The sequence below is a fragment of the Curtobacterium guangdongense genome (genome assembly GCF_049341845.1).
Classification (GTDB): Bacteria; Actinomycetota; Actinomycetes; order Actinomycetales; family Microbacteriaceae; genus Curtobacterium; species Curtobacterium guangdongense.
This window is the reverse complement of the sequence record NZ_JBMPIT010000001.1, coordinates 394,693-451,927: the sequence shown is the minus strand read 5'-3', so window position 1 is coordinate 451,927 and position 57,235 is coordinate 394,693. Positions and strand designations below refer to the sequence as shown.

Genomic DNA, 57,235 nt, shown 5'->3' with positions numbered 1-57,235 from the left:
AACTCCAGCTGATGTCATCCATCCATCGAAGGTATCGGTGGCGCGACGCGGCATACGTCACGACGCCTCGGGTCGTCAGACCTCGCCGAGCACCTTCCGCCAGGCCGCCGTGAGCGTGGCGAATTCATCGTCGGAGACGAGGTCGCGCATCCCGGTCGCGAGCACCGCGGACCGCACGGCTTCCTCGGCGCCGGCGCGGTCTCGCAAGTGCGCGTCCGAGTGCCGCACCGCGCGCCCGGCCTCCTGCGCGGCCTCGATCTCCTCGACGCGTCCCGCTGCACCAGCGGCCTCGAGCGCGTGCTGCCACGCGGCGACGAGGTCGGCGTTCGTGACCATCCGTCCGTCGGCGCCTCCCTGGATCGCGAGCGACGCGCTCGGTTCCGGCAGCAAGATCCCCTCGTCGGCCTTCCACGTGATGTCGAGCGCCTCTGCCTCGTCGGCGGTGATCTGCCCGGCGCGGTCGATCATCGCCTGCAGCCCGGCGTTGCTGGTGGTGTCCGTCACGGTGCCCTCTCCGACCGACGCGTCCGCGTGGTCCTGTCCATCTTCCCGGCCGCCCCGCTTCCGGCGCTCAGCGATCACACATCGCGGCGCGGTGGCTGAGGCGTGTCGACCTCGTCGCCCGATGCGTGGTGCACGGCCCTGTGTGCCACTGAGGTGGACAGGAGAGCTCCGCCCACGAGCAGGACCGAGGCGACGATCACCGACGACGGCGTCCGAAGCGGGGCGATGAGGATGCTCACTGTGCACCAGACGACGGTGATCGCCCCGGAGATCAGCGTCGGACGCAGCGCGGCCTGATGCCCCACCCGCCAGGCCCGGTCGCTGGACATCGTGATCCTGGTTCGGACGCCGGCGATCGGATTCCGGTTCAGAGATCCGACAGCGGCTCGCCACGTCACCAAGGCCACGACGACCGCCGCGCCGATCTCGGCCAACAGGGCGAACACCATTGCTCCCGACACTGCCACGACGCTACCGTACTGGAATGTGAGCGGCAGAATTTCCGGCGGCCGGTGGAGAGCGAGTCTCCGGACAGTCGGCGGCTGGCGAACGGTCCGAGGACCCCGAGGGCCGTACGCTGGAGCATCGTCGCTCGAGTGGGGCAGCATCACGAAAGGGCTCGTCGGGACGACGGCTGTGATCACCCTCGAGGTCGAGCGACCGGTCGCCTACTACCTCCCCGGTGTGCCCGATGCCGCGATGACCATCGCCGATCTCGTCCACCACACCTCCGGACTGCCTCGGGTACCGGCCACGATCCGGGACAGTCTCTTCCGCGATCCGTACCGCTCGGCCGTCGGTGTTCCGCTGGACCTGGCAGCCGCGCTCCCGGTCTCGCCGCGTGGGCAGTACGTGTACTCGAACCTCGGCTACGCGCTCCTGGGCGCCGTCCTCGACGAGGTGCACGGGGACTGGCTCGCCGCGGTGCGGGAACACGTCCTGCAACCGGCGGGCATCACCTCGGCCGCGCTCGTGCCCGATCCGTCGGAGCGCGTCATGCCGAGGCTCCTCGGCTGTGCGATCCGGCCGTGGGCACTCGGAGCGTCGTCGTTCGCGGCGGCAGGTGGCGTGTGGTCGACGTTCGACGACCTCTGTCGCTACGCCGACTGGGCGCTCCAACCAGGTGCTTCACGTTCTCGCACCGTGAGTTGGCAGCGCTCGGGAGGGTCCGTCTGGATCAACGGTGAGGTTCGAACTGCGGGAGCGGTGATCGCCAGTGCGGGCGGTGTCACCGCCGTGGTCCACGCGCTCGCGAAGGTCCCGGGGGCGGCCGATCGGATCGCCGCGACGCTCGTCGAGCAGGAGGTGCGGCGCACGCGCGACGGGTGACCACGCGACCAACGCGGCCGCCCCGCGGAGTCGAGTCGAGCCTCCAGGCCGGTTCTGGAGTCAGGCAGGCGGCCCTGCTCACGCCGGCGGTGTCGTCCCCGCGCCCTCGGTGTCGTCCGCGCCCGCCGGGCCGGTCCCGGCCTGGTCGAGGTTCTCGTGTGGATCGCCCATGTCTCCGGTCGCCTTGCCTGCGGGGGACAGCCCGAAGTGCTTGCGGACGGCGTTCTCCTCGGCGAGGGACAGCGTGTTCCCGGCCCCGGGGGAGGGCGCGCCCTTGATCGCACTCTTCGTGTACCCGACGTGCAGGTCCGAGCCGTCGAACGTGGCGTCCTCGACCGGGACGAGCGTGGTGTGACCCCCGAAGAGCCCGGTCGCGACGCTGACGAACGCAGCGCTGCCGTCCGAGTCGGAGGCGAACACCTGGGCGACCTTGCCGACCGATGCGCCGTCCCTGTCCCTGAGGGTCGCGTTCTCGATCTCGTGGATCGTGCTCTTGGTGATCATGGGCGTAGTCAACGCCCTGCGCCTGGCGCTTCGCGGATGCGCACCAGCAGCACGACGTCGACCGGCGACTGCTTCGACAGCGGGACGGACTGCCCGTGCGCTCAGACGGAAGCGGAAGCGGAAGCGGAATCGGCAGCGAGCAGCGCGTCGGCCTCCCGTCGCGCTTCGCCGACGGCGTCCGCGCCGAGCCCGCACGCGCGCAGGCACGTGCCCGTGATCGCCTCACGCTGCTGCTCGTCGACGTCGCCGGTACGCCGCAGTTGGATGACCGTCTCGGCGAGCTGGATGAGGACACCACCCAGGAGCTCGGGCGGGACGGTGTTCCGGACGTCCTCGGTCGCCGCCAGTGTGCCGAGCCTGCCGTACGCGTCCTGCAGTTCCTGCCGGTCGGCGCGGAAGCCCTCGTAGCGGTCACCCTGCACCTCTGGCAGCAGGTAGAGCGTGCCGATGTTGTGGGGCGTGCGGGAGAGGGTCTCGATGTCGATGAGGACGAGGGCGGCGAGTGCTCCTGCGGCGGACACCGCGCCGGCGACGCGTTCTTCGAGGCTCCGCACCACCTCGAGGCTCGGGCGAACGGACGTGGTGAGCAGCTCGACGAGCACCTCGTCCTTGCCGGCGAAGTGGTAGTACAGCGATGCCTGCCGGATGCCGACGCGCTCGGCGATCGCCCGGGTCGAGGTGGCACTGAAGCCGTTCTCGACGAACAGGGCCGCGGCGGCGTCGAGGATCTGGTCGCGGGGGCTCATCTCGGACGCCGTGTCCGGGACGACTCGCGGTCTGCCGGGGCGGGCGGGCCGGGCATCGGAGGACATGCCCCCATCCTCGCAGCCGACCGTCACACGCGCTCCCGAGCGGCGTGCTCGCGAGCAGCGTGCTCCCGGGCAGCCTGCTCCCGGTAGGGCCGCCAGCCCCCGTGGTGCGTGATGTCCTCGGCCCCCTCGACGGCGTGGGCCTCGACCGTGAACCCGGTGACCGATGACCCGTCGTCGAGCGTCACCGATCCGATCGCCATCGGCGCGGGGAGCGCCGCGACGAACGTCCCGAACCCGGCAGCGGGGAGCCTCCAGACCTCCCCGGCGATCCCGGCGGAAGCCGCGGGAGCGGCGGGAGCGGCGGACGCGACGCTGCCTGCGCGGACCAGCCCCGGCTTCGGCGGCACCGTGTCGAGTGCGTACAGCCGGTAGTCGGAGGCGGTGCGAGCCTCCCGGACGAACGTGCCGCCCGCGGCCACGAGCTGACCGTTCAGCGGTTGGTCCCGCAGGTGCGCGCCGACGACGAGGAGGTCGACCGTCGGCGCCGCGAACGCCGCGCCGAGCGCGGCGAGCCGCCGGTCGCTGAACGCGGGTCCGGTCAGCATGACGCCGAACGGCAGTCCGTCGACGAAGCCGGCCGGTACGGCGAGGGACGCCATGTCGAGCAGGTTCGCGAAGTTCGTGTACCGGCCCATCCGACTGTTCGCGCCGATCGGGTCGGCAGCGACCTCGGCGAGGGTCGGGTGCCACGTCGTGGTGGGGGTGAGGAGCGCGGTCGTGCCGTCGAGCACCGCCCGACCAGCGGCGCCCAGTGCGTCCAGGCGTTCCTGGTCGGCGAAGAGCTCCGTGGCGGTGGGGGTCGCCCCACCGAGGACGATCGCGGCGACCGTCGGGTCCAGGTCCTCGCCGATCAGGTCGCGGTGTGCGTCGATGTGGGCGCCGACCGCCGCGTGGCGCTCGGCGACGAACGCGCCGTCGTACAGGAGCGTCGCGGCATCGAGGAGCGGCGCGATGTCGACCTCGACGACCTCGTGGCCGAGCGCGCGGAACCGATCGACCGCGCGATCGAACGCCTCGCGCCAGCCCGGTGCGAGCCCGTCGAGCTGCGACGGCAGCGGGACGGCGATGCGCGGCACGGCGGGAAGGAGCATGAGCGTACCGGCGTCGGCCCTGGCGAGCGGGTCGAGCCCGTCCGGCCCGGACATCAGCTCGACGGCCGTCCGGGCGAGGTCGAGCGACCGGGCGAAGACGGTGACGCAGTCCTGTGAGCGGCACGCCGGAACCACGCCGGTGTTCGGCACGATGCCCTTGGTGGGCTTCACGCCGACCAGGTGGTTCAGCGCAGCGGGGACCCGCCCGGACCCCGCGGTGTCGGTGCCGAGCGCGAAGTCGACGATCCCCAGGGCGACGGCGGTCGCGCTCCCGCTCGACGAGCCTCCGGAGATCCGAGTCGGGTCCCAGGCGTTCCGGACGGCGCCGAACGGCGAACGAGTGCCGACCAGACCGGTCGCGAACTGGTCGAGGTTGGTCTTCCCGACCACGACTGCGCCCGCGTTGCGGAGCCGCGCGACCGCGGTGGCGTCGACCTCGGGCGTGTACGCGTACGACCGCGAAGCCGCCGTGGTGGGCAGTCCGGCGACGTCGATGTTGTCCTTCACGGCGACGAGGAGTCCGGCGAGGGGGCGGGTCCGGTCGACGGCCTCCACCTCAGCCAGGACCGCAGCGCGGTCCCGGAGGGTGATCCACACCTCGGGACGGTCGACGGCGTCGATCCGGTCGAAGGCGGCGTGTACGCGGTCCGCGGCCGAGCCGGCGGACCCGGCGGACCCGGCGGACCCGGCGGACCCGCTCACGCTGCCGTCCCGATCGCTGCTGCCGCGATCGTCGCCGGCCCGATCGCTGCCAGGACCTGCCCGGGTGCGACCTGGTCGCCCGGCTTGATGTAGACCTCCAACACGTGTCCTTCCACGGGTGCGTGCACCATCGACTCCATCTTCATCGCCTCCACGGCCAGCAGCCGCTGGCCCTCGTCCACGCGGTCGCCCGGTCGGACGTCCACCTGCCACACCGTGGAGGTGAACGGCGCGGTCACCGCGGTCGCGCCAGCGGGCACGACCACCTCGTCGGGCAGCACCACGGCCGGTTCGTCACGGACGTCGAACTCGCCGGATGCCCGCCACCGTTCCTTCTCCTCCCCGAACGCCCGGGCCTGCTGCGCCCGGAAGTCCGCGATGGAGGCAGCGTTGTCGCTGAGGAACCGGTTGTACGACGCGATCAAGAACTCGCCGTCGACGGTCTCGAAGGACCCTCGGCCGGCGTCGGTCTCGGCGCGCAGTTCGAGCAGCTCCTCGGCGCCGACCGGGTACCACTCGATGCGGTCGAAGAACCGCAGCGCCCACGGGTCCTCCTGGAACAGGCCACCGCGGCGGAACCGGTTCCAGATCTGCACGGTGCGGCCGACGAACTGGTACCCGCCCGGCCCTTCCATGCCGTAGATGCAGAGGTAGGCGCCGCCGATGCCGACCGAGTTCTCGGCGGTCCAGGTGCGGGCCGGGTTGTACTTCGTCGTGACGAGGCGGTGCCGTGGGTCGAGTGGTGTGGCGACCGGTGCGCCGAGGTACACGTCGCCCAGGCCGAGCACGAGGTAGCTCGCGTCGAACACGGTGCGGAAGACGTCGTCCACGCTGTCGAGACCGTTGATCCGCCGGATGAACTCGATGTTCCACGGGGTCCACGGAGCGTCGTCCCGCACGCCGGCCATGTACCGCTCGATCGCGAGTCGGGTGGCCGGGTCGTCCCAGGACAGCGGCAGCCTGACGGTACGGGACGGCACGACGAGCTGGTCGGTCGGCGGGATCTCGTCCTCGAGCTCACGGAGCAGTCCCGCCATCGTGCTCGCCTTCAGGACCGACGCGTCGGTGTGCACCTGCAGCGAGCGGATGCCCGGGGTGATGTCGACGATCCCGGCCGGCGCCTCCTCCTGCAGCTTCGTCATGAGCGCGTGGACGCGCATCCGCAGGGCGATGTCGAGGGTCATGTCGCCGTACTCGACGAGGACGTTGTCGTCGCCGTCACGGCGGTAGGCGACGCCCGGTCGGGCGGGGGTCGCGTCCAGGCGCGCGATGACGCCGTCGTCGCCGTCGCCACCGGTGCGGGGAACGGCCCGGGAGGCCCGGTTCGCCTCGAGCGCGGAGGCGTCGGCTTCGCGGACGGGGACGAACCGGACCGTGTCGCCTGGTCGGAGCTGGCCCAGCTTCCACAGGTCGCCGCTGGCGACCACCGCGGGACAGACGAAGCCGCCGAGCGACGGGCCGTCCGGTCCGAGGATGATCGGGGTGTCGCCCGTGAAGTCGATCGCGCCGACCGCGTACGGGGTGTCGTGGATGTTCGAGGGGTGCAGGCCCGCCTCGCCGCCGTCGGTCCGCGCCCAGCCCGGCCGGGGGCCGATGAGTCGGATCCCGGTCCGCGCGGAGTTGTGGTGCACGGCGTAGTCGGTGGCGTAGAAGACGTCGAGGTCGGCGCGGGTGAAGAAGTCCGGCGCCGCGTGCGGCCCCTCGGTGACGGCGATCTCCCACGCGTCGGTGAGCGCGGTGCGTCGATCTGCCGGGGTCGGGCCGCCGACGAGGCCGAGGCGGGTCCCGACGGGGAACGCGGGATGCGGCGCGTCCGAGTCCGGCGACCCGGGCCGCAGGACGTCGCCGGCGAGCAGTGCACGACCGGCGTGTCCGCCGAAGCCGCCGAGCGTGAACGTCGCTGCGGAGCCGAGGTAGGTCGGGACGTCGAATCCGCCGCGGACGGCCAGGTAGCTGCGGAGTCCGGGCCCCGGGGCGGTGCCGACCGCGAGGGTCTGCCCTGCTCCGACCTCGACCGGTTCCCAGAGCGGCAACGGCTCGCCGTCGAGGGTGGCCGGCACCGGAGCGCCGGTGAGGGCGACCACACCGGCGGTCGAGAAGCGCAGGGTCGGGCCGGTCGCGGTGATCTCCAGGGCCGGAGCGCCGTCCGGGTTGCCCACGGCACGGTTCGCCTCCGCGAACGACGCGGCGTCGAAGGGCCCGCTCGGCGGGACACCGACCTGCCAGTACCCGACCCGACCCGGGAGGTCCTGGATCATCGTCATGGTGCCGGCCACCACGACGTCGATGCGTGGATCCGGGTCGTCGGTCTCGTCGAGCGTCGAGGTGGAGTGCGTGGCGGTCCGCAGCTCGAGGTCGTCGGTCAGGGAGCGCAGGAGCCCGGTGTTCGTGACGATGCCGTCGACGCGGGTGTCGGCGAGGGCGTCCCGGAGGAGGTCGAGGGCGTCGTCCCGGGTCTCCCCGGTGGCGATGACCTTCGCGAGCATCGGGTCGTAGAAGGCGGAGACGTCGGACCCGGTCTCGACCCAGCCGTCGACGCGGACGCCGTCGCGCTCGGAGAACACCGCCTGGGTGACGAGGCCGCTCGAGGGGAGCGATCCCTTGGCGGGGTCCTCGGCGTAGACGCGGGCCTCGACGGCGTGACCGGACGGGGTCCAGCTGCGGGTGAAGACATCGGCTCCGATGCCGGCCGCGCCGTCGCTCGCCAGGCGGAGCATGAGCTCGACGAGGTCGACGCCGAAGACCTCCTCGGTCACCGGGTGCTCGACCTGCAGCCGGGTGTTCACCTCGAGGAATGAGGCCTCTTCGCGGACCGGGTCGTAGACGAACTCGACGGTGCCGGCACTGCGGTACCCCACGCTCTCGGCGAGCCGACGGGCGGACGTGTGCAGAGCCTCCCGGACGTGCCGGGGGAGTGCCGGGGCCGGCGCCTCCTCGATGACCTTCTGGTTGCGGCGTTGGAGCGAGCAGTCGCGGTCGCCGATCACGGCGACACGGCCCTCGCCGTCGCCGAAGAGCTGGACCTCGACGTGCCGCGCCGGTCGGACGAGCCGCTCGAGGAAGATGCCGGTGGATCCGAAGGCGGCAGCTGCGGTCCGCTCGACCGTCGCGTACGCCTGTCGGACCTCGTCGAGGGTCGCGCACGCCTGCATGCCGATCCCGCCCCCACCGCCGGTGGCCTTGAGCATGACCGGCAGGCCGATGCGCTCCGCCTGGGCGACGGCCTCGTCGACGTCCGCGAGGAGCCCGGTGCCCGCGAGCATCGGCACCCCGGCCGCCGCGGCGAGCTCGCGGGCGGTGTGCTTCGCGCCGAACTGCACGATCTGTTCGGCGGTCGGACCGACGAACCGGATCCCTGCGTCCTCGCACGCCCGGGCGAACCCGGTGTTCTCGGACAGGAACCCGTAGCCGGGGTGCACGAGGCCGGCGCCCGTGTCGAGCGCGGCCTGCACCACGGCGTCGGTGCGCAGGTAGGAATCGCGGGCCGGCGCGGGCCCGAGGCGCACGGCGACGTCGGCCTCGCGCACGTGCGGTGCCGCGCGGTCGGCGTCCGAGTACACGGCGACGGTCCGCATCCCCATGGCGTTCGCCGTCCGGATGACGCGTCGGGCGATCTCGCCACGGTTGGCGACCAGCACGGTGTTCGGATCGAGTTCCACGGTGTCGCTTCCGGTGGGGTCGGGCACGGCGGTCACGGCTGGACCACGATCATGCGGAGCGGCGTGCAGGAGAAGTCGTTGCACGGGTTGTTCATCTGCGGGCAGTTCGAGACGATGACGAGGACGTCGCGTTCGGCGCGGACGGCGACGCGCTTGCCCGGCGCGCTCATGCCGTCGACGATGCCGAGCGCCCCGTCCGCCTCGACCGGCACGTTCATGAACCAGTTGAGGTTCGACACGATGTCCCTCGCGCCGAGTCCGTGGCGGCCCGCCTCGGCGAGGAAGTTCTCGCGGCAGCCGTGCTGGTACTGCGTGTGGTGGCCGTAGCGCAGCGTGTTCGACTCTTTCGAGCACGCGCCGCCGATGGTGTCCTGTCGGTCGATCTCGTTCGCGACGACCGTCATCAGCGGACGGCCCTCGTTCGACATGAGGACGGTCCCGGTGCGGACGTAGGCGTTGCCCTGGGCGGCCAGGGTGTCCGGCACGCTGTACCGCTCGGCGGTGTCGTGGGCGTCGTAGACCAGGCAGTCGGCGCTCTGGTTCCCACCGACGTCGACGATGGTGAGCACCTCGCCGGCGCGGACCACGGCGGACCACGGTGCGAGCGGGGCGACCCGGTCGTCGCCGACCACGGTGCCCGGGACCAGGGACTCGCTCCAGTCGAGGGTGACGTCCGGGGCGTGGACGGCGCCCACCGGGACGGAGGTGGTCAGGGTCGCGGTCATCACAGGCCTCGCGCTTCCGCGTAGTCGATCGAGTTGAGGTGGGCGCGGTGCAGCTCCGGCGTCGCGGTCGCCCGCTCGTCGGTCGCCGCCGTGGGGGCACCGCGCCAGGCGTGCACCCGGAGCGGGCCGACCGTGTACCCGGGGCGGGGGTCGATCGGGTGGGCGACGTTCGCCACGAGGACGAGCAGCGGGAGCTCGGCGACCAGCGTGACGTGGCGACCGGGGCCGGCCGACCCCGTGAACGCCATCGCGCCGTCCGCATCGATGCGCACTCCCTGGAAGAACGAGATGCTCGGCGGCAGGTCGCGCGTCGTGAGCCCGTGCTTCGCCGCGGCCTTCGCGAACAGCGACCGCCCGCTCGGTGTCGGTCCCTCCGGTGCCGCTCCGCCGTACTTGCGCTCGTTCCACGCGTCGGTCGACGTGCCGCAGAACGCGTCGTGGTGGCCGGACGTGTCCTCGACCACGGTCGCAAGGGCCCTGCCGTCACCGCTGAGCAGCGGCGACCCCTGGCCGAGGTACGCCTGCCACGGGATCTTCTGGGTGTCGGCGACGTTCAACCGCTCCCATGGTTCAAGGGCGTTGAACACCAGCAGGTTCGCGCACGCGTCGCCGGTCGGATCGTCGAACCGGATGCGGGATCCCCGGGCGAGCACCTTGTGGGTGTACCCGCCGGGAGCGACCGTCTCGGCCCAGACCAGGTCGGCCGGGTCCACGCCCGCCGGAGCGAACGGCGACGACGAGGCGGGCAGGTACGGCATCCAGTCGGACGTCGCGCCGCCCTGGGCGCGCGCGTCCGAGCGTGATGCGGTCACGCTGTCGGTCTGGTGCAGGTCACGCACGGTGGTTCCTTCCGGTTGTTCCGGTGTTCAGGCCTCGACGGGGGTGGGGGCGGTGTGCGGCACGTCGGTGAGGGTGATTGGACCGTGCGCGCGGTGCCGCCACGACGACCACGCCCAGCCGACCAGCAGCACGGCACCGATGAACAGCAGGGCGCTGTACTGCAGCCACCACGAGTGGCCGGTCAGGTCGTAGATCTCGGGGCGGGGCCAGATCAGGTTGACGGCCATGCCGATCTGGAAGGCGACGGCGAGGGCGTTCAGCGGGATGCCCCACCGGCCGAGGGTGAAGAGCGGCTTGCCGTCCTCGTCGACGCCGGTGGGGAGCCCGGCGCGGCCCCGACGGATGCGCTCGACGAGCAGCGGGCCGGTGACGCCGAGGTAGGCCAGGTAGAGCATCGCGATGCACAGGCTGGAGAGGGCGGTGAAGATGGCGGACTGACCGATGTTCAAGGCGAGGGCCAGGCCGGCGCCGACCCCGACGACGACCGACGCGGCGATCGGGGTGCCCGTGCGGGGCGAGACGCGGGCGAGTGTGCGGTGGAAGGGCAGCGCCTGCTCGCGGGCCATCGAGTAGACCATGCGGGCACCCGCGGTCTGCACGGCGAGGGTGCACGCGAACACGGCGACCGCGACGGTGCAGAGCAGCAGGCGTCCGAAGGTGTCGCCGAGCGCGGACGTGATCACCCAGGCGAGCCCCTGTGTCGCGAGCTTGCCGTCGGTCAGGCTCGGAGCGGCGACGAGTGCACCGACGATGAGCAGCCCGCCGCCGAGCCCGGACACCGTCAGGGCGCGCACGATCGTCTTCGGGGTGGTCCGTCGCGGGTTGTGCGTCTCCTCGGCGAGTTCGCCCGCCGAGTCGAAGCCGACCATCACGTAGGCGGCCATCAGGGACGACGCCAGGAATGCCCAGACGTACGGCTCATTGCTCGTCGAGCCCTCGGTTGAGAACACCACGGCGGCCGAACGGTGCGGCAGGAGGAACAGGGCGGCGATCAGGACGACGACGCCGACGATCTCCACGAGGACGCCGAAGCTGGTCACCCGGGCCATGAACCGGACGCTCACGATGTTGACGATCGTCGTCAGGGTGAGCATCACCAGCCCGAGGACCACCGCGTTCGCGGCACCCGTGGGCGACGCCACGGAAGGATCCGCATCGGGACCGCCGACGAGCTGGAAGCCGCTCCAGATCGTCGGCAGGACCGCCTGGACGGCGATCGCCGCGACGGCGACCGTGAGGATCTGCCCGATGATCATCGTCCAGCCGGTGAACCAGCCGAACCGGGGCCCGGCGAGCCGGCTCGACCACTGGAAGATCGCACCGGAGATCGGCCAGCGCGCGGCGAGCTGCGCGAAGTTCAGCGCCACGAGGAGCTGGCCGCCGAAGACCAGCGGCCACGCCCAGAAGAACGCCGCGCCGCCGAGTCCGAAGCCGAGACCGAACAGCTGGAACACCGTGGTGAGGATGGAGACGAAGGAGAAGCCGGCAGCGAACGAGGAGAAGGACCCGACCCCGCGGTGGAGTTCCTGCTCGTAGCCGAGACGGGCGAGCCCCTGGGAGTCGACGTCGGAACTGGCGCGGGGTGCGTGGAGCGGTGCTTCGGGAGAGCGCATGGCTGCAGACCTTTCGCGGAGTACCTGTCGGGCGACAGGTAGTGCGACCAGTGTCGTGCGGGGCTGTGTCGCCGTCGTTGCCCGCCTGTTTCGTGCTCGTGTCGGGAGGCGTCCGCGTGTAAACGTTCGGGGTCGGCATCGCGGATCGGTGACACTGTCGGACAAGAAGGATCCAAACCGATGTAGATTGGATCCGTCAAGTCCACCAGTCACGTCCACCGCGACGAAAGGTCTTCGTGATCCAGACCGTCCTCGGCCCTGTCGCCGCGTCCGGGATCGGCGCCGTGTCGATGCACGAGCACCTCCTCACCGACGCGAGTGCCCTCCAGCGCCCGGGCGTCGAGGCCCTCGAGCCGGGTCTGGCCGTGACCGCCGACCTCGCCGCTGCCCTGCGCTGGAGTCAGCTGGCGCTCGCCGACAACCTCCGGCTCGACGACCTCGACCTGCTCGCCGACGAACTGCGCATCGCCGGGGCCGCCGGCCTCGGCCTCGCGGTCGACCTGAGCTCGCTCGGGTTCGGTCCCGACCACGCCCGGCTCCCCGAGCTCGCCCGCGCATCCGGCGTGGGGATCGTCGCCGGGTACGGGGCCTACCTGCCGCGACTGCTGCCCAGCTGGTACCTCGAGCTGGACACGGACGGGCGGCAGCGACTGTTCGAACGAGCGCTGACGGATGCCGTACCCGGGACGGCGTACCGCGCAGGCATCATCGGCCTGATGGGCACGACCACCGCGTTCGGTACGCCCGACGGGCTCGAGGAGCGGACGAGCCTGACGGCAGCGGCGCGCGCGGCGGTGACCACCGGCGCATCCGTGGTCGTCCGGCTCGCCGCCGACGCCCGGAACGGCCTCGAGGTGCTGGAACACGTCGTCACCGAGGGCGTCGACCCGGCGCGTGTCGTGTTCTCCACCGTCGACGAGTTCCTCGACCTCCCCTACCTGCGCGACCTCGGGCAGGCCGGTGCTGTCCTCGAACTCTGCTTCGGCAACGAGGGCTCGCACGTCGGCCGGATCCGGAACGCGAGCGACCCGCAACGCCTCGACGCCTTCCTCGCCCTGCGCGAGGGTGCGCCGGACATCCGGTGGGTGTTCGGTCACGCGACCTGGACGAAGGGGCAACTGCGTCGCCACGGCGGGCACGGCCTCGACCACCTGACCGCCCGGGTCGTGCCGGGGCTCCGTGCCCTCGGCGTCCCCGACGACGTCCTCACCCGCATCACGGTGGACGAGCCCGCTCGCTTGCTCGACCACCCCTGACCCCGCACCGCCCACACGGAGGACCCGCCTTGAGAGACACGCTCGCACCCCTCGCCCCGCTCGAACCGTTCCTGGTCGACGGCACCTGGATGGCCCCCGACGGTGCCGAACTCCTCGACGTGCTCGACCCGGCGACCGAGGTGCTGCTCACCCGTGTGCTGCAGGCAGGCCCGGCCGAGATCGACGCCGCCGTGGCCGCCGCTCGCCGAGCGCACGAGGACCGCCGGTGGAGCGGGATGAGCCCGCACGACCGCAGTCGGATCCTGAACCGGGTCGCAGACCTCATCGAGGAGCGTCTCGAGGAACTCGCCGTGCTCGAGACGCGCGACAACGGGAAGCCCATCGAACGCTCCCGCGCGGACACCGCGACCTCTGCTCGGGTCTTCCGCTACTACGCGGGTGCCCCCTCCCGCCTGACCGGCACCGTGGTGCCGGTCGACGGCGGTCAGCACCACGTGTACACGACCCTCGAACCGGTCGGCGTCGCGGCGCTCATCCTGCCCTGGAACTTCCCGATCATGACCGGCGCGTTCAAGCTCGCGCCGGCGCTCGCCGCGGGCTGCCCCGTCGTGGTGAAGCCCGCCGAGCAGACGCCGCTCACGATGCTCCGCATCGCCGCGATCTGCGAGGAGGCCGGTGTCCCCGCCGGGGTCGTCAACGTCCTGACGGGTGACGGCCGGGTCGGAGCTGCCCTCACTGCGCACCCCGGGGTCGACAAGGTCTCGTTCACCGGCAGCACCGAGGTCGGTCGCAAGGTGATGACGGCTGCGAGCGCCGACTTCAAGCGCCTGACGCTCGAGCTCGGCGGCAAGAGCCCGAACATCGTCTTCGAGGACGCCGACCTCGACGCGGTCGTGGTCACCGCCATGCGAGCGTCGTTCGGGCACTCCGGTCAGATGTGCACCGCGGGCAGTCGGTTGCTCGTCCAGCGGTCGGTCCTCGACGACGTCACCGAGCGTCTCGTCGCCGCGGTCCGGAACGTCCCGGTCGGCGACGGTCTCGACGGCGGGATCACCGTCGGACCGCTCGTGTCCGAGGAGCAGCGGCAGCAGGTCCTCGGGTACATCGAGCAGGGGAAGGCCGAGGGGGCCACGGTCGCGGTCGGCGGCGGCGTCCCGGAGCGCCCCGGGTACTACGTCGAGCCGACGCTCTTCACCGGCGTCTCGAACACGATGACCATCGCCCGCGAGGAGATCTTCGGACCCGTCGTCGGGGTCATCCCGTTCGACGACGAGGACGAGGCGATCGCCATCGCGAACGACCAGACCTACGGACTCGCTGCCGGCGTCTGGACGAAGGACCTCGCCCGGGCGCACCGGATGGGACAGCGACTGCACGCGGGGACGGTGTGGGTGAACACCTACAACCTGTTCGATCCGGCGCTGTCGTTCGGTGGCGTCGGGGAGTCCGGTCTCGGCCGGGACCTCGGCGAGGAGGCGCTCCGGGCGTTCTGCGAGTCGAAGAGCGTCGTCATCGCCCTCTGATCACGGCTGCGGGCAGCGTCACCCGGCGTCGTCGTCCAGCGCGCGGAGGAACGGCAGCACCGCGTCCGCGAGCCGCTCCGGAGCCTCCGAGGCGACGTGGTGCCCCACGCCGTCGAGGACCACGGACTCGACCCGGTCCGCGATCTGCCGCATCCCGTCTGCGGTGGTCGAACCGCCCGCGCCGTCCACGGCGAGCACCGGGACCCGGAGACCGCGGGACGCCGCGAGCGCCCGGAGCTCGTCTCCGTCCCGGAGTGCCGACGCGTACAGCGCCCGTGGTCCGGCCCACGCGTCCGGCTGGGAGTACGCGTGCTCGAACACCGCGACGTCGTGCGGTGTCACGGCGCCGGCGACGGCGGTGAGGTACGGGAACCACATGCGGGTGAGGAAGTCGTGCACCCGGCCGGTGAACACGAAGTCCGCGACACCAGGGGTGGCGATCGCTCCGATGTGCCAGGCGCCCCCGTTGCCGACGTCCGCCAGTCGCTCGAGGCCGAAGCCGGACACGAGTGTCTCGACCGCGACCAGGCTCCGCACGACGTCCGGATGCTCGGTGGCGAGTCGGAACACGGTGTTGCCCGCGATGTCCTGCCCGAGGACGTGGACCGCACCCAGGTCGAGCCGCGTGATCAGCTCGTGCAGGGTCGCCGCAGCTCCGGCACTGCCGAGACCCGCCGTCGCGTCGTCGTGGCGGAGGGAACCGCCGAACCCGGGGAGGTCCACGGCGATGACCCGGTGGCGCGCAGCGAGCCGGGGGATGAGCCCGCGGAACGCCCACCACGTCTCCGGGAACCCGTGGACGAGCAGGACGGGGGAGCCGGTCGTGCCGGCGGACACCCAGTGGAGCTGGCCACCGCCGACCTCGGCGGAGTGGTGTTCGACTTCGACCTGCGTCCCGATCTCCATGTTGTCAACCATGTTGTCAACCATGTTGTCAGTGTATCCGATTGACAACCGGGTTGCCAGACCCGATGTCGGTTACGGTCGCAGGATGGACACCGCACGGGGAGCGCGCCTCGCCAACCAGCTGCTCCGGTCGTTCGAGGCGATGTCGTCCGAGGTCACCGCGGAACTCGCCGGTCAGGGGCACCCGGGTGCGACGCCCGCGTTGCACTTCGCGATGCAGGCGATCGAGGCCGGGGCGTCCGACGCCTCCGCGCTCGGCCGCGTGCTCGGGGTCTCCCGACAAGCCGCGGCGAAGACGATCCGATCCCTCGAGCACCTCGGCTACGTCGCACGGGGCACCGACGACGACGACGCCCGACGCCGCCCCCTCGCCGTCACGGACCGCGGACGCGAGTGGACGGCGCTCGGGGCCGACGCGTTCGACCGGATCCTCGCGCGCCTCGAGGACAGCGAGGGTGCTGCGTCCGTGCGCGAGCTCGAACGACTCCTCCAGCGCATCGTCGACGTGACCGTCTAGGGCGACCGCCTGCGGGGGAGTCGACCGAGCGCCGGCACGGCCGCGAGCTGCAGTGCCGCGAGCGCGACGAGCGCCCACCCGGACCCCACCGCCGAGACGAGCACGCCGCCGAGCAGCGAACCGACCGCGTAGCCCGCGCTCGTGACCGCGGAGAAGACGCCGACGCCCGTGGCCCGGGTGTGCTCGTCGAGCGTCGTCGTGGCGAGGACGGTCAGCGTCGGGAACAGTGGTGAGTACCCGGCGCCGACGAGCACGGCACCGACCGCGGCGGTCGGGAAGTCGTGCGCGACGGCGAGTACGACGAGGCCGGTGGCGAGGGTGACCATGGCGACGCGGGCAGTCCGGACGGGCCCCACCCGGTCGGGCAGGCCGCCGAGGAGCAGGCGCACGCCGACGACGCTCGCGGCGAAGACCGTGAAGACGTTCGCGGCGCCGGTCAGTCCCTGCGCGCCGACCCCCTGTCCGACGAGGTGTTGGACGAGGAACGCGATCATGAAGCCCTCGGCGGCCCAGGCGGCCAGCCCGGCGGGGCCGGGGCGCACCACGGCGCGGATCGCAACCGCGAGCCCGGCGCCGACCGGGCGCGGCGTCGTCCGACGCACGGGTGCGGATCCGCCGCGAGCGAGCAGTGCCACGACGAGCCCGGCCAGCTGGATGCCGACGGCGACGACCCAGACGGCGCCGTGCCCCGCGGTCTGGTAGAGGTTCTCGCCGAGCACCGGACCGAGTGCCAAGCCGATCCACACGGCCAAGCCGAACAGCCCGAGGGCCCGTCCCCGGTGGGCCACGGGCACCTCGGCGACGACCCAGGCGGTGAGGGCGGTCGCGGTGGCGGCGTTCCCGGCGCCGAACACGACGCGGCTGACGGCGAGCCCGGGGATGCTGAGCGCGACGAGGACGACGGCGAGTCCGGCGGTGGCGAGCAGTCCGGCGCCGACCAGCACGCGGCGCGGTCCGACCCGGTCGCTCAGGACCCCGGCCACCGGCATCGCGACGATGGCGACGAAGCCGGCGAGTGAGACGAGCAGACCGCCGACCGCGGGATCCGCACCGAGCTGGTCGGCGGCGATCCGCGGCACCACCGGGGTGCTCGCGCCGTTCACGACGTACCCGGCCGTCGAGGCCAGGGCGAGCAGCCAGAACGCGACGCCGTGGGTCCCGGCCTCGGCGAGTGGTTTCACGCCGCGGTGCTGCGGGGGCGGCACTCCAGGCTTAACCACAGCTCGAAGCACGCGCTGCGGGACAGGGCGGTGGCGCCGATGGACGCTCGGCCCATCCGCCCGACGTCCGGACCGAAGACGTCGAAGAGCAGGTCGCTCGCCGCGTTCGACACCTGGTTGAGCTGTTCGAACCCGGGCGGGCAGAGCACGAAGCACAGCCCGCGGGAGAGTGCAGCGACCTCGTCGAGCGAGCCGAGTGCGTACCGGATCATCCCCAGGGCGTTCACCGCCGTGTACCGCGCAGCCTCCTGCGCCTGCTCGAGGGTGATGTCGACGCCGACGGCGCCGGGGTGGAGCATCGTGCCGTCGCGTGACTCCGGCGTCATGCCGCTCAGCTCCAGCAGGTCGCCGGTCCGGTGGAACGCGCGGAGTGCACTGCCGTACCGGCCGCCGTAGGGCGGGTTCGCGTAGTCCGGGATGACGAGTCCGAGTTCCTGTGCGCGCGCTTCGGCGGAGTGCTCCATGTGCTAACAGTATCCGGCAGTAGCAGTAATGGATACAACCTGTTTATTATGGGATACATTCAGCGTCCGGGGGTGACGCGACGAGGGAGGACCCGCCACATGACGATCGGTCTGGAGGACGGCACGCGCGCCGATCCGGCAACGACGGTGATCGACGTGGTCGCCGAGCGGTCACGCACCGCCGGCACCGCGGGGCGCCACTACTTCAACGCGGCAGGCAGCGGCCTGGTCAGCGACGGCGTCTTGGAGGCAGTGGTCGCCCACATGCGTCGCGAACAGCGGGTGGGTGGGTACGAAGCGGCCAACGAGGCCGCCGACGACGTGGCCGCCGTGTACCGGTCGGCCGCGGCACTGCTCGGCGCCGAGGCGGACGAGATCGCCCTGTTCGACAGCGCGACGAGCGGGCTCCGCGGCGTCTTCGACGCACTCCGGCTCGGGGCGGGCGACACGGTCATCGCACCGCGATCGAGCTACGTGAGCCAGGCGCTCCGGCTGCTCGCCATGCAACGGCACGACGACGTCCGACTGGTGGTCGTCCCGAACGACACCAGCGGTGCGATGGACCTCGAGGTGCTCGACCGCGCGGTCGCCGGTGCGTCCGGCCGGATCGTGGTGAGCGCCGTGCACGTGCCCACCTCCTCCGGCCTCGTCGAGCCCATCGCCGAGGTGTCCGCCATCGCCCGCCGTCACGGTGCATGGACGGTCGTCGACGCCACGCAGTCCGTCGGGCAGATCGACATCGACGTCACGGCCGTGGACTGTGACGTCCTCGTCACCACCGGCCGCAAGTTCCTGCGCGGGCCGCGGGGGACCGGACTGGCCTACCTGCGCCGCGGAACGCTCGAAGGGCTCGGCGCCTGGGCCCCGGACGTCCGCGGGGCGGTCTGGACAGGCGAAGATGAGTGGACGATGGACGGCACGGCGCGACAGCTCGAGACGTGGGAGTGCTCCGTCGCGTCGCGACTCGGGCTCGGTGTGGCGCTCCGCGAGGCGCTCGACCGGGGGCCGGCGGCCACCGAAGCGCACCTCGTCGCGCTCGGCTCGCGGATCCGGGCGGCGCTCGCCGAGATCGACGGCGTCACCGTCGCGGACCCGCCGGCGTCCCCGTCCGCGATCGTCACCTTCACGGTGGACGGCCTCGTGGGCAAGGAGGTCTCCACCAGGCTCCGGACGCGGCGCATCGACTCGATCTCGGTCCCGGCGAGCCACGCCCAGTGGGACCTCGGCACGCGCGGCCTGCCGAGCGTCGTGCGGGTCTCCCCGCACGTCTACAACGACGACGAGGACGTCAGGGTGCTGCTCGACGGCGTGGCCGAGGTCGCCGCGGAGGCCCGCTCGTGACCCGGGTGCACGACGTCGTCGTCCTCGGACTCGGCATCCACGGGTCCGCGACCACGTACGAACTCGCCCGCCGCGGACTCGACGTCGTCGCCGTCGACCGCTTCGCCCCCGGGCACGCACGCGGCTCGTCGCACGGCGCGACCCGCATGGTGCGCCGTGCCTACCCGAGCCCGGTGTGGAACGACCTCGTCGACCGCGCCTACCGCGGCTGGGACCGCTGGGCGGCCGCAGCCGGCGCACCCTTCCTGCACACCACCGGAGGACTGTACGCCCACCGGGGCGAGCCGACGCTGCAGGGTGGGGCGAGCCTCCCGGCCGACGGTGCCGACTGGCCGACGCTGGCGCCGTCACTGCGCCCGCCCGAGGCGTACGGCGCCGTCCACGACCCGGACGCCGGCGTGCTCGAGGCCGCACGGGCACTCGCCTTCGCGCAGTCGGCCGCATCGGCAGCGGGCGCCGAGCTCCGGCACGGCGAGACCGTGCAGGACTGGCAGGTGGACGACGGCGTCGTGACGGTCCGGACCGACGCGGGGGAGCTCCGCGCCCGCCGGCTGGTGCTCGCGGGCGGTGCCTGGGTGTCACGGCTGCTCCCTGCCACCGCCGGGTTCTTCGAGGTCTGGCGCATCCTGACCCTCACCGCGCCGGCCGGGCAGGCGCTCGCGCGGCCGCCGGCACTCGGTTGCTTCTCCGTCGACCTGCCGGACGGCCTCGTCTTCGGCTTGCCGGAGGCAGCGGGGTCCGGCGCGAAGATCGGCATCGACGCCGGGCTCGTCTGGGACCCGGAGGTCCCGGTCGCGCCGCCGACCGACGACGAGGTCGCGCACCTCGCCGAGCTGTTCCAGCGGTTCGTCCCCGGCATCACGACCGACGGCGGCGAAGCAGTCGCCTGCCTGTACACGATGACGCCGGACAAGCGCTTCGTCGTCGGTGCGCTGCCCGACCGACCCGAGGTGCTCGTCGCGGCCGCGTGCTCTGGACACGGCTTCAAGTTCGGCCCCGCCGTCGGTGAGGCGCTCGCCGACCTCGTCCAGGGCGTCGCCCGCCCCGATCTCGACTTCCTCAGCCCGGCCAGGATGGTGACCACCGCATGACCGACCCCGCCAGCACGTCCGCCCGACGGATCGCCGTCGCCGCGCCGCACCCCGCTGCACTCGACGCGGCTGCCGAAGCCGTCGCGGCCGGCGGTGACGCCGTCGACGCGGCCCTCGCGGCAGCGGCGGCACTGACCGTCGTCTACCCGCACCAGTGCAGTATCGGCGGCGACCTCGTCGCACTCGTGCGGCGCCCGGGGCAGCCGGTCACCGCCGTCGTCTCGGCGGGAGCGGCACCCGCCGGGATCGACGTCGCGGCGCTGGCGCGCGAGGAACGCATGCCCCGGCAGGGCGCCCGGACCGTCACCGTGCCCGGTGTCGTCGCCGGCTGGCGGGCCATCGACGCGCTCGGTGGTCGGCTCGGGCTCGGCGCGCCGTTGGCCCACGCCGCCCGCCTCGCCGCGTCGGGGGTCCCGGTGTCCGCCGGTCTCGCACGCGCCATCGCCGTCCGCAGCGCCGAACTGCACGCGGACGCGGGCATGGTCGGCGTCTTCGGGGACGGCGACGGCGGACTGCTGGGGGAGGGTGACGTGCTCGTGCAACCCGCGCTGGCCGCGACCCTGACCCAACTCGCCGAGGACCCCGACGCGATGTACTCCGGCCGGATCCCCGCGTCGATCGCCGCGCGCCTCCGGGAACTCGGCGGTCCCCACACCACGGACGACTTCGCCGCGCACCGTGCCGAGACCGTGGCCCCCGAGGAGTCCACGGCCGGTGGCGTGCGCTGGTGGGTCGCCCCGCCGCCGACCCAGGGCGTCGTGCTGCTCGGCATCCTGCCCGAGGCGCTCGCCCCGGATGCCCCGGAGCGCACCACGGAACTCGTCGACGCGGTGCACCGGGCCGCACTCGTCCGGCAGGCCGAGCTCGGCGACCCACGTGGCGGGGCCGTCCACGTCGCCGCGATGCTCGATCCCCGCGACTCCGGTCGCGCGGGCGCGCTGCCCCGGGCCGGGCGGGCGCTCGGCGACACCGTGGCGGTGACCGCGGCCGACACGGACGGGACGGTCGTCACGCTGATCCAGAGCGTGTACCAGCTGTTCGGGTCCGGCCTCCTCGACCCCGGTACGGGGATCGTGCTGCACAACCGCGGGTCGGCGTTCAGCACCGACCCCGCCCACCCGGCGCACGTCGGCCCCGGGCTCCGTCCCCCGCACACCCTGCTGCCCGTCATCGCCGAGACGGACGACCTCGTGCTCGGGCTCGGCTGCCAGGGCGGCAGCGCGCAGCCGTGGATCCTGGCGCAGGTCGCCCGGGACCTCCTCGGACGGGATGCCGACCCCGCCGAGGTGCTCGGTCGACCCCGCTTCGTCGTCGGCGCTCGGGACCTCGGGCACGAGGAGATGACGCTCGTCGCCGAGCCGGGGTCCGACGACGCCGTGGCCGCCGCGGACCTGCTCGGCCTGCCCGCCGTGCGCACCGACGGCCCGGTCGACGAGGCCGGGCACGTGCAGACCGTCCGGCTGCACGCCGACGGTCGTCTCGACGCCGCCAGCGACCCCCGCGCGGACGGCCGCGCCGTGGTCCTCGACGCCCCCTGACCAGTGCCACCCGCGCCGACCATCCGGCCCGCCCCACCAGAACCCGAACGACCTGCAGAAGGAACGCCATGAGCAGCACCGTCCACGTCCTCGACCCGCTCACGTCCGCGGAGATCGCCTCCTTCGTCCAGGCGGTCCGCGACTCCGGTCGGATCGGTGCCCGTCCGCGGTTCTGGGGGATCGCCCTCGACGAGGAGAAGGCGCGCGGTTCGGTGGCCGGCGGTGCACGCCCGGTCCGACTCGTCGTGATGGACCCGGACGTGCACGCCGCATGGGAGGTGCGGGGCTGGACCGCCGGTCCCGACTCGCCCGCCATCGTGGAGCTGTGGACGGACGTCGACCACCGTCGTCCCGGTGTCTCGAGTGACGAGGCGCGCCTCATCGCACAGGCCGCCCGGAACTCCCCGCTCATCGTCGAGGCGCTCGCGAAGCGCGGCATCACCGACACCTCGCTCGTCTGGGTCGACCCCGAGTCGATCACGGGCTTCGTGCCGGAGGACCTCGCCGACCGCAGGCTCAGCTGGGGCACGGTCTGGTACCGCGAGTTCCCGGAGGACAACGGCTACGCCCGACCGGTCGCCGGACTCGTCCCGATCCTCGACCTGGACACGCTCGAGGTCGTCCGCATCGAGGACCACGGAGTCGTCCCGATGGCGAGCGAGACCGGCGTCTACACCTCCGGCACGTGGGGTCCGGACCGCGAGGTGTCGGCGCTCGACATCGTGCAGCCGGACGGCCCCGGCTTCGCCGTCGACGGCCACGAGGTCCGGTGGCAGAACTGGTCGTTCCGCGTCGGCTTCTCGCACCGCGAGGGCCTCGTCCTGCACGACCTGACCTACCGCGACGGCGAGGTCGAACGGCCCGTGCTCCGCCGTGCCGCCGTGAACGAGATGTACGTCCCGTACCTCGACAGCGACCCGACGGCGTACCGCAAGAACTTCTTCGACTGGGGCGAGTACGGCGCAGGTCCCCTCACGGCGAGCCTCGAGCTCGGGTGCGACTGCCTCGGGGAGATCCGCTACTTCGACGTCGACTTCCTGGACGGGCACGGCGAACCGCAGACCATCGTGAACGGCATCTGCCTGCACGAGGAGGACGACTCGATCCTCTGGAAGCACGTCAACACCCGCACCGGCAGCGCAGAGGTCCGCCGCGGTCGCCGGCTCGTCATCTCGAGCTTCGCGACCGTGGCCAACTACGACTACGGCTTCTACTGGTCGCTGTACCAGGACGGCTCCGTCGAGCTCGAGGTCAAGCTCACCGGCATCATGTCCGTGTCCGGGATCGCCGACGGGGAGCAGCCGCGGTCCGGCCGGATGGTCGCCCCGAATGTGCAGGCCCCGACCCACCAGCACTACTTCGCCGTGCGGCTCGACACCGCCGTCGACGGACCGCTGAACCGGCTCGTCGAGGTACACGCCGAACCGGAGCCGGACGAGGCGCTGAACCCCTACGGCAACGCCTGCATCGCCGTCGAGACGCCGATCGTCTCCGAGACATCCGCCGCCCGCACGACCGACCCCGCGCGCGCCCTGCACTGGCGGATCGAGAGCGAGTCGGCGCGGAACCGCTTCGGCGAGGCGACCGCCTACCGCCTGGCGATCAAGGACACGGCCCAGCTGCACGTGCGTCCCGGCAGCATCGTCGAGCGGAAGGCGCCGTTCGTCGCGAAGCACCTGTGGGCGAGCGCGTTCGACGCCGAGGAGCGCTTCATCGCCGGCGAGTACCCGAACCAGGGCGAGCTCGGCGACGACGGCGTGCACGTCTGGCAGCGTGCCGACCGCTCGCTCGAGGACGAACGCCTCGTGCTCTGGCCGGTCCTCGGCGTGCACCACTTCCCGCGGCCCGAGCAGTGGCCGATCATGCCCGTCGACTCGATCGGCTTCCGATTGGAGCCGGACGGGTTCTTCGACCGCAACCCGTCCCTCGACGTGCCCCCGTCGGCGTCGGCCCACTGCGCCCCGGGCGCAGGCCACGCGGGCCACGACCACGCCGGCCACGACACGCACGCTGCGCACGACGGGCACGTCCCCGCCGAGCAGCAGCACGACCACGAGGGCGGCCGCTGATGCCGCAGCACGACGCTCCCGAGCACCTCGCCGACTGGTCCGCCGTCCGCCTCGCCGACGCCGTCGCGACCAGGGAGGTGTCAGCGGTGGAGGTGATGCGCGCCCACCTGGAACGGATCGAGGAACGCAACCCGGGCCTCCGTGCCGTGGTCTCGCAGCAGCCGGACTCGGTCTCCCTCGCCGCGGCCGAGGCAGCCGACCGTCGCACCGCCGAGGCTCGCGCCACCGGCGAGCCGCTCCCGCCGCTGCACGGCCTGCCCACCGCGGTGAAGGACCTGATGGACGTCGCCGGGTTCCCGACCACCAACGGGTCGGCCGCGTTCGCGGACGCTCGACCGGCCCAGCACGACAGCGTGCTCGCGACCCTGCTCCGCGACGCCGGCGCGATCATCATCGGGAAGACGAACACCCCGGAGATGGGGCAGGGCGTCCTGACGTTCAACCCGGTCTTCGGGACCACCGTGAACCCGTGGGACCCGTCGCGGCACGCGGGCGGGTCGAGCGGCGGTGCCGGCGCCGCGCTCGCCGCGCGGATGCTGCCGATCGCCGACGGCTCGGACAGCGGCGGGAGCCTGCGCTACCCGGCGGCGTTCTGCAACGTCGTCGGTGTCCGTCCGAGCCCCGGCCGGGTGCCGAGCGGCCGGACCGGCAACGCCTGGACGCCGCACGGCGTGACCGGTCCGATGGCGCGTGACTCGGCCGACGCGGCTCGCTTCCTGCAGGCGCTCGCCGTCGAGAAGTCCGTCTGGCCGATGTCCGCGATGCCCGTCCACCCCGTGCGACCCGTCCAGGTCGACGGCCTGCGGATCGCCTGGAGCGACGACGCCGGTGGCCTGCCGATCGATCCCGCCGTGCGGGCCGTGCACCGCGCGTTCGCCGAGCAGCTCGTCGGACTCGGTGCCGTCGTCGAGCCGGACGAGCCCGACTTCACGGGCGCGGACGAGGCGTGGGAGACCATCGAGACGTTCGAGTTCTTCCTCGGCGGTCGGCACGCGGTCGACGCCGGCGCGCGGGGCTTCCGGCCCGACTACGTCCGGAACGTCGAGCAGGGTCGGGCCACGACCGCGACCCGGCTCGCGGACGCCTACGAGCGACGGACACGCATGTACCGGGACACGGCGGCGGTCCTCGACCGGCACGACGTGCTGGTCCTGCCGGCCACGCCGGTCGTCGCACCGCCCGCAGGGGTCGAGTGGGTCGACGAGGTCGACGGGCACCGGTTCGACCGGTACTTCACCTGGCAGATGCTCGCCAACCGGCTGACGCTCGCGGCGCACCCGGTGGTGGTCACGTCGGCGGGCTTCACGCCGGACGGGCTGCCCGTCGGCGTCCAGGTGGTCGGCCGGTACGGGCGTGAGGAGCAGCTGCTCGCGGTCACGCGCGCCATCGAGGAGGCGACCGGCTGGATCCGGCGGGTGCCGACCTCCTGACGGCCTGGAGGCGCGGGGCGGCCCCGGTGGGTCGGCCGCGCTCGGTGCGCGGCCGACTCGGTCAGCCCGTGAAGACCGTGGACGAGCGGCGCTCGTACCAGTGCGCTAGGTGCTCACCCGCGCGCAGGACGTGCTCGCGCATGAGGCCGGCGGCACGGTCGTGGTCCCCGGCGACGAAGGCCTCGACGATCTCCTCGTGCTCTCGGAAGTTCTCCTCGCGGTGGCGGGAGTTCTCACGGAGCACGAGTCCGGAGACGTTGCGGGGGAACGCGTCGTTGATCTCGACGAGCATGCGCGTCAGCCGGGTGTTCCCCGACGCGCCGTAGATCAGCCCGTGGAACTGGTCGTTGTCGACGCCCTCGCGCTGCTTCGGCTGCTCGCCGGTGCCGGTGCTGGTGCCGGCACCGCCGTCGGCGCCCTCGTCTCCGGCTGCGGCGAGCGATCGCTCGTACATCGCCTGGTTCACGGAGCGGAGCTGGGCGATGGTGGCGTCGTCGAGCCGGTCGACGGCGCGACGTGCCGCGAGGGACTCGAGCTCGGCGCGGACCTCGTACGCCTCACGGACCTCCCACGGCACGGGGACCCGGACGACGGCACCACGGTTCGGGACGACCTCGATGAGCCCCCCGGTCTGCAGCTGCCGGAGCGCCTCGCGCACGGGCGTCCGGCTGATGCCGAACTGGGCGGCGAGGTCTGCCTGCCGGAGCGGGGCGCCGATCGGGATCTCGCCGGACATGATCTTGGCGCGGATGCGGGCGGCGAGGTCGTCGACGAGTGCGTTGCCGTCGGTGGTTGTCACGTCGTGGTCTCCCTCGGTGCGTCGTCGCGGCGGGCGCCGCTGGCGGCGGGCGCCGCCCGCGGTCTGCGCCGCTGCGGTCCAATCCTGCCAGGTGGTGTACCCCATTGCCGTATCCGACTCGCCCATGATTGGATCCAATCATGGTCATCCTGCTCGCCACCACGATCGCGGCGGCCCTGGTCGCGCTCGTGCTCGGTGTCGTCGGGGTGCGCAGGGTGGGCCGGTTCACCCTCGTGGCCGAGGTTGCCATGCTCGTCGCGATGGTCGACGTCCACGTGCCGGGGCTCGGCGTGGTGCCTGCCCCGTTCTGGGCGCTCGCGCTCGGGGGCTGTGCCCTCGGCACCGCGCTCGTCGACCGCCTGCGCCGTGCGTCCAGACCGGACGCCGACCACCTGCACGCGCTCGGCATGCTGCTCGGAGCGGGGTTCGTCCTGCTCGACGGCGCGGCGTCGCACGGGGTGGCTGCGTCCGCCTCGACACACGACCACGGTGCCGTCGTGTTGTTGCCGCTGGCGGTCGCCGTCGTGGTGCACGCCGGGATCGTCGCCCACGGACTGCTCGGCCGTCGACTGCCGCGCGTCGAGGCTGCTCGCCGCGCGCATCGCTCGCGAGCCTCCTCGCGATGGGAGCGATGGTCGTGGTGCACTGACCAGCCCCGCTCGACCGATCCCTCGCAAATTGGATCCAATTCTGGCAGTATCGGATGTCATGTGGGCGATCACGGCCCACCAGCCGCCGACGAGGAGACGCTCACGATGATCATCGACGCCTACAACACCACGCAGGACCGCCGCGGTCGCAGCGACTACCTCAGCGGCGTGCGACCCGGCGAGGAGCCCCCGGCGTACACGCCCTTCGATGCGAAGCGCATCCTCGACCGCATGGACGCGGCCGGCGTCGACCGGGCCATGGTCTGCTCGCTCGCCCAGGGCATCGAGAACGACTTCCTGATGGACCTCGTGGCCGCGCACCCCGACCGACTGTTCGGCTTCGGGCAGGTCATGCCGCAGTGGGAGAACGCCACCGACGAGATCCGCCGCTTCGCCGACGGCGGGCTGGTCGGGCTGAAGCTGCACCCGAGCCTGCACGGCTACCACGTCGCCGACCACGGACTGCTCGACCCGCTCTTCGAGACCTGCGCCGAGCTCGGCCTCCCCGTGCTCATCAACGCCCTCGACGACGCGTTCTGTGCGCCGTTCGCCATCGAGGAGATCGCCAAGGGACACCCGACCGTGCCGACGATCATCGCCCACATGGGTGCGGTGTGGAACGTCCCGGAGGCGATCATCGTCGCGGAACGGAACCCGCACGTGTACCTCGAGACCTCGGCCACCCTGATGTCCGACGTCAAGCGGGCCTACGCCCGGCTCGGCGCCGAGAAGATCCTGCTCGGCTCGGAGTGGCCGGGGAGCGACTTCGACCTCGAACGGATGAAGATCGCCAAGGCCATCCCGGACGAGGCCGACCGGGCCCTCGTCGAGGGCGGCAACATGGCGCGCATCATGGGCTGGGCGTGACCGACGCGCCCGTCCCGTCTGCTGCGGACCGGCCGGTGCTGCACGGGCCGCCACCCGGGATGGACGACAGCGACCGCGAGCTCCTCGAGGTCGCGACGACCCTGCTGGCAGCCCGGTACCGCGCCGGGGTGCACGAGGTCGCGGCGGCGCTCCGGCTGGCCGACGGGAGCGTCGTGACCGGCCTGCACGTCGAGGCGTCCGCCGGGCGGGCGTCGGTCTGCGCCGAGTCCGCTGCCCTCAGTGCGGCGGTCGTCGCCGGGCAGCCGGTCGTGTCGGTCGTCGGCGTGCTCCGGCGACCCGCCGGGAGCAGGCACCTCATCGAGCCGTGCGGCGTGTGCGCGGAGCTCCTCGCCGACCACGCGCCCGATGCGCGCGTGTGGGTCGCGGTCGGCGACGGCTTCGGGCAGGTCGCCGTCGCCGACCTGCTGCCGTTCCGTCGTCGCCGTTCGGCCCGTTCCGCCGGTTCGGCCGGTTCGGGTGGTCCGGCCGGTTCGGGTGGGCCGGCCGGTTCGGCAACACCCGAGGCTTAACACGGCGGAAACGCCACTGACCCGTTCGGTGTCCGAGTGCATCGGAGGATGACGATGACGACGGGCACCGGTCCCCACCCGAGCGCCCCCGTCGTGAAAGGAACCACCCATGCTCGCCGTCTCCGGCAACCCCGTCCTCGTCGTGGTCGACATCCAGGGAGGCGCCGCCTCGACGATGCCGACACCGGGCATCCCCGTCATGAGCGGTCGCGCCGAGCGTGCGCCCCGTGTCCGTGCCCTCATCGAACACTGCCGCAGGGCCGGCGTCCCGGTCGTGTTCATCCAGGAGGTGCACAAGCCGGACCTCGTGGACATCGGCCGCGAACTCGACGGCGCCGAGGGGCCGCACTGCATCGAGGGGGACGCGCAGACCGAGCTCGCCTCCTGGCTGGATCCCCGCCCCGAGGAGTTCGTGATCCGCAAACGCCGCTACTCGGCCTTCTTCGGCACCGAACTCGAGATCGTCCTGAAGGCCTACCGCGCCGGTACGCTCCTCCTCGTCGGCGGCCTCACCGACGTGTGCATCCACTACACCGCTGCGGACGCGCACCAACACGACTACGCCGTCCGGGTCCTCACCGACTGCGTCGCGGGGTCGAGCGAGCGGGCGCACGATGCGACCCTCGAGGCGATCCGGTACCTGCAGCGCGACGCCCTCGTGACCGCGGCCGACGTGCACACCTGGCTCGACGAGCGGGAGCCCGTCGGTGTCTGACGCTCCCGTACCCGCGCCCGGCCGCGCGGCCCGGATCGTGGTCGGGGCCATCCGGACGATGGACCCCGAGCGGCCGACGGCCGAGGCGATGCTCGTCGTGGCCGACCGGATCGCGGCGGTCGGGTCCCTCACCGAGGTGCGAGCGGCCGCACCGGTCGATGTCGTCGAGGACCACGTCCCCGGGACCGTCCTCCCCGGTTTCACGGACGCCCACTGCCATGCGCAGCGTGCCGGCCTGAAGGCACTCCAGCTCGTCGACGCCGGAGCGGACGCCGAGACGTTCTCCGCCGCGATGCTCGCCGACGGGGACGCCGATCCAGACGCCCCCGACTGGCTCGGCGAGACGCCTCCGACGATCGACGACCGACTCGCCGCGATCGCTAGGGTCCAGCCGCTCCTGCACGCGATGGGCTTCACCGGTGTCGTGGACCCCGCCGTCACGCTCCCGGAGCTCGAGGGGTACCGCGAGGCGTACGGCCGCGGACTCCTGACGATGCGTGTGGTCGCGATGCCCTACCCGGAGATCGGCAGCCCCGCTGTCCCCGACGTCGACGCAGCGCTCGCCCTGCTCGGCACCATCGACGGCGTGACGGGTGACGGCGACGACCGGCTCCGGCTCGGGCCGATCAAGGTCTACTACGACGGCGAGGGCATGAAGGGCCAGGCGCTGCTGGAGGCGCCCTGGTCCGGCGACGACCACGGCGTCCAGCGCATCTCGGCGGACGACTTCGCTCGGCTCGCAGCGGGCTGTGTCGCATCCGGGTGGGGGCTCGGCGTGCACGCGGTCGGCAGTCGCGCGGTCGCCGAGGTGCTCGACGGGCTCGAGACGGCCGAGCAGCGCACCGGTCGCCCGGTCGCACCACTCCGGTGCCAGCTCATCCACGCTTACCTCGAGCCGAGCCCGGAGAGCACGGCGCGTGCCGCTCGTCTCGGTGTCGTCGCGTCGCTTCAGCCCTCGATCGCGTGGAAGAACGCAGCGGGGCTCCGTCGACGGCTCGGCGACCGGGTGGACCCGGTGAACCCGATGCGGTCCTGGCTCGATGCCGGCGCGGTCGTGGCGATGGGGTCCGACGCGCCCTACTTCCCGTTCGACCCACGGGAAGTCGTCCCGATGGCGTCGGCGCGACGCATGCGGGGCTCCGATGCGCCGGTCGGGCCAGAGCAGTCGATCTCGGTCCTGGAGGCGGTCGCCGCCTACACCCGCGGATCCGCTCATGCCGCGTTCGCCGAGGACCGTCGCGGGGTCCTCCGACCCGGGGCGCTCGCCGACTGGGTGCTGCTCGACGTCGATCCGGCCTCGTGCTCGCCGGAGGCCTTCGCCGAGGCCCGGGTGCTCCGCACGGAGGTCGGCGGAGAGACGGTCCATCCCGTGGAGATGTAATCCACCCGAAACATAGTTGGATGCGTATTGTCTTAGATTGGATCCAAGTTGGACCCGGACCCTGGGACTGACCCCCTGGCATCACCCCGAATCCCATTGGAGGACAGCACCATGGTGAGGAAGCGCATCCTCGTCGGCGTCGCAGTGGCGACCGCCGTCGGCCTCTCCCTGAGCGCGTGCACCGCGTCCGGCAACGCCGGTACCGGTGGCGGCTCGTCGACCACCGACACGATCAACGCCGAGCTCTGGTACGCACCGGCGACGTTCGACCCGGCGAAGGCCTCGGCCAGCTCCGACGTCGAGGTCGCCCGACTCGGCTTCGACACCCTGCTCCGCCAGGCCGAGGGCGACGACGGCGGGTACGTCGGCGGACTCGCGACCAAGTGGGACGCCGAGTCGGCGTCGAAGTACGAGTTCACCATCCGTGACGGCGCGACCTGCTCCGACGGCACGAAGATCACGCCGAGCGTCGTGGCGAAGTCCTTCGAGTACCTCGTGGGTCTTGACGACTCGGGCGCGCAGACCTGGAAGAACCAGGCGTTCGGCTCCGGCGACCCGACCTTCACCCCCGACGACTCCGCGGGCACCCTGACGATCTCGCTCAGCGCACCGTACTCGCAGCTGCTCGGCGGCCTGACGCGCCCCGGCACCGGTGTCATCTGCCCGGCCGGCATCGCCGACCCGAAGGGCCTCGCCGCCGGCACCGTGAAGGGCGCCTGGTCCGGTCCGTACACGCTCACGAAGTCGTCGGCCGGCAAGAGCGTGCAGTACTCGCTCCGCTCGGACTACGACGCCTGGCCCGACTGGAAGACGGTCGAGGGCAAGCCGGCCAAGACCATCAACATGACCGTGCAGGGGGACTCGAACACGAGCGCCAACCTGCTGCAGTCCGGCGGTGTCGACGTCGCGCGCTTCTACGACTCGAACGCCGAACGGTTCGAGAAGGGCGACTACTCGACGGTGAAGTTCGCGAGCTCGGCGTACAACCTCGTGTTCAACGAGGCCGAGGGCTCCGGCTCGGTGTTCGCAGACAACCAGCCCCTGCGTGCGGCCGTCGCCCAGGCGATCGACACCAAGGGCTTCAACGACGCCGGACTCGACGGCCTCGGGGTGAAGCAGACGACCGTGAACGCCGCGAGCTACCGCTGCGCCGTGGACGGCTCGTCCCTCGTGCAGTCGTACGACCCGAAGGCCGCGGCCAAGGAGCTCGAGGGCAAGACCATCCGCCTCCTCATGATGTCGAACTGGGACCCCGCTGCCGACTTCCTCGCGGAATCGCTGCGGAACGCCGGTGCGACCGTGACGGTGTCCGCGCCCGACCCCGCCGACTGGACGAAGCAGATGCGGACCGAGCCGAAGACCTGGGACGTCGCGATCGCGGCCGAGGACGCACAGGTCGGTCTGATCAACCTCTCGATCGCCCGGTACCTCGGTGCGACCTACCCCGACGGCGGCACGAACGTCTCCTCGAGCGACAACCCCGAGGGCGTGAAGGCGTATCAGGCAGCGATGGCGACCACCGATGCCGACCAGCAGTGCGCCGACTTCGAGACCGCGCAGAAGTCGATCCTCGAGCGCGTCGACATGACCCCGCTCATCACGGACACGCACCGCTACGTCGCCCGCAAGGGCTTCGCAACGCACGTGTTCTCGGGCTACTGGGACCCGTCCGCGATGCGGATCGTCGGCTGACCCGCTGACCGCGCGCACCACCAGCAACACCCACCACCGCCCGGACCGGAGCACCTGGAGGACCCACGATGAGCACCACCACCGTCGACCATCCCCCCGTGCCCGGTCCGGGCGACCCCGTCGCCGCTGGTCCCCGAGCCGCGAGCCTCGGGAGCGCCTGGCGGCGGTTCCTCCTCCGCCGCGCCGTCGGTCTCATCGTCAACCTCGCGTTGCTCGTCCTCGTGACCTTCCTGATCGTGCAGCTCATCCCCGGCGACCCGGCCACCGCCATCGCCGGTGACACCGCGACGCTCGCGCAGGTCGAGCTGGTCCGGCACCAGCTCGGCCTGGACCAGCCGATCCCCGTCCAGCTCTGGCACTACGTCGCCGGCGTGGTGCAGGGCGACTTCGGGGACTCGTACAAGTACCGGATCCCGGCGATGGACGTCGTGATGACGGCCGTGCCGTACACGCTCACCATCACGATCGCCGCCGTGCTGCTCCTCCTCGTGCTCGGCCTGGGGCTCGGGATGACGGTCGGGGTGCTGACCCGCGGCGACCGCCACCGCTGGCTCGACGTGTCGTTCACGGCCGTGACCGGGCTCATCTCGTCCATCCCGGTCTACGTCCTCGCCACCGGATTCGTGGTCGTGTTCGCGGTCCTGCTCCACGTCCTGCCCCCGGCCTACTCACCGGCCTACGACTTCGGGGCGGCCGCCGTCCTGCCGATCGCCTCGCTGACCATCGGCGGCACCTGTTCCGTGGCGCGCATCGTGCGGCGTGAGACGGCGGTCATCCTCGAGCAGGACTACATGCGCACCGCGCGCGGATGGCGGCTGCCGGCACTGTCGATCTACGCGAAGCACATGCTGCCGAACCTCCTCACCACGGCGCTGACGCTCTCCGGGATCATCCTGACCGCGCTGCTCGGCTCCGCACTCATCACCGAGGCGGTGTTCGCGTGGCCGGGCCTCGGTGGCGTGATCGTGCAGGCGATCGCCGTGGACAAGGACTACCCGGTGATCCGCGCAGCCGTCTTCGTGATCGGCCTGATCTCGCTCGTGATCACCCTCGTCATCGACATCATCTTGGGTCTCATCGACCCGCGCACCCTCGGAGACAAGCGTGGCTGACACCATCACCGCCGTCCGCGCCGCCAGTGTCGACCAGCCGGCACGGCCGCGGGCGTTCAACTGGAACGCGGGACTTGTCGTCGGTCTCGTCATGTTCGGACTGATCCTCCTCGTCGCGGTCGTCGCACCGTTCGTACTCGGTGCCCAAGCGCGGGGCATCGGGGGCACGGCCGGCCTCGGCTCGACCGCGGAGCACCCCCTCGGTACCGACACGCTCGGTCGCGACATGCTCGCCCGCACGCTCGTTGCCACCCGTGCAACGGTCGTCATGGCGCTCGCCGCCACGGCGCTCTCGGCGGTGGTCGGCATCGCGCTCGGCATCGGCGTCTGGCTCGCACCGACGCGGCTCCGCGAATTCGGTCTCCGTGCGATCGAGTTCGCCGTCAGCTACCCGACGATGCTCGTCGCCATCATCGTCGCCGCGATCCTCGGGCAGGGGACGGTCCAGGTGGTGGTCGCGATCGCCGTCGCCAACATCGCCGGGTTCGCGCGGCTCACGGCCAACCTCGCCGCCAAGATCTCCACCAGCGAGTACGTCACGACCGCCCGACTGATGGGCGTCCCGGCGCACCGGGTGGCGGTGCGCCACGTGCTCCCGAACATGGCAGAGCCGACGCTGATCCTCATCGCGGGCGCGTTCTCCGGGTCGCTCGTCGAGATCTCCGGCCTGTCCTTCATCGGGCTCGGCGCGCAGACCCCCGCCTTCGACTGGGGCACGCTGCTCAACGACGGCCTCGACCGCATCGCGGTGAACCCGATCGTCATCGTCGGTCCGGCAGTCGCCCTCACCTTCGCGTCCCTCGCCGCCCTGCTCGTCGGGGACGGCCTCGCCGCAGCCGCGAACCCGCGGTCGAACTCGACGCGGGCCCGGACGACGCGATCCCCCGAGACGTCCACGCTCGCGGTCGAGGACGACGCCGTGCTCGTCGCCGACGGCATCACCGTGCGGCACGCTGCGAGCGGTCGACCGCTCGTCGACGACGTCTCGTTCACCATCCGTCGCGGCGAGGTGCTCGGGATCGTCGGGGAATCGGGTTCCGGCAAGTCCCTCACCGCCTCCGTCGTCGCCAAGCTGCTCAGCGAGGGGCTCGAGGCCTCGGCTCGCCGACTCGAACTGGGCGGCGTCGACCTGCTCGGCCGCGTTCCGGACCGTGTGCTCGCATCGCGGATCGGCCTGGTCTACCAGGACCCGGGCACCGCCCTGAACCCGGCGATGGTGCTCGGCATCCAGCTGTCCGACGTCCTCAGGATGCGCCTCCGCCACAGCCGACGCGACGCCCTGCGGCTGCTGACACAGGGGTTCCGGGCCGTCAAGCTCACCGACCCCGAGGGGCGCCTCCGCCAGTACCCGCACCAGCTCTCCGGCGGCATGAAGCAGCGCGCGATGATCGCGTCGGCGATGAGCACGAAGCCGGACCTGCTCATCGCCGACGAGCCGACCACCGCGCTCGACGTGACCGTCCAGCGCGAGGTCCTCACCGTGCTGAAGCGCATGAACGAGGACTCCGGGACGGCCGTGCTCTTCATCTCGCACGACCTCGGCGTCGTCCGAGCGCTGTGCGACCGGGTGCTCGTGATGCGCAACGGATCGATCGTGGAACGCATCGACGACGTCGCCGCGCTGTCCCCGGAGACGGTCGAGCACCCGTACACGAAGCAGCTGCTCGCGGCCACGCCGGTCGTGACGGTCCCCACGGAGCAGACGGAGGCGCGCGCGTGACCGACACGACCAGGACCCGGAACGCGGTCGCCGACCAGACCGGGCCGATGATCGACGTCCGCGCACTCGACGTCGCATTCGGGTCGACGACCGTGCTCCACGACGTCGACCTCCGCCTCGACCGCGGCCGCACGGTGGGCATCGTCGGCGAGTCCGGCTCCGGCAAGTCCACGCTCGCCAAGGTCCTCGTCGGCACGGTGAAACCGGCCGCCGGGAGCGTCACGGTCGACGGCGTCGACCTCGGCTCGGCGCACCGGTCCGCCCTGCACGCCGCCCGCCGCCGGATCCAGATGATCCCGCAGGACCCCTACTCGTCACTCTCGCCACGGCGGACCGTGGCGCAGACGCTGGCCGAGGCCATCGACCCGATCCGTCCGCGCGTGTCCGTCCACGAAGGACTCATCGGCAGCTGGCTCGAGCGGGTCGGGCTCGCACCGGACATGATGCACCGCTACCCGCACGAGTTCTCCGGCGGCCAGCGGCAACGGATCGCGATCGCTCGCGGGCTGGTCATCGACCCCCACCTCGTGATCGCCGACGAGATCACCTCGGCGCTCGACGTGTCGGTGCAGGCGCAGATCCTCGAGTTGCTGGCCGAAATCAAGGAGTCCCTCGGGCTGACGATGGTCTTCATCTCGCACAACCTCGCCGTCGTGCAGCGCGTCAGCGACGAGGTCGTGGTGCTCTTCCAGGGCGAGGTGGTCGAGTCCGGTCCCGTCGAGCAGATCTACGCCGATCCGCAGCACTGGTACACGCGTCGGCTGCTCGACGCCGACCCCGGATCCGCCCGCTTCAGCCTGGCCGGCTGACCGACCACGGAAGGTTCCGTCAATGGCGGCACGACTCCCGACGACCCCACACACCCCCGGCGTGCTCCGGCTGGTCGGCGCAACACTGGTCGACGGCACCGGCACGCCGCCGCGCGCCGACGCCGAGGTCGAGCTGCACGACGGCATCGTCACCTACGCCGGTCCGCGACGCGAGCCGGCGCCCGGCGTCCCCGTCGCCGACCTCACCGGTACGTGGCTGCTGCCCGGCTTCATCGACGCCCACGTGCACCTCAGCATGGTGCCGACCGCTCCGGAGGAGCAGCGAGCGCGGTTCCCCGAGGAGGACGTGCTCGAGGTCGCCGAGGTGCTCCGCTCCACGCTGCACGCCGGCGTCACCACCGCACGGGACCTCGACGGCCTCACCCCCGGCTACCGGAACGCCGTCGCGCGGGGCACGGTCGTGGGCCCGCGACTCCACCTCGCCATCGCGATGCTCTCGCCCACCGGCGGCCACGCGGACCCCGTCCGGCCGAACGGCTCGCTCCCGGCGTGGGCCGTGCGGTCGGGGATGCCAGAGCCCGGCGTGGTCGACACCGACGAGGACGTCGTCCGTGCCGTCCGCACCCTGCTCCGCACGGGAGCCGACGCGATCAAGCTCTCGACCTCCGGCGGCGTCGGATCACCGACGGACGACCCGGACGACGTCGGGATCACCGAGGAGCAGGTCCGCCTGGTCGTCCGGCTGGTCGGCGAACGCGGTGGGCGTCCGGTCGCCGCACACGCCCTGACCGATGCAGCCGTCCGCGCGGCGGTGCTCGGCGGCGCGTCGAGCATCGAGCACGGGTACGACCTCAGCGACGAGACCATCGCGCTGATGGTCGAACGCGGGACGGCGCTGGTCCCCACGCTCAGCACGCTGCTCCGCGAACTCGACCCGACCACCACCTCCGACGAGCGCCTGCGGCACCGTGCCGCCCTGCACGAGCGCGGCCTCGACAGCGTCCGTCGCGCCGTCGCCGCCGGGGTTCCCGTCGCGCTCGGTACCGACGCCGGCGTCCATCCGCACGGCCGCAACCTGGCGGAGCTCGCACGGCTGGTACAGGTCGGTCTGACGCCGCTCGCCGCCGTCACGGCCGGCACCCTCCACGGGGCGCGGCTCCTCGGACTGGAGGACCGGCTCGGCTCCGTCGAGCCCGGCAAGGTCGGTGACCTGGTCGTCTCGCGCGTCGACCCGCTCGTCGACGTCGGCGCGCTCGCCGACGCTGCCAACGTCCGCGCGGTCCTGCAGTCCGGACGCGCGGTCAAGGACCTCGACGGCCTGGTGACCACGGCCTCCTGACGATGGTCACCGCGTGGTGGTCAGGCGACGGCGGCGATCGCGCGCTCGATGACCGCGACGACCCGCTCGGGGGCGGCGTGGGCCACTGCGTGACTGGTGTCGACCTCCTCGGCGTCCGCGCCCATGCGCGCGACGAAGTCGCGCTGGATCTCCGGGAGCAGGTGCCGGTCGCTCGACGCCACCAGGTACCAGCTCGGCCGGGTGGCCCACGCGGGCTCGCCCGTCGGCTGCTGGAACGCGGCGTCCGCGGTCGCGCGGCGCTCGTACCGTGCCGCCTGCAGGACGTCGTCCGGTACGTCCCAGGCGAGCGCGGCCCGGGACTCCTCGTCGTCGCGGGTGACCCACTCGCCGTCCGGGCCGCGGTCGGTGTACCGCGAGACGAGGGCGGGTTCGCTGCGTTCGACGATCGCGGAGACGGACTCGCCGGCGTCCGGCGCGAACGCCGCGACGTAGACCAGACCCACCACGCGCTCGTGCGTACCGGCGTTCGTGATCACGGCACCGCCGTACGAGTGCCCGACGAGCAGGACCGGACCGTCGACCGCGTCGACGAGTGCGCGCACCGATGCCTCGTCGTCCCGCAGTGACGTCAGGGCGTTGTCGGCGAGCGTGTAGGCGATGCCGCGAGCACGCAGGAGCGGCGTGACGGAGGACCACGCCGACGGTGACCCACCGGCACCGTGGACCAGGACGACGTGCACCGTCGAGGTGCTCACGCGCCGACCGCCGCGACGAGGGGGAGCAGGACGGTCGGGGCCGGCGCGGCCTCCCGCCCGGCGAACGGCACCGGCTGGCAGACCATGAGGTAGTCGCCCGGGTCGACGTCGGACAGGTCCGCGTTCTCGAGGATCACGATGCCCGCCCCGCAGAGCGCGACGTGCGTCGGCCACGCCTCGGTGTGTGCGGGTGCCTCCATCGTCATGTAGTCGATGCCCGCGAACCGGACCCCGTTCTCGACGAGCCACGCGGCACCGCTCGGGCCGAGGCCGACCCACGTGTCGGAACGCACGTTCCGAGTCAGCGCGTCGGTCGAGTTCCGGGTGCGGAAGAGCACGCGCTCCGACCCGCCGGCTCCGGCGCTCGCGAGGTCCTCGGCCGTGATCTCCTCGGCGACGTGACGGAGGTCCAGGACCCGGACCGGTCCGACGACGCTGTCCAGCGCGATCTCGTCGACGGTCGCGGCGCCGGGGACGAAGTGCGATGGGGCGTCGACGTGGGTGCCGGTGTGGGCGCCGATCACCCACCGCGAGACGTCCGAGGGGAACCCGTCGGCGATCTGCTCCACCATCTCGTAGGTCGGACGCCGACCCCAGTGCAGCATCTCGGTGTGGATCGGGATGTTGATGTCGATCGCGTCGGTCATGCGTCCCTCCGGGAACTCCGGCAGAATGGATTCGGTTTTGTAGTTATTGTATCCAATCAGCGGGAGGGGTCAACCGTGGTCCGAGCAGTCCGCGACCTGGCGGCAGGCGACATGGCGCTCGGGGGTCGCCCGCGTCGCCTCGTTCCCCTCGTGCTCGGGTGGGAGCCCATCCCGGAGTCGATCTCGCTCCGCGGCGGAGACCCGGCCCGGTTCCTCCTCGAACCGGTCACGGCGGTCGCGGTCGTCTTCGACGAGGGCTGGGTGCTCGTCGACGGCGGCTTCGACCTCGACCGCGTCCGGGATCCAAAGCAGCGGGCGGCCCACTACGACCATGCGAACTACACAGCCGTCGTGCCGCCGGGCGATGCGCTGGCCGAGGGGATCGCGGCTGCGGGGCTCGCGTGGGATGCTCTCGCAGCCAGCGTGATCTCCCACGTGCACCTCGACCACACCGGTGGCCTCCGCCTCGTGCCACCAGGTACGCCCGTCGTGCTGCAACGCCGCGAGTGGGAGTGGCTCCGGAGCGGGATCGGACGCCGGGAGACCGTCGTCGTCGGCGACGTCCTCGGCGCCGACGTCGAGGTGCGGCTGGTCGATGGGGACACCGACCTCGCGCCCGGGCTCGGCGTGCTCGACACCCGAGGGCACACTCCTGGTCATCAGTCGGTGCGGGTCGACCTGCCGGACCATGCGGTGGTGTTGGCGTGCGACGCAGCGGATCTCGAGCGGAACCTCACCGAGCGGACGCCGTGCGGGTGGGTCGGCGTCACGGGTGACGAGCCCGACGCCCAGCGGTCCGTCGACCGGCTGGCCGACCTGGCGCGGCTGCCGGGTGTCGAGGTGTGGCCGGGGCACGACCCCGCATGGGGGCCGTGGAGGGGTCCCGCGGGCGGTTGACGGCGATCGGGGAACCGCGGCTCAGCGCGCTGCAGCGACGGCGGAGTCGACGAGCTCGGCCCGCGCGATGTCGGTCCCCGCTGCGAGCGCGCCGAGCTTGTCCAGCGCTGCCCCTCGCGCCAACGGTGTCATCCCGCAGTTGGAGCTCGGGATGAGCTTGTCGGCGAGGACTGCTGCAGCAGCGGGAAGTATTGCTCGTACTGGCGCCACTCCGCCCCGAGCGTCGCCTTCCACTTGTTGTTCGCCTCGATGCCGTACCCGTAACAGATGTGCACGGCGGTCTCCGCGCGGAGGCCGCGGCTTCGCGGAGCCCGATCCGCTATCGGTTGGTACCGGTCGGCGGTTGTCTGTGTGGCGGTCGGGCGGGACGACCCCGAGTTGTTCAAGCGCGATGCGTTGAGCGGTAAGGCCCTGTTCGCGCGTGGAGGCTCGGGCGTACCCGATGAGCAGAGCGTTCTCGGCGCGAGGACCCGCACACGGTGCGACGGCCAGTTCGGATCTCGCCGAGCACCTTCCGCCAGGCCGCCGTGAGCGTGGCGAATTCATCGTCGGAGACGAGGTCGCGCATCCCGGTCGCGAGCACCGCGGACCGCACGGCTTCCTCGGCGCCGGCGCGGTCTCGCAAGTGCGCGTCCGAGTGCCGCACTGCGCGCCCGGCCTCCTGCGCGGCCTCGATCTCCTCGACGCGTCCCGCTGCACCAGCGGCCTCGAGTGCGTGCTGCCACGCGGCGACGAGGTCGGCGTTCGTGACCATCCGTCCGTCGGCGCCTCCCTGGATCGCGAGCGATGCGCTCGGTTCCGGCAGCAAGATCCCCTCGTCGGCCTTCCAGGTGACGTCGAGCGCCTCTGCCTCGTCGGCGGTGATCTGCCCGGCGCGGTCGATCATCGCCTGCAGCCCGGCGTTGCTGGTGGTGTCCGTCACGGTGCCCTCTCCGACCGACGCGTCCGCGTGGTCTTGAGGCATCAAGGGCGTCGGTGAGTGGGAGATCAGCGTATTGCTGCGCTGTCCCAGAGGGTCCGTACGTGGTTCGCGATGCGTCTGAGCCACGGGCTTGTCACGAGAACGGAAACTGCCAGAATCGTCATGGCCTGTAGAGCGAGGAACACTTCAAGTCGCAGTGGAATGAACGCGCCTATCGCCCATCCCACGGCGAGGACCGCGGCGATCGCAGGCAGCGTCCTCAGCCCGCCCGTTGAGCTGCGCCAGGTGATGGCCGCGCTGGTCGCGAACCCGAGCGGTACCAGCCCCTGTAACACGATGGAGACCGGGAACCACAGGGTTGGCGCGAGGGCCGGGGACTGCGTGAGCACAAATCCGACCACGGCCGCCGCAGCGATGCCGCGTGCAAGATCGTGTGTCCATACTGCAAGGCCTGCGCACACCGCACCCGAGAGCACCACCGCTGCGGCGATGAACGGCGCCATCCCGAAGCCGAGTAAGTGGAAATCGATGAATCCCAGCGCGTTGTCCACGGCGAGCACGGTGCTGCCGAGCACTGCGATCGTGGCGGTACTGAACGCTGCCGTGCGTGCGACGGCGGGAGTGGACGCGTTTGTCATGGACCTTCCTCGAGCGGGTCGACGGTGTCGCGAACCTGTTGGTAGGCGGTTGCGCACGTTGCCTTCAAGCGATGGCCGATCGGTGATAGCGCTGCTATCCACCGCTCGGTATCCGGGATGTTGCGGATCCGTTTCCGTCCGAGGCTGTTAATCGCCGCGTGCAGTTCCGCGGTGACGCCCGGGAACAATGCCTCGTACTGCTTCGCCGAGCCGCTGCGCTTCCCCGGATGTTCCACGTACCGTTCCCCTTCGCTTGCGACGAAGCGCGCGCAGGTGGTGAGGTAGTCCTGCTCGGCTGTCAGCTTCGCCGGAACCCCGACGTCGCCGGCGATCTTCGGTGCATCGCGAGGGAACTTCAACGCGTTGACCACGTCGGGTGGTCCGATGACGTACCAGTTCTGGCCGCGCGCGATCATCCGCTCGCTGCTGATGGTGTCGGCCCAGTCCTCGAGTGTCTGCTGAACCGAGGCTGCGTGAGCGTAGACACGGATGAAGACAGAGTCATCGCCGTCCAAGCAATCAAACCCTCGCATCGCATCCCAGAACGCGAGGTCGTCAAGCCATGCGTCGGCATCAGCGCACGGCACGGACTGGCGCAGCTGGTCAGCGATCGACTGCGTCGATTGCACGCTGAGCGCATGCTCTGTCGGACGGGCGCTGGGGTCCGCGGCGTTCGTCCGTGACTCATCGTGTGCGCACCCCGACAGAACGGCTGCGGCAACGCAGCCCGAGGCGATGACCCCGAGACTACGTCGCCGCACACTCTGGCGTATTACTGCCACTGAACGCCAGCCCACCCGATGCCGGTGAGGCCCTTCACCTTCTTGGTGCCCGCGACGTTGCCCCACGGAACATTCTTCGTACGCCCCGTGCCGCAATCAAGCGCCGTCCACGTCGGTGTGTGCTTCGAGTTGAAGGACTTCCCCCACATGCAGGGGCTGGCGTTGCCCTGGTGCTTGTACCACTTGTAGGTCGCCTGTGCTGAGTTGTTCCAACCGATCACATTGCATCCGTTGAGGGACTCGCTCATGACCGCGACGGCCGTGAACGCACGGTCCTTGCAGTCACCCGACCTCGGTGCTGGACCATCTCCAGCCACCACGACCTCGGCGTTGGGGTCAAAGCTCTCATCCACGACGACGTTCGGCGGGATCGAGACACCCGCAGTATCAGTACCCGCAGTCGCGTTCGCTGGGGCAGCCATGACCAGTGCAGATGCAGCGACGGCGGTCGACACGAGCGCCGCGGAGAGCGCGTTGATCGTCTTCATTTCTCACCCTTGAGTTGCCGGTGAAGTTTTACCGGATGAACACAGGGTGCACGATCTTGGGTGGGGTGGCAACCCGAAATCCGGCTGGTCATGCGAGTGGCGTCGACAGTTGAGTGGAGGTCGCTTCGTGGTCGTTTGTTCAGGCGGAGGGGGCCATACTGCGCGTCAAGTTCTCGTGCAGCTGGGCCAGGCTCTTGCCTCGTATCGATCTCATGAGACACGAAATATGTTACACTGATGTTGCGGGACGGGTTAGGCTGCTCCCAGCTCATCTCACCGACGAGAGGCAGGATCACATGCACACCGGCAAGCCGACCCTGCTCCCGTACGCCCGGCAGTGGATCGCCATCCGCTCCGAAGGCCGCGAGCCGCGATGACTCGGTCGGCTGGAACGACTCCATCAGGTCAGGAGAAGTCATCACCCATCCACGCCACCTCGTAGCCACTCTGGTACGACGCACCTCCGATGCCATCGCGATCATCGCCGGCATCGCCGTGATCGCGACCACGAACGTCGGCATCCCCATTGGCCCTCTGCCGTGGTTGTACCTCGTCATCTACTGCCTTTGGCGTGCGATTCGGATCACCACGCGCCGATCCCGAGTCCGCCGTGGCCGCGCGAACCCGATCGTCTCTGCCTCGGAGACCTGGCAGGACCTGCACCTCGGACGGCCCGCCACCACCAGCTCCAGCTCGACGCACGCGATCACCACATCCACCCCAAATGATCCCGTTTGACGATCGGTCGGTTGCCGGACACCAGCGAGCCGTGCGCAGAGAGAGGGGCCCATTGCGGAGTCCGCTTGAGAGCTCCGGACACTGGCGCGCAAGTCTTCGTACAGCCGGCGGCTGACTCAGGTGGGGGAGCATCGCGAAGGGACTCGTCGGGATGGCCGCCTGGCTCACGCTCAAGGAAGCTCATCGAAACGCTCGGAGGTGTCGCAAAGGCGGCGAAGACCTTCTGGAGCAGGAGTGCTTCTCGTGAAGCGGTGGACGCCCGCGATCCGCACGTTCGCGGGGCTCGCCGCCGCAGGACTCGCGCTGGCGTTGTTCGGCCCGCTCTATGCCTGCGCGGTCGCAGTCGCCACGCTGTGGTCCGCCGGGTCCAGCAAGCGCATCGTGGGGAACGCGTTCATTCCGCCAGGAATGACCGTGGACCCCCAGGAAGTGCGCCGATACCGCGTCGAGCATCCGGGAGTGACCATCAGTGAAGCGGTCGCTGGCCGTCAGTAGCCGCAAACGAGCCCCATCGGTAACGATGGGGCTCGCGGTGCAGGTGCTCCCTCATCGGCCCGCGCAATACGACGCGCTTCCCTGTCGGCAGCGTGACCTCCGGGACGGACCCGAGCCGGGCTTCCAGGCTGGATAGCGCCCAGCCGACGCGATGTTCCCGGCGGACTACCGGGCTGACCCGGCGGGGACACTCGTGAGTTCAGCTCGGACGATGTCCGCTCCAGCGGACAGCGCGCCGAGCTTCTCCAGCGCCGCACCCCGCGCCAGCGGCGCCATCCCGCAGTTGGAGCTCGGGATGAGCTTGTCGGCGTCGACGAACTCGAGCGCACGACGGAGCACATCGGCGACCTCTTCCGGCGTCTCCACGGTCTCGGTCGCGACGTCGATCGCCCCGAGCATGACCTTCTTCCCGCGGATGAGCTCGACGAGGTCGAGCGGGACGTGGGAGTGGATGCATTCGAGCGACACGATGTCGATCGAGGACTGCTGCAGCAGCGGGAAGGACTGCTCGTACTGACGCCACTCCGCCCCGAGCGTCTCCTTCCACTTGTTGTTCGCCTCGATGCCGTACCCGTAACAGATGTGCACGGCGGTCTCGGCGCGGAGTCCTTCGGCAGCACGCTCGAGCGCGGCGACGCCCCAGTCCTGCACCTCGTCGTGGAAGACCGTGAACGCGGGCTCGTCGAACTGGATGATGTCGACGCCGGCCGCTTCGAGCTCCCTGGCCTCCTGGTTGAGGATCGTGGCGAACTCCCACGCCAGCTTCTCGCGGCTCTTGTAGTGCTGGTCGGAGAGCGTGTCGATCATGGTCATCGGGCCGGGGAGGGCCCACTTGATCGGGCGGTCGGTCTGCGCTCGCAGGAACTTCGCGTCCTCCACGAATACCGGTGCCCGGCGGCTCACGGCGCCGACGACGGTCGGGACGGCCGCGTCGTACCGGTCGCGGATGCGGACGGTCTCCTTGCGGTCGAGGTCGACGCCGTCGAGGTGCTCGATGAACGTCGTGACGAAGTGCTGGCGGGTTTGCTCGCCGTCGCTGACGATGTCGATGCCGGCGCGCTCCTGCTCGTGGACGGCGGCCCGGAGTGCGTCCTGCTTGCCCTCGGTCAGCGCCGCGCCGTCCAGCTGCCAGGGGGACCAGAGCTTCTCGGGCTCGGCGAGCCAGGACGGCTTCGGCAGGCTGCCGACGATCGAGGTGGGCAGAAGGGTGCTCATGCTCGTGGGGTTCCTAACGGTTCAGTGGGAGGCGACGGCGGCACCGGAGGCCCACCGCTCGAGGAGTGCTCGGTGCGGCTGCACGAGGTGCTCCTCGGTGTAGCGGCCCTGGGTGACGCCGAGGCGGCTGCGTTCCTCGCGGTCGTAGGCGACGCCGGTCGACGTGTAATCCGAGTGCGAGAGGGTCGGACGGTAGGTGCTCGGCGCGGGCGTGTTCGCGTTGTAGATCTCCGGGCGGTAGATCTTCTGGAACGTCTCCATCGTGCTGATCGTGCCGATGAGCTGCAGGTCCGTGTAGTCGCCCAGCAGGTCGCCGCGCGTGTAGAACGCGAGCGGCGCCTTCCCGCCGGCGGGCATGAAGTAGCGCGCCTGCATCCCCATGCGGCCGAAGTAGTCGTCGGTGAGCGACGAGTGCTCGTGCAGGTACTCGGCGCCGAGCACCGGGTGGACGGTGCCCGACTGCCGGTATGTCTGGCTCGTGGAGACGCTGATGCAGACGACGGGCTCGGCATCGAAGTGGTCCTGGAACGCAGGAGACTCCAGGAAGCGCTGGAAGAGCTGGCCGTGCAGGTACCCGAAGTGCTCGGGGATGCCGGCGCTCTTGTCGAGGGTCGGCAGCAGCACGGAGAAGTCGTAGTCGCGGAGGTACGACGAGAAGTTGTTGCCGAGGATCCCCTGGTGGCGCTCGCCGGTGTGCTGTTCCACGATCGTGACGTCGAGCATCTCGAGCAGGGGGAACTGCTCGTCCGAGCCCCCGTCGACGAAGTGTGCGGCGACCGAGACGATGTCGAGCTCCACCCGGTACCGGTCGCCCGACGGGTCACCAGTAGCGAGGTCGTTGCAGCGGCGATCGATCATGGCGATCGCACGACGGAGGTTCTGCTGCCGCTGCTCCCCGCGCGCGAGGTTGGCGAAGTTCGTGGTCAGGCGCGAGCTGTCGGCGGGGGAGTAGTCCTCGTCGAAGCGTGTCCGCGTGATGCTGAAGGTCAGGTCGTTCGCCATCCCCTGATCATGACGGCAGGCGCGGGTCATCGGGTAATCCCCAATCACTATGCCGTCGTATAGCCTGCGCCTATGGCTCGTGTCTCGAACGACATCACCTTGCAGCAGCTCCGGTACTTCATCGAGGTCGCGACGGAGGGCTCGATCAGCGCAGCGGCCGACTTGCTCTACGTCGCGCAGCCGACGTTGTCGGCTGCCATGAAGGACCTGGAGGCTCGGATCGGCCGGGCGCTCTTCGTGCGTTCGGCGCGTGGTGTCGTCCTCACCGTCGACGGCGTCGAGTTCCTGGGGTACGCCCGGCAGGTGGTCGAGCAGGTCTCCCTGCTGGAGCAGCGCTACGTCGGCGGGCAGCCCTCGCGCCGGTTGCTCGGAGTCTCCGCGCAGCACTACTCGTTCGCGGTGGAGGCGTTCGTCCGCATGGTGGAGGGCGCCGCTGCGGACGAGTACGAGTTCTCGCTCCGGGAGACGCGCACGTGGGACATCATCGAGGACGTCCGCACGCTGCGGAGCGAGGTGGGGATCCTCTACCGCAACGACTTCAACCGGCAGGTGCTCGGGAAGCTGCTGCGGGACGCCGGGGTCGTGTTCACGCCGCTGTTCGTCGCGGAGCCGCACATCTTCGTGTCCCGACGGAACCCGATCGCGTCACAGGCGCGTGCGACCCTCGACGACCTCGCCGACCTGCCTCGGCTGACGTTCGACCAGGGCGCGAACAACTCCTTCTACCTGGCGGAGGAGATCCTGTCGACGATGTCGAGCAAGCGGGAGATCCGGGTGTCCGACCGGGCGACGATCTTCAACCTGATGATCGGCCTCGGCGGCTACACGATCTCGACCGGGCTCATCAGTGACGACCTCGACCCGGAGATCGTCGCCATCCCGCTGGACGTCGACGAACGCATCGAGATCGGCTGGATCGCGCACGCGTCGGTCCCCCTCACCGTGCAGGCGCAGACGTACCTGGACGAACTCCGCGCCGTCGTGACGAGCTACGGCGTCGAGCCGCTGGGGTAGCCGTGCGGCAGTCTGCGGACCGCCGCCGGCGGCGTGCGCGGTGACCGGCCTGGAGGCGCGACCCGCGTCGGTCAGGCGGGTCGCGCCTCCAGGCTGTCGCCTCGAACCCCGTGGCGGCGTTCAGGGACGGAAGACGGCACGCACGCACCCGTCGGTCTTGTCCTTGAACTTGGCGTAGCCCTCGGGAGCATCGTCGAGCGGCATGACGTGTGTCGCCAGGTGCTCCGTGACGAGCTCGTCGCGTGCCATCCGTTCGAGGAGCATCGGGATGTAGCGGTGCCCGTGCTGCTGAGCGGACCGGAGCGTCAGGCCCTTGTTCATCACTGCCCCGAGCGGGAACTTGTCCACGAACCCGCCGAAGACGCCCAGCACGAACAGGCTGCCGCCCTTGCGTGCGGCGAACACGGCCTCCCGGACGGCGGTGGGCCGGTCCGTCTGCAGCCGCAGCTGCTGCTTCAGCTGGTCGTACGCGAAGTCCGGACCGTCGCGGTGGGCTTCCATCCCGACCGCCTCGATGCAGACGTCCGGGCCGCGACCGCCCGTGCGTTCCCGGAGCTCGGCCGTCACCTCGCTGGTCTCGTAGTTCATGGTCTCCCCACCGATGACCTGCTCCACCTGCGTCAGCCGCTCCTGGAAGCGGTCGATGACGATGACCCGCTCGGCACCGAGCAGGAGTGACGCGCGCGCGGCCATCTGGCCGACGCCGCCTGCACCCCAGACCGCAACGGTGTCCCCGGGGGCGACGCCGCCGAGATCGGCTCCCATCCATCCGGTCGGAGCGGCGTCGGAGGCGAAGAGCGCCCGCTCGTCGCTCACGCCATCGGGGACGGGGAAGGCGTCCTGGTCGGCATACGGCACACGGATGTACTCGGCATGGCTGCCGGCCCACCCGCCCAGTGCGTGTGAGTAGCCGTAGCAGCCGCCGGGCGCCTGGCCCCAGAGTATCTCGGGGATGCCGGCGTTCGGGTTCCCGTTGTCGCACAACGAGGTGAGGTCGTTGCGACAGAACCAGCACTTCCCGCAGCTGATGAACGAGCAGACGACGACGCGGTCGCCGACGGCGTGCTTCGTGACGGCGGATCCCACCTCGACGATCTCGCCGACGAACTCGTGGCCGAGCACATCGCCCGCGCGCATGGTCGGGACGTACCCACCGAGGAGGTGGAGGTCCGATCCGCAGGTCGTGCTCAACGTCACCTTGACGATGGCGTCGTGGGCGTTGACGATCTCGGGGTCGTCGACCCGCTCCACGGCGAGTCGGTTCACCCCGGTCCAGCAGAGGGCCTTCACAGCACACCACCGCCCTTTGCGTCGGACTCCGCTTCGTCGACCGCGCTCCCGAGCAGGGTCCGCGGACGTTCTCCGTGAGGTCGAGGCGTCGCACGGAGGACCTCGCCGGTCTCGAAGAGCTGTTTGGCGTCGCGCAGCGCTTCCCGCAGGGTCCTGTTCGGATCATGGCCGTCCAAGCCGAGATCGGCTCCGTCCCGCACCCGGGCATGCACCTCGAAGCCCTTGTCCCCTGGCGCGGGGTCGATCCGGATCTCGAGCGCCGCAGCCAGGCGTCCGAGCGGCTCGGGGTAGCCGTCGCGCTCGAACACATCTGCATCGCCCAGCACGGTGACCGCCTTCCAGCCTTCCGGATGCGCCGCGTCACCGTCCGATCCCCGCTGTCGCTTCACCAGAGACCGGGCGACCAGGCCGACGGCGATCCCGGCGACGCCGACCGCGGCAGCAGCTCTGCCCACCATGGTCAGGCCACCTTCCCCGGCTTGAGGACGACCTTGGTCCAGCCGTCGTCCCGGTTGTCGAAGTGCTCGTAGGCGTCCGGCGCTTGGTCCAGCGGGATCTCGTGGCTCACGATGAACGACGGTGTCGCCTTGCCCCCCGCGATCAGGTCACGGAGCCGTCGGTTGTACTTCTTGACCGGAGCCTGTCCCGTCCCCATGGTCTGGCCCTTGAACCAGTGCAGCCCCATGTCGAACGCGACCTGCCCCTGCTTCGCCAGCTCGTCCGGGCCGCCGGGGTCCTGTGGGACGAACACCCCGACCGTCCCGATCCGTCCGGTGAACCGGACCGACTGCACCAGACGGTTGAGCGTGAGGTTCGTCTGCTCGTCGCCGGAGGGCTCGTGCGCCTGGTACCCGACGCACTCACAGCCGTTGTCGGCGCCGAGTCCCATCGTCTGCTCGAGCACGGCCTGCACCGGATCGACCTTCGAGTCGTCGATCGCGATCGCGCCGATCGACTCCGCCAGCCGGAGTCGATCGGGATGACGGTCCACCACCATCACCTTGCTCGCACCCCGGATCGCGGCCGACAGCGCTGCCATCAGTCCGACCGGGCCTGCACCGTAGATGACGGTCTGGTCGCCCGGTTGCACGCCGGCCATCTCGGTGGCGTGGTAGCCGGTCGGGAAGATGTCGGCGAGCATCACGTAGTCGGCGGACCGCTCCTCGGCGTCCTCACCGAGTCGGAGACAGTTGAAGTCGCCCCACGGAACGCGCAGCAGTTCTGCCTGGCCGCCTGCCCACGGTCCCATGTCCGCGAAGCCGTACGCCGCACCTGCCCACTCGGGGACCGGTTGCGCCGTGAGGCAGTAGTTGGTCAGTCCGCGTTCACAGTTCTTGCAGTGGCCGCACGCGACGTTGAACGGCAGGACGACGACGTCGCCCACCTTGACCTTGTCGACGCCGTGACCGACCTCGATCACCTCGCCCATGTTCTCGTGACCGAACCAGCGCCCGGTCTCGAAGCTGGTGCGGCCCTCGTACATGTGCAGGTCGGACCCACAGATGTTGGTCGTCGTGACGCGCACCAGCACGTCGGTGAGACGCTCGATACGCGCGTCCGGTACGTCCTGCACCGAGACCGTGCGTGGCCCCTGGTAGACAACGGCTTTCATGTTCGACTCCTCACGTCGGTGACGTGCCCTGAACGAGCCGCGGGCCGGTCGACCACGCGATGGGCCCATGTCACGCCCTCGAGCGCAGTCGCACCATCGGCAGACCTGCCCATCCGCTCGGCCGACCTGAGCGTCGGGACAGGCGGCGATCGCTACACCGGTGATCAACGGTTTTCGGACACTCGCCCCGATTCCCGCAGACGATGGTCAGGAAGGGGGCGAGTTCCGTGGAACGGACTGCAGCGTCGTCCGAGCGGACCGCGGTCCGTCCGGGACCGGTGGAGGAGCGGGCTCGAGCACTGCTGGAAGGACTGCACCACCACATCCCGTTCGACGCCGCGTGGATGGCGCTGGCCGATGGAGACGGCGCTCGGTACAGCACGGTCGCGAGCAGCGGTCTCGACGATGTGAGTGTCGGCTTCCTACGCGGGTCTCGGGTCACGCACGATGCCCCCTCGGGCCCGTCGTCGACAGCGTGCCCACCCGCTGCCGGCTTCCGGGAGGCGCTCTCCGTGGTGCTGTGCGCGGACGGGCACCGCTCGGTCGGCCTCGTGACGGTGCTCTTCCGGAGCGCGACCCCGCCGTCCGAGACGACCCGGCGACGACTCGCTCGGTTCGCACCGGCGCTCGCATCGGGCATCGACCCGGTCAGGTCGCTCGCCGCGACGGTCGCCTGGGTCAGCGGCGTCGAATCCGGCGTGGTCCTCCTTGCCGGCCACGGGATCGTGCGCATCCCGGGCCTGTCCGACGACGAGCTCCTCACCACCGGATCGGACCTCGTCGACGCAGCCAGGGACGCCATCTGCGAGGGGCAGGAGCACGCTTCGTTCCTCTGGCCGCGTGGGAGCCGACAGTCGCCGGACGCCTACGCGAGGGTGACGGTCCTCGCGGGCGAGGCGGACCTCAGCACCGTGGCCTGCGGCGTCGTGGTACTCGCACCTGCCACGGACCTGCGCGGCCTGACGCCGCGGGAGCTCGAGGTGCTGGGTCACGTCATCGAGGGCTGCTCCAACCTCGAGATCGCCCGGGCGCTGGCGATCGCACCGCGCACCGTCGCCGCGCACATCGAACACATCCTGCTCAAACTGGACGCCACCTCCCGGACGCTCGCCGCCGTGCGCGCCGAGCGCGCCGGGCTGTACGTCCCACTCTCGGCGGCCCGTTCCGTGTAGGCGCCGAGCCGAGCTCCACCGCGAGAAGGGGAAGTGCCATGTCGCAGTTGTCAGTGAAAGCCGGGATCGCCGCGATCGTCGGCGGCGCGAGCGCGGTGGTCGCCGCGCTCCTCGGTGTCCCCGACCTGTCCGCGCTGCTCGGCTGGGTGGTCGCCGCAGGGGTCTTCCTCCTGTGCGCGTGGTCCGAAGCCTGGCCAGCAGACCCCGAACGGACCAGGGACCTCGCCCGTCACGAGGATCGATCCCGGAAGCTGGTCGATGCGGTCGTCATCATCGCCACGCTCCTCAGCCTGGTGCTGGTGATCTTCGCGCTCGTCCGCAGCCAGCGGCACGACCCGGTCGGCTCCGCGGCGGCGATCCTCGCGGTGGTCGGCGTCGTCGCGGCGTGGGCGGTCATGAACACCGTCTACGCGTTCCGGTACGCGCGGATGTACTACATCGACGACAGCCACCGCTTCGACTTCGACCAGGACGAGGACCCGTCCTACAGCGACTTCGCCTACTCGGCGTTCTCGATCGGGATGGCCTACAACGCGGGCAACATCACCCAGTCGTCCACCCCGTCGCGGCGTATCGCCATGGGGCACGCGCTGTTGTCGTACTTCTTCGGCACCTTCGTGGTCGCGGTCGCCATCAACCTCATCACCGGCCTGACGCAGGGCGGGTGACCTCCTTCGTCGGTCGTCCGCCGTATCGTTGCTCCAGCTCGCCGACACGATCGGACCGTCGCCCACGGAAGGAACAGCCATGAGCATGGAAGGCGCGGCCTGGAGCTCGCTGTACAAGATCTCCACCGCGAGGGACGGCAAGCACGGCATCTCCCGTGAGTCCGTCCGGCGGATCATGACGTTCGCCGTGCCGTACCGCGCGAAGTTGGTGGTGTTCATCGCGCTGTCCGTCGTCGGGGCCTTCCTGGCGGTCGCGACGCCGGTGCTCGCCGGCCAGGTGGTCGACGTCATCGCCGCCAAGGGGGCAGCCGGCACGATCGTCTGGCTCGCCGTCGTCATCGCCCTGGTCGCCGTCGCCGACGCCGCCGCGTCACTCCTGACCCGCTGGTACTCGGCACGGATCGGCGAGGGTGTGATCCTCGACCTCCGCACCGCCGTCTTCAACCACGTGCAGAAGATGCCGATCGCCTTCTTCACCCGGACGCGGACGGGCGCGCTCGTCAGCCGTCTCAACAACGACGTGATCGGCGCGCAGCAGGCCTTCAGCGGCACGCTGTCCGGCGTGGTCACGAACATCGTGGCGCTGGTCCTCACCCTCGCCGTCATGCTCAGCACGTCGTGGCTCGTGACCGTGCTCGCGGTGGTCATGCTCCCGATCTTCCTCATCCCAGCACGCCGGATGGGCAGCCGGCTCGCTGCGCTCCGCCGCGAGGCCGCTGATCACAACGCAGCGATGAGCACGCAGATGACCGAGCGGTTCTCGGCGCCAGGCGCCACCCTCGTCAAGCTCTTCGGTCGTCCCGACGAAGAGGCCGAGGAGTTCCGCGTGCGCGCGGCGCGCGTCCGCGACATCGGCGTCCGGAGCGCCCTGCTGCAGTTCGTCTTCGTCACCGCGCTCACGCTCGTCTCCGCGCTCGCGCTCGCGCTCGTCTACGGGGTCGGCGGCGCCCTCGCACTCGGTGGGCAGCTGAACACCGGCGACGTGGTGACGCTCGCCCTGCTCCTCACCCGCCTGTACGCCCCGCTGACCAGCCTGGCGAACGCGCGGGTGGAGATCATGAGCGCGGTGGTCAGCTTCGAGCGGGTCTTCGAGGTGCTGGACCTCGAACCGCTCATCCAGGAGAAGCCCGACGCGGGCACCGTCCCCGACGGCCCGGTGTCGGTCGAGTTCGACGACGTCCGCTTCGCGTACCCGTCGGCGGACAAGGTGTCGCTCGCCTCGCTCGAAGAGGTCTCCACGCTGGACGCCCGCGGTGGCGAAGAGGTCCTGCACGGTGTGTCCTTCCGGATCGAGCCGGGGCAGACCGTCGCGCTCGTCGGGACCTCCGGCGCCGGCAAGTCCACGATCGCGCAGCTCCTGTCGCGGCTGTACGACGTCGACAGCGGGGCGGTGCGGCTGGCCGGGAAGGACGTCCGCGACGTCACCTTCGCGTCGATGCGGCACTCGCTCGGCATGGTGACGCAGGACGGTCACCTGTTCCACGAGACCATCCGCTCCAACCTGCGCCTCGCCCGGCCAGGGGCGTCCGACGACGAGGTCTGGGACGCCGTCCGCCGTGCCCGGCTCGAGCCGCTCATCCGGTCCCTGCCCGATCAGCTCGACACCATGGTGGGGGAGCGCGGCTACCGACTGTCCGGTGGTGAGCGTCAGCGGATGACCATCGCGAGACTGCTGCTCGCGCAGCCGCGTGTCGTCATCCTCGACGAGGCGACGGCAGCGCTCGACTCGACGTCCGAGGCCGCCGTGCAGGCAGCACTGAGCGAGGCGCTGGAGGGACGGACCGCGATGGTGATCGCACACCGCCTGTCGACCATCCGCAGCGCGGACATGATCCTCGTGGTCGAGGACGGGTCGATCGTGGAGCGCGGCACGCACGAGCAACTGCTGGCGGCCGGCGGCCGGTACGAGGAACTGCACCGTACGCAGTTCGCGGTGCAGAAGGACCTGGCTGTCGAGGAGAACCTGCGCTGACGAGCGGACAGGAGGCGCGGTGCGGGCTGACACCGTGCCTCCTGTCCGGCCGTTGCCCGGTCAAGCACCGCTGGTCAGGTCGTACATCGTGACGCCACCGACGGTCTGCGCGTCGAAGTTCGCGGCGACCCACGCCGCGATCTTCGTGGCGGCATCGCTCCCGCTGCTGCCGCTGGTGTTCGTGGAGCTGCCGATGAACCAGTGCACTCGCCCTTCGGCGACCAAGGTCGTGAACTCCGCCAGCGTCGGCGACGGATCGGTGCCGTTGTACCCGCCGATCGCCATCACCGGGTCGCCCGTCGCGAGCTGGTAGGTGGCGGCGCTGTTCGAGCCGACGGTCGCGGCCGCCCAGGTGTAGTCGTCGGCGTCGGCGGACAGCGCCGCCACGACCTTCTCCGACACCTCCGTCGAACCACCGAGCAGGTTCGTGCCACCAGCGGCGCCGTCGCCCTGGAACTGGCTGGGAGCCTGACCACCCGGAGCCTGACCACCCGGTGCCTGCCCGCCGGGTGCTTGCTGCTGCCCGGGCTGCCCGCCGCCGACGCCACCCTGCCCGCCGCCGGCACCACCGGGCCCACCCATGCCGCCCCCTGGGCCCGCCGACGTCACGCTCGGGCCGGCGGAGGGGAGTGCGCCGGTGTGCCCCACCGTGGTGGTCTGTACCGAGAACGCCGTCGGCCCGAGCAGTGCCGCGACGAGCACCACCGCGATCGTGGCCGACGCCACACCCCGGCCTCGCGGCGGCACCAGGACCAGCACGGCCCCGACCACCGTCGCGGCCAACACCACCCAGCGGATCCACGGCTGCCACGACGACGCCTGGGTCAGCAGCGCGAAGGACCAGGCTCCGGAGACGGCAACGATCACGGACGTCGCGATCCGCCAGGCGAGCACCGCGCGGCGCTGCCACACGAGTCCTGCGCCGATGCCCACCAGGCCGGCGATGTAGGGGGCGAGCGCGACGGTGTAGTACGGGTGGAAGATCCCGCCCATGAAGCTGAAGACCGCTCCGGTGACGAGCAGCGAACCACCGAGCACCAGCACGGTCGCCTGCCGTGGGTCGCTGCGGCGCCGGACACCGACGGCGACGAGCGACACGACGAGCAACAGCAGCGCGGTCGGCAGCAGCCACGTGACCTGGGTGCCGAACTCCGAGCCGAACAGCCGCGTCAGGCCGGTCGAGCCCCAGGAGCCCGCGCCGGTGGTCCCGCCGGGAACGACGCTGCCGGTCTCGTCGCCGGTGACCCGGCCGAGACCGTTGTAGCCGAAGGTGAGCTCCAGGAAGCTGTTCGTCTGTGACCCGCCGATGTACGGCCGGGCCGACGCCGGGACGAGCTCGACGATCGCGACCCACCATCCGGCGGACACGAGGAGCGCGGCGGCAGCGGCCGCCAGGTGGCCGACCCGGCGGAGCACCGGACGGGGCGACGCGACGAGGTACACGCCGACCAGGGGTGGCAGCACGAGGAGCGCCTGCAGCTGCTTCGTCAGGAAGCCGAGTCCGACCAGAACGCCGGCCCACACGACCCAGCGCATCCGCCCGGACTCGATGCCGCGCAGGGTCAGGGCGATCGCTCCGACCGTGAGCAGGACGAGCAGCGCGTCCGGGTTGTCGTAGCGGAACATCAGTGTCGCCACCGGGGTGGTGGCGAGCACCGCGCCGGCGACGAGTGCCGCACCGGCTGAGAACCGGCGACGCACGATCCGGTACAGGATGGCCACCGACGCGACCCCCATCAGCGCCTGGGGCAGCAGGATCGCCCACGAGTTCAGCCCGAAGAGCCGGACCGAGATCCCGATCACCCAGAGGAAGGCGGGCGGCTTGTCCACGGTGATGGCGTTCGCGGCGTCGGACGATCCGTAGAAGAACGCCTCCCAGCTCTGGCTCCCGGCCTGCACCGCCGCGGAGTAGAAGGCGTTCGCCCAGCCGTTCACGCCGAGGTTCACGACGTAGAGCACACCCGTCGCCAGCAGCAGGCCGAGCAACGCCGGACGCTCCCACCGGGCGGCATCAGCCCGGCCGCGGACCAGCCGTCGCAGTCGATGGCTGACCGTGGGGCGGGCAGCGCTGGCTGCGGCCCTCGTCGACGGAGGGTGCGGCGCGGTGACGTCCGGTGCGTGGGTGGTCATGACGACGATCGTCAGCGACCGTCATCGGCCGACCATGAGCCACGGCTGTGGTCTTGGTAAGTCGTGTGCAGTCGATCGGCGTCGACGTCACGACCGAGGGTGGGCGGCCGTGCGCGGCGTGCGCCAGCTCACCAGGAGCTGGGCTTGTAGTCCTTCAAGAAGACGCCGAACACGTCGTCGCCCGCCTCGCCGCGGACGATCGGGTCGTAGACACGGGCAGCCCCGTCGACGAGGTCGAGTGGCGCGTGGAAGCCCTCTTCTGCCAGCCGGACCTTCGTCGGGTGCGGTCGCTCGTCGGTGATCCACCCGGTGTCGACGCTCGTCATCAGGATGCCGTCGGTCTCGAACATCTCCTGGGCACTCGTACGCGTCAGCATGTTCACGGCGGCCTTCGCCATGTTCGTGTGCGGGTGCCCGGGGCCCTTGTAGGCGCGGCCGAACACCCCTTCCATGGCGCTGACGTTGACGACGTAGGTGCGGTGCGCCCCGCTCGCCGCCATGGACGGGCGGAGCTTGGAGATCAGGATGAACGGCGCCGTGGTGTTGGCCAGCTGGACCTCGAGCATCTCGAGCGGGTCGACCTCGTTGACGTGCTGCGTCCAGGAGTTCACGTCGTGCAGGTCGGGCACGAGGCCGCCGGCGTCGATCGCGGTGCCCATGGCGAGCCGTTCGAGCGAGCTCGAGCCAGGGGCCATGGCCTGCTCGGTGAGTTCGTCGGCGCGAGCAGCAGCGGCCGCGAGGATCGGGTGCGCCGTGACGGAGCGGGCGAGCGCCTGCGGGTGCTGGTCGTTCGTGTGCCCGAACGTCACGAGCTCGGGGAGGGGCCCGTCAGGGAGCGGCGCGAGTTCGGCGTCGACGAGGGGCTGGTACGCGCCGGTCGACCGGCGCACGGTCTGTGTGGCGTTGTTGATCAGGATGTCGAGGGGCCCAGCCGCGGCGACGTCCTCGGCGAGGCCGATGACCTGGGCGGGGTCGCGCAGATCGATGCCGACGACCTTGAGGCGCGAGATCCACTCGGCGGAGTCGGGGAGGCTCGAGAACCGGCGCACCGCATCGCGGGGGAACCGCGTCGTGATGGTGGTGTGTGCCCCGTCTCGCAGGAGACGGAGCGCGATGTACATGCCGATCTTCGCGCGTCCGCCGGTGAGCAGCGCGCGCTTGCCGGTCAGGTCGGTCCTGGCGTCGCGCTTGGCGTGGCTCATGGCGGCGCACGAGGGGCAGAGCTGGTGGTAGAACGCGTCGACCACCGTGTAGTGCTGCTTGCACATGTAGCACGGGCGGGACTTCAGCAGGGTGCCGGCGGTGGAGGCACTGGTCGAGGCGCTGATCGGGACGCCGCGGGTCTCGTCGTCGATGCGGTCGGCGGCGCCGGTGGCCGTCGCAGCGATCACCAGGCGGTCGGCCTCCGCGATGACCGCGCGCTTCTCGAGCCGGTGGGCCCGCTTCACGGCCTTGAACATCTTCGCCGTGGCCTGACGAACCCGCACGAAGTCGGGGTGCGTCTCCTCGATCGCGGTCATCTGGTCGAGGACCCGGAGGGTGGCGTCGAGGTCCTCGGGGAGGATGCCGCTGGGTTCGGGGTGCTCGGAGATCACACGGGATTCTACGTTGGGTTGCGGTCGGCGCGCAGTCCGTCCACGACGAGGTCGAGCAGGTGCGGTGCCCGGTCGGCGGCCGAGGACCCGAGCTGCCAGAGGAACGCGACGAGTGCGAGCAGATCGGGTGGTGACACGTCGGGACGGAGGACGTCGGCGCGCACTCCGGCGTCGAGCAGGGTGGCGATCGCGTCGACGATCTCGTCGTACTGCTCGTCGTGCAGCTGTCGACGGGTGGCCGCGTCCAGGACGTCGGCCAGCGCGTGCTTCTGGTACCCGAATGCGGCGAGCTCGTCGAGCCAGGACCGGAGTGCCGTCCGCTGGTCGGGCGATCCTGCCGAGTCGCGTGCGGACGCGACCAGGCCCTGGAAGTCATCGCGGTAGACCTCGGCGAGCAGGGCCTCCCGGCTGGGGAAATGGCGGTAGATGGTTCCTTGACCGACGCCAGCGAGTCGTGCCACCGACTGCATGGTCGTCGCTGGGTCGACGCGCAGCGCTTCCCGCGCGACGTCGACGAGACGCGCGCGGTTGCGTTCAGCGTCGGCGCGGCGGACCGATTGCGAAGCGGACAT

The 57,235-nt window shown here is 71.2% G+C and carries 52 protein-coding genes and 1 pseudogene (1 of these 53 cut by a window edge); 24 read left to right on the top strand and 29 right to left on the bottom strand.

Annotated features, from left to right (window positions below):
- The 3 genes from ACO0E1_RS02135 to ACO0E1_RS02125 form a co-directional block, all read right to left on the bottom strand.
- Positions 1–22, bottom strand: partial view of a DUF1349 domain-containing protein gene (locus tag ACO0E1_RS02135; RefSeq protein WP_422872670.1) — the 5' portion only. The gene continues 566 nt to the left of window position 1, outside the view; the window shows 22 of its 588 coding nt (coding positions 1–22); it begins with the start codon at positions 20–22; its stop codon lies beyond the left edge, outside the window.
- 53 nt (positions 23–75) lie between these two features.
- Positions 76–504, bottom strand: coding sequence for a hypothetical protein (locus ACO0E1_RS02130; RefSeq protein WP_422872669.1), 429 nt, complete (start codon positions 502–504; stop codon positions 76–78).
- Between the two features lie 74 nt (positions 505–578).
- Complete coding sequence (locus ACO0E1_RS02125; RefSeq protein ID WP_422872668.1) at positions 579–971, bottom strand: SdpI family protein; 393 nt, start codon at positions 969–971, stop codon at positions 579–581.
- A 19-nt stretch (positions 972–990) separates the two neighbouring features.
- Between ACO0E1_RS02125 and ACO0E1_RS02120 the strand changes: the two genes are divergently transcribed.
- Entirely contained in the window at positions 991–1,833 is an 843-nt protein-coding gene (locus ACO0E1_RS02120; RefSeq protein WP_422872667.1) for a serine hydrolase domain-containing protein, read from the top strand.
- Between the two features lie 78 nt (positions 1,834–1,911).
- On the opposite strand, the gene ACO0E1_RS02115 is transcribed toward ACO0E1_RS02120, so the two are convergent.
- The 7 genes from ACO0E1_RS02115 to ACO0E1_RS02085 form a co-directional block, all read right to left on the bottom strand.
- Positions 1,912–2,337, bottom strand: coding sequence for a PRC-barrel domain-containing protein (locus ACO0E1_RS02115; RefSeq protein ID WP_422872666.1), 426 nt, complete (start codon positions 2,335–2,337; stop codon positions 1,912–1,914).
- A gap of 101 nt (positions 2,338–2,438) precedes the next feature.
- Positions 2,439–3,149, bottom strand: a complete 711-nt coding sequence (locus ACO0E1_RS02110; protein ID WP_422872665.1) for a TetR/AcrR family transcriptional regulator — start codon at positions 3,147–3,149, stop codon at positions 2,439–2,441.
- A 23-nt stretch (positions 3,150–3,172) separates the two neighbouring features.
- A complete protein-coding gene (atzF, locus tag ACO0E1_RS02105; RefSeq protein WP_422872664.1) occupies positions 3,173–4,942 on the bottom strand; it encodes an allophanate hydrolase in 1,770 nt (589 codons plus the stop codon).
- Positions 4,939–8,637, bottom strand: a complete 3,699-nt coding sequence (gene uca, locus ACO0E1_RS02100; RefSeq protein ID WP_422872663.1) for an urea carboxylase — start codon at positions 8,635–8,637, stop codon at positions 4,939–4,941. Before uca ends, atzF begins: the two co-directional genes overlap by 4 nt.
- Entirely contained in the window at positions 8,634–9,326 is a 693-nt protein-coding gene (locus ACO0E1_RS02095; protein WP_422872662.1) for an urea amidolyase associated protein UAAP2, read from the bottom strand. Before ACO0E1_RS02095 ends, uca begins: the two co-directional genes overlap by 4 nt.
- The gene (locus tag ACO0E1_RS02090) at positions 9,326–10,165 is read right to left on the bottom strand and encodes an urea amidolyase associated protein UAAP1 (protein WP_422872661.1); all 840 of its coding nucleotides are present in this window, start codon (positions 10,163–10,165) and stop codon (positions 9,326–9,328) included. Before ACO0E1_RS02090 ends, ACO0E1_RS02095 begins: the two co-directional genes overlap by 1 nt.
- 27 nt (positions 10,166–10,192) lie before the next feature.
- A complete protein-coding gene (locus tag ACO0E1_RS02085; RefSeq protein WP_422872660.1) occupies positions 10,193–11,779 on the bottom strand; it encodes an amino acid permease in 1,587 nt (528 codons plus the stop codon).
- Between the two features lie 236 nt (positions 11,780–12,015).
- Between ACO0E1_RS02085 and ACO0E1_RS02080 the strand changes: the two genes are divergently transcribed.
- Together ACO0E1_RS02080 and ACO0E1_RS02075 are read left to right on the top strand one after the other, a co-directional pair.
- A complete protein-coding gene (locus ACO0E1_RS02080) occupies positions 12,016–13,035 on the top strand; it encodes a phosphotriesterase family protein (RefSeq protein ID WP_422872659.1) in 1,020 nt (339 codons plus the stop codon).
- 29 nt (positions 13,036–13,064) lie between these two features.
- Complete coding sequence (locus tag ACO0E1_RS02075) at positions 13,065–14,519, top strand: aldehyde dehydrogenase family protein (protein WP_422872658.1); 1,455 nt, start codon at positions 13,065–13,067, stop codon at positions 14,517–14,519.
- Positions 14,520–14,537: 18 nt separating this feature from the next.
- Here ACO0E1_RS02075 and ACO0E1_RS02070 read toward each other — a convergent pair whose 3' ends face one another.
- Positions 14,538–15,449, bottom strand: coding sequence for an alpha/beta fold hydrolase (locus ACO0E1_RS02070; RefSeq protein ID WP_422872657.1), 912 nt, complete (start codon positions 15,447–15,449; stop codon positions 14,538–14,540).
- Between the two features lie 61 nt (positions 15,450–15,510).
- Here ACO0E1_RS02070 and ACO0E1_RS02065 point away from each other — a divergent pair, with 61 nt between their 5' ends.
- Positions 15,511–15,942: a MarR family winged helix-turn-helix transcriptional regulator gene (locus tag ACO0E1_RS02065; protein WP_422872656.1), complete on the top strand. Its 432-nt coding sequence runs from the start codon at positions 15,511–15,513 to the stop codon at positions 15,940–15,942.
- Here the strand turns inward: ACO0E1_RS02065 and ACO0E1_RS02060 are convergent.
- Positions 15,939–17,123, bottom strand: a complete 1,185-nt coding sequence (locus ACO0E1_RS02060) for an MFS transporter (protein ID WP_422872655.1) — start codon at positions 17,121–17,123, stop codon at positions 15,939–15,941. The genes ACO0E1_RS02065 and ACO0E1_RS02060 overlap by 4 nt on opposite strands.
- Positions 17,120–17,626, bottom strand: coding sequence for a RidA family protein (locus ACO0E1_RS02055; RefSeq protein ID WP_422872654.1), 507 nt, complete (start codon positions 17,624–17,626; stop codon positions 17,120–17,122). Before ACO0E1_RS02055 ends, ACO0E1_RS02060 begins: the two co-directional genes overlap by 4 nt.
- 99 nt (positions 17,627–17,725) lie before the next feature.
- On the opposite strand from ACO0E1_RS02055, the gene ACO0E1_RS02050 reads away from it, so the two are divergent.
- From ACO0E1_RS02050 to ACO0E1_RS02030, 5 genes are all read left to right on the top strand, one after another.
- Positions 17,726–18,967 (top strand): aminotransferase class V-fold PLP-dependent enzyme, encoded by a 1,242-nt coding sequence (locus tag ACO0E1_RS02050; protein ID WP_422872653.1) that lies wholly within the window; start codon positions 17,726–17,728, stop codon positions 18,965–18,967.
- Positions 18,964–20,058: an FAD-dependent oxidoreductase gene (locus ACO0E1_RS02045; RefSeq protein ID WP_422872652.1), complete on the top strand. Its 1,095-nt coding sequence runs from the start codon at positions 18,964–18,966 to the stop codon at positions 20,056–20,058. The genes ACO0E1_RS02050 and ACO0E1_RS02045 overlap by 4 nt, the downstream gene beginning before the upstream one ends.
- Positions 20,055–21,596: a gamma-glutamyltransferase gene (locus ACO0E1_RS02040; RefSeq protein ID WP_422872651.1), complete on the top strand. Its 1,542-nt coding sequence runs from the start codon at positions 20,055–20,057 to the stop codon at positions 21,594–21,596. Before ACO0E1_RS02045 ends, ACO0E1_RS02040 begins: the two co-directional genes overlap by 4 nt.
- Positions 21,597–21,664: 68 nt before the next feature.
- On the top strand, positions 21,665–23,665 hold the full coding sequence (locus ACO0E1_RS02035) for a primary-amine oxidase (RefSeq protein ID WP_422872650.1): 2,001 nt from the start codon (positions 21,665–21,667) through the stop codon (positions 23,663–23,665).
- Positions 23,665–25,095, top strand: a complete 1,431-nt coding sequence (locus ACO0E1_RS02030) for an amidase (protein WP_422872649.1) — start codon at positions 23,665–23,667, stop codon at positions 25,093–25,095. Before ACO0E1_RS02035 ends, ACO0E1_RS02030 begins: the two co-directional genes overlap by 1 nt.
- Before the next feature lie 61 nt (positions 25,096–25,156).
- On the opposite strand, the gene ACO0E1_RS02025 is transcribed toward ACO0E1_RS02030, so the two are convergent.
- Positions 25,157–25,894: a GntR family transcriptional regulator gene (locus ACO0E1_RS02025; RefSeq protein WP_422872648.1), complete on the bottom strand. Its 738-nt coding sequence runs from the start codon at positions 25,892–25,894 to the stop codon at positions 25,157–25,159.
- Between the two features lie 140 nt (positions 25,895–26,034).
- Here ACO0E1_RS02025 and ACO0E1_RS02020 point away from each other — a divergent pair, with 140 nt between their 5' ends.
- The 9 genes from ACO0E1_RS02020 (at position 26,035) to ACO0E1_RS01980 (ending at position 36,670) form a co-directional block, all read left to right on the top strand.
- A complete protein-coding gene (locus ACO0E1_RS02020) occupies positions 26,035–27,411 on the top strand; it encodes an amidohydrolase family protein (RefSeq protein ID WP_422872647.1) in 1,377 nt (458 codons plus the stop codon).
- Complete coding sequence (locus tag ACO0E1_RS02015; protein ID WP_422872646.1) at positions 27,408–27,941, top strand: cytidine/deoxycytidylate deaminase family protein; 534 nt, start codon at positions 27,408–27,410, stop codon at positions 27,939–27,941. Before ACO0E1_RS02020 ends, ACO0E1_RS02015 begins: the two co-directional genes overlap by 4 nt.
- A gap of 109 nt (positions 27,942–28,050) precedes the next feature.
- Entirely contained in the window at positions 28,051–28,656 is a 606-nt protein-coding gene (locus tag ACO0E1_RS02010; protein ID WP_422872645.1) for a cysteine hydrolase family protein, read from the top strand.
- Entirely contained in the window at positions 28,649–30,037 is a 1,389-nt protein-coding gene (locus tag ACO0E1_RS02005; protein WP_422872644.1) for an amidohydrolase, read from the top strand. Before ACO0E1_RS02010 ends, ACO0E1_RS02005 begins: the two co-directional genes overlap by 8 nt.
- Before the next feature lie 111 nt (positions 30,038–30,148).
- Positions 30,149–31,729 carry an ABC transporter substrate-binding protein gene (locus tag ACO0E1_RS02000; protein WP_422872643.1) on the top strand — a complete coding sequence of 527 codons (1,581 nt, stop codon included), beginning with the start codon at positions 30,149–30,151 and terminating at the stop codon, positions 31,727–31,729.
- A 68-nt stretch (positions 31,730–31,797) separates the two neighbouring features.
- Positions 31,798–32,841: an ABC transporter permease gene (locus ACO0E1_RS01995; RefSeq protein WP_422872642.1), complete on the top strand. Its 1,044-nt coding sequence runs from the start codon at positions 31,798–31,800 to the stop codon at positions 32,839–32,841.
- Entirely contained in the window at positions 32,834–34,561 is a 1,728-nt protein-coding gene (locus tag ACO0E1_RS01990; RefSeq protein ID WP_422872641.1) for a dipeptide/oligopeptide/nickel ABC transporter permease/ATP-binding protein, read from the top strand. Before ACO0E1_RS01995 ends, ACO0E1_RS01990 begins: the two co-directional genes overlap by 8 nt.
- Positions 34,558–35,370, top strand: a complete 813-nt coding sequence (locus ACO0E1_RS01985; RefSeq protein ID WP_422872640.1) for an ABC transporter ATP-binding protein — start codon at positions 34,558–34,560, stop codon at positions 35,368–35,370. The genes ACO0E1_RS01990 and ACO0E1_RS01985 overlap by 4 nt, the downstream gene beginning before the upstream one ends.
- A gap of 22 nt (positions 35,371–35,392) precedes the next feature.
- Positions 35,393–36,670, top strand: coding sequence for a metal-dependent hydrolase family protein (locus ACO0E1_RS01980; RefSeq protein ID WP_422872639.1), 1,278 nt, complete (start codon positions 35,393–35,395; stop codon positions 36,668–36,670).
- 20 nt (positions 36,671–36,690) lie between these two features.
- On the opposite strand, the gene ACO0E1_RS01975 is transcribed toward ACO0E1_RS01980, so the two are convergent.
- Positions 36,691–37,386 carry an alpha/beta fold hydrolase gene (locus tag ACO0E1_RS01975; RefSeq protein WP_422872638.1) on the bottom strand — a complete coding sequence of 232 codons (696 nt, stop codon included), beginning with the start codon at positions 37,384–37,386 and terminating at the stop codon, positions 36,691–36,693.
- The gene (locus tag ACO0E1_RS01970) at positions 37,383–38,033 is read right to left on the bottom strand and encodes a cyclase family protein (protein ID WP_422872637.1); all 651 of its coding nucleotides are present in this window, start codon (positions 38,031–38,033) and stop codon (positions 37,383–37,385) included. Before ACO0E1_RS01970 ends, ACO0E1_RS01975 begins: the two co-directional genes overlap by 4 nt.
- 75 nt (positions 38,034–38,108) lie before the next feature.
- Here ACO0E1_RS01970 and ACO0E1_RS01965 point away from each other — a divergent pair, with 75 nt between their 5' ends.
- Positions 38,109–38,930 carry an N-acyl homoserine lactonase family protein gene (locus ACO0E1_RS01965; RefSeq protein WP_422872636.1) on the top strand — a complete coding sequence of 274 codons (822 nt, stop codon included), beginning with the start codon at positions 38,109–38,111 and terminating at the stop codon, positions 38,928–38,930.
- Between the two features lie 21 nt (positions 38,931–38,951).
- Here the strand turns inward: ACO0E1_RS01965 and ACO0E1_RS01960 are convergent.
- From ACO0E1_RS01960 to ACO0E1_RS01940, 5 genes and pseudogenes are all read right to left on the bottom strand, one after another.
- Positions 38,952–39,232: pseudogene (locus ACO0E1_RS01960) on the bottom strand (methionine synthase); the annotation flags it as partial.
- 80 nt (positions 39,233–39,312) lie between these two features.
- Complete coding sequence (locus ACO0E1_RS01955; protein ID WP_422872635.1) at positions 39,313–39,852, bottom strand: hypothetical protein; 540 nt, start codon at positions 39,850–39,852, stop codon at positions 39,313–39,315.
- Between the two features lie 65 nt (positions 39,853–39,917).
- Positions 39,918–40,490, bottom strand: coding sequence for a hypothetical protein (locus tag ACO0E1_RS01950; RefSeq protein ID WP_422872634.1), 573 nt, complete (start codon positions 40,488–40,490; stop codon positions 39,918–39,920).
- Positions 40,487–41,119: a hypothetical protein gene (locus ACO0E1_RS01945; RefSeq protein ID WP_422872633.1), complete on the bottom strand. Its 633-nt coding sequence runs from the start codon at positions 41,117–41,119 to the stop codon at positions 40,487–40,489. Before ACO0E1_RS01945 ends, ACO0E1_RS01950 begins: the two co-directional genes overlap by 4 nt.
- Before the next feature lie 143 nt (positions 41,120–41,262).
- Positions 41,263–41,760 (bottom strand): hypothetical protein, encoded by a 498-nt coding sequence (locus ACO0E1_RS01940; protein WP_422872632.1) that lies wholly within the window; start codon positions 41,758–41,760, stop codon positions 41,263–41,265.
- A gap of 972 nt (positions 41,761–42,732) precedes the next feature.
- Here ACO0E1_RS01940 and ACO0E1_RS01935 point away from each other — a divergent pair.
- Positions 42,733–42,993: a hypothetical protein gene (locus tag ACO0E1_RS01935; RefSeq protein ID WP_422872631.1), complete on the top strand. Its 261-nt coding sequence runs from the start codon at positions 42,733–42,735 to the stop codon at positions 42,991–42,993.
- A 165-nt stretch (positions 42,994–43,158) separates the two neighbouring features.
- Here the strand turns inward: ACO0E1_RS01935 and ACO0E1_RS01930 are convergent, their stop codons facing one another.
- Both ACO0E1_RS01930 and ACO0E1_RS01925 read right to left on the bottom strand, forming a co-directional pair.
- Positions 43,159–44,208, bottom strand: a complete 1,050-nt coding sequence (locus tag ACO0E1_RS01930; protein WP_422872630.1) for a methionine synthase — start codon at positions 44,206–44,208, stop codon at positions 43,159–43,161.
- 21 nt (positions 44,209–44,229) lie between these two features.
- Positions 44,230–45,210, bottom strand: a complete 981-nt coding sequence (locus ACO0E1_RS01925) for a putative oxygenase MesX (protein WP_422872629.1) — start codon at positions 45,208–45,210, stop codon at positions 44,230–44,232.
- 72 nt (positions 45,211–45,282) lie between these two features.
- Here ACO0E1_RS01925 and ACO0E1_RS01920 point away from each other — a divergent pair, with 72 nt between their 5' ends.
- Positions 45,283–46,224 (top strand): LysR family transcriptional regulator, encoded by a 942-nt coding sequence (locus ACO0E1_RS01920; protein ID WP_422872628.1) that lies wholly within the window; start codon positions 45,283–45,285, stop codon positions 46,222–46,224.
- 120 nt (positions 46,225–46,344) lie between these two features.
- On the opposite strand, the gene ACO0E1_RS01915 is transcribed toward ACO0E1_RS01920, so the two are convergent.
- The 3 genes from ACO0E1_RS01915 to ACO0E1_RS01905 are packed head-to-tail and all read right to left on the bottom strand — an operon-like array spanning position 46,345 to position 49,126.
- Positions 46,345–47,490 (bottom strand): zinc-dependent alcohol dehydrogenase, encoded by a 1,146-nt coding sequence (locus ACO0E1_RS01915; RefSeq protein WP_422872627.1) that lies wholly within the window; start codon positions 47,488–47,490, stop codon positions 46,345–46,347.
- Between the two features lie 20 nt (positions 47,491–47,510).
- Positions 47,511–47,972, bottom strand: a complete 462-nt coding sequence (locus ACO0E1_RS01910; protein ID WP_422872626.1) for a hypothetical protein — start codon at positions 47,970–47,972, stop codon at positions 47,511–47,513.
- Positions 47,973–47,974: 2 nt separating this feature from the next.
- Positions 47,975–49,126, bottom strand: a complete 1,152-nt coding sequence (locus ACO0E1_RS01905) for a glutathione-independent formaldehyde dehydrogenase (protein ID WP_422872625.1) — start codon at positions 49,124–49,126, stop codon at positions 47,975–47,977.
- Between the two features lie 227 nt (positions 49,127–49,353).
- Here ACO0E1_RS01905 and ACO0E1_RS01900 point away from each other — a divergent pair, with 227 nt between their 5' ends.
- The 3 genes from ACO0E1_RS01900 (at position 49,354) to ACO0E1_RS01890 (ending at position 52,938) form a co-directional block, all read left to right on the top strand.
- Positions 49,354–50,298, top strand: a complete 945-nt coding sequence (locus ACO0E1_RS01900) for a LuxR C-terminal-related transcriptional regulator (RefSeq protein ID WP_422872624.1) — start codon at positions 49,354–49,356, stop codon at positions 50,296–50,298.
- 38 nt (positions 50,299–50,336) lie between these two features.
- Complete coding sequence (locus tag ACO0E1_RS01895) at positions 50,337–50,966, top strand: DUF1345 domain-containing protein (protein ID WP_422872623.1); 630 nt, start codon at positions 50,337–50,339, stop codon at positions 50,964–50,966.
- Between the two features lie 79 nt (positions 50,967–51,045).
- Complete coding sequence (locus ACO0E1_RS01890) at positions 51,046–52,938, top strand: ABC transporter ATP-binding protein (protein ID WP_422872622.1); 1,893 nt, start codon at positions 51,046–51,048, stop codon at positions 52,936–52,938.
- Between the two features lie 60 nt (positions 52,939–52,998).
- On the opposite strand, the gene ACO0E1_RS01885 is transcribed toward ACO0E1_RS01890, so the two are convergent.
- From ACO0E1_RS01885 to ACO0E1_RS01875, 3 genes are all read right to left on the bottom strand, one after another.
- The gene (locus tag ACO0E1_RS01885) at positions 52,999–55,068 is read right to left on the bottom strand and encodes a glycosyltransferase family 39 protein (protein ID WP_422872621.1); all 2,070 of its coding nucleotides are present in this window, start codon (positions 55,066–55,068) and stop codon (positions 52,999–53,001) included.
- 128 nt (positions 55,069–55,196) lie between these two features.
- Positions 55,197–56,663: an SDR family NAD(P)-dependent oxidoreductase gene (locus tag ACO0E1_RS01880; RefSeq protein WP_422872620.1), complete on the bottom strand. Its 1,467-nt coding sequence runs from the start codon at positions 56,661–56,663 to the stop codon at positions 55,197–55,199.
- A gap of 8 nt (positions 56,664–56,671) precedes the next feature.
- On the bottom strand, positions 56,672–57,133 hold the full coding sequence (locus ACO0E1_RS01875) for a TetR/AcrR family transcriptional regulator (RefSeq protein WP_422872730.1): 462 nt from the start codon (positions 57,131–57,133) through the stop codon (positions 56,672–56,674).
- Positions 57,134–57,235: the final 102 nt, after the last annotated feature.

What these genes read in the sequence shown, in the direction of transcription:
- ACO0E1_RS02035 (WP_422872650.1), top strand. Translation starts at nt 21,665, where the DNA reads ATGAGCAGCACCGTCCACGTCCTCGACCCGCTCACGTCCGCGGAGATC.
- ACO0E1_RS02115 (WP_422872666.1), bottom strand. Translation starts at nt 2,337, where the DNA reads ATGATCACCAAGAGCACGATCCACGAGATCGAGAACGCGACCCTCAGG.
- ACO0E1_RS01940 (WP_422872632.1), bottom strand. Translation starts at nt 41,760, where the DNA reads ATGAAGACGATCAACGCGCTCTCCGCGGCGCTCGTGTCGACCGCCGTC.
- ACO0E1_RS02000 (WP_422872643.1), top strand. Translation starts at nt 30,149, where the DNA reads ATGGTGAGGAAGCGCATCCTCGTCGGCGTCGCAGTGGCGACCGCCGTC.
- ACO0E1_RS02110 (WP_422872665.1), bottom strand. Translation starts at nt 3,149, where the DNA reads ATGTCCTCCGATGCCCGGCCCGCCCGCCCCGGCAGACCGCGAGTCGTC.
- ACO0E1_RS01920 (WP_422872628.1), top strand. Translation starts at nt 45,283, where the DNA reads ATGGCTCGTGTCTCGAACGACATCACCTTGCAGCAGCTCCGGTACTTC.
- ACO0E1_RS02050 (WP_422872653.1), top strand. Translation starts at nt 17,726, where the DNA reads ATGACGATCGGTCTGGAGGACGGCACGCGCGCCGATCCGGCAACGACG.
- ACO0E1_RS02095 (WP_422872662.1), bottom strand. Translation starts at nt 9,326, where the DNA reads ATGACCGCGACCCTGACCACCTCCGTCCCGGTGGGCGCCGTCCACGCC.
- ACO0E1_RS01895 (WP_422872623.1), top strand. Translation starts at nt 50,337, where the DNA reads ATGTCGCAGTTGTCAGTGAAAGCCGGGATCGCCGCGATCGTCGGCGGC.
- ACO0E1_RS02040 (WP_422872651.1), top strand. Translation starts at nt 20,055, where the DNA reads ATGACCGACCCCGCCAGCACGTCCGCCCGACGGATCGCCGTCGCCGCG.
- ACO0E1_RS02065 (WP_422872656.1), top strand. Translation starts at nt 15,511, where the DNA reads ATGGACACCGCACGGGGAGCGCGCCTCGCCAACCAGCTGCTCCGGTCG.
- ACO0E1_RS01875 (WP_422872730.1), bottom strand. Translation starts at nt 57,133, where the DNA reads ATGCAGTCGGTGGCACGACTCGCTGGCGTCGGTCAAGGAACCATCTAC.
- ACO0E1_RS01885 (WP_422872621.1), bottom strand. Translation starts at nt 55,068, where the DNA reads ATGACCACCCACGCACCGGACGTCACCGCGCCGCACCCTCCGTCGACG.
- ACO0E1_RS02055 (WP_422872654.1), bottom strand. Translation starts at nt 17,626, where the DNA reads ATGGAGCACTCCGCCGAAGCGCGCGCACAGGAACTCGGACTCGTCATC.
- ACO0E1_RS02020 (WP_422872647.1), top strand. Translation starts at nt 26,035, where the DNA reads ATGGTCATCCTGCTCGCCACCACGATCGCGGCGGCCCTGGTCGCGCTC.
- ACO0E1_RS02030 (WP_422872649.1), top strand. Translation starts at nt 23,665, where the DNA reads ATGCCGCAGCACGACGCTCCCGAGCACCTCGCCGACTGGTCCGCCGTC.
- ACO0E1_RS01970 (WP_422872637.1), bottom strand. Translation starts at nt 38,033, where the DNA reads ATGACCGACGCGATCGACATCAACATCCCGATCCACACCGAGATGCTG.
- ACO0E1_RS02010 (WP_422872645.1), top strand. Translation starts at nt 28,051, where the DNA reads ATGCTCGCCGTCTCCGGCAACCCCGTCCTCGTCGTGGTCGACATCCAG.
- ACO0E1_RS01890 (WP_422872622.1), top strand. Translation starts at nt 51,046, where the DNA reads ATGAGCATGGAAGGCGCGGCCTGGAGCTCGCTGTACAAGATCTCCACC.
- ACO0E1_RS01910 (WP_422872626.1), bottom strand. Translation starts at nt 47,972, where the DNA reads ATGGTGGGCAGAGCTGCTGCCGCGGTCGGCGTCGCCGGGATCGCCGTC.
- ACO0E1_RS01980 (WP_422872639.1), top strand. Translation starts at nt 35,393, where the DNA reads ATGGCGGCACGACTCCCGACGACCCCACACACCCCCGGCGTGCTCCGG.
- ACO0E1_RS01950 (WP_422872634.1), bottom strand. Translation starts at nt 40,490, where the DNA reads ATGACAAACGCGTCCACTCCCGCCGTCGCACGCACGGCAGCGTTCAGT.
- ACO0E1_RS01930 (WP_422872630.1), bottom strand. Translation starts at nt 44,208, where the DNA reads ATGAGCACCCTTCTGCCCACCTCGATCGTCGGCAGCCTGCCGAAGCCG.
- ACO0E1_RS01905 (WP_422872625.1), bottom strand. Translation starts at nt 49,126, where the DNA reads ATGAAAGCCGTTGTCTACCAGGGGCCACGCACGGTCTCGGTGCAGGAC.
- ACO0E1_RS02085 (WP_422872660.1), bottom strand. Translation starts at nt 11,779, where the DNA reads ATGCGCTCTCCCGAAGCACCGCTCCACGCACCCCGCGCCAGTTCCGAC.
- ACO0E1_RS02070 (WP_422872657.1), bottom strand. Translation starts at nt 15,449, where the DNA reads ATGGTTGACAACATGGTTGACAACATGGAGATCGGGACGCAGGTCGAA.
- ACO0E1_RS01995 (WP_422872642.1), top strand. Translation starts at nt 31,798, where the DNA reads ATGAGCACCACCACCGTCGACCATCCCCCCGTGCCCGGTCCGGGCGAC.
- ACO0E1_RS01925 (WP_422872629.1), bottom strand. Translation starts at nt 45,210, where the DNA reads ATGGCGAACGACCTGACCTTCAGCATCACGCGGACACGCTTCGACGAG.